The organism is Chlorogloeopsis sp. ULAP02, from assembly GCF_038404745.2.
In the GTDB taxonomy this organism is placed as follows: Bacteria; Cyanobacteriota; Cyanobacteriia; order Cyanobacteriales; family Nostocaceae; genus Chlorogloeopsis.
Map to the genome: position 1 here is coordinate 1 of NZ_JAYKTT020000067.1, position 57,671 is coordinate 57,671.

The following is a 57,671-nucleotide window of genomic DNA, read 5'->3' on the forward strand; positions in this document are numbered from 1 at the left end:
TACTGACTGCCTTCCTAAGTTAAAACCAGATTATCTCGATGAATCACAGTCTCCGCACCTTCATATCCTAAAATGATGGGAATTTCACTTGAGCGACGTCCGCGAATCTGTTGCAGTTCTGTGCTGTTATAATTCACAAGTCCTCTCGCAATTTCTTTTCCACTGCGATCGCATAATTGCACAGCATCTTGGCTATCAAATTCCCCTTCTACGGCGGTAATGCCAGCAGCTAACAAAGACTTACCTGCTCGTGAAATTGCTACCACTGCTCCCTCATCTAAATACAATCTTCCCGAAGGAACTACACCGTAGGCTATCCAGCGTTTACGAGCAGAAGTTGGCTCTGGCTGCGCTTCAAAGTGAGTACCAATAGCTTCTCCTTGTAAAATTTGTTCTATTTTTCGGGGATATTTACCTTCGGTAATGACGGTACGCACACCAGCAGCAGTAGCGATGCGAGCAGCAGAAATTTTTGTCACCATACCACCAGTACCCCACTGTGAGCCTTGAGTACCTGTTTGTACTTGTAATTCTTCCAATTCTTTAATATTACTAACCAAACTAATTGGTTGCGCATCCGGTACAGAACGGGGATCGGCGGAGTACAACCGATCTACATCAGTTAGTAAAAATAGCCAATCTGCGTGGACTAAACTAGCAACTAAGGCTGAAAGGGTGTCATTGTCCCCAAATTTTAATTCCTCTACCGCTACCGTGTCATTCTCGTTTACCACGGGAATTATGCCTAATTCCAGTAATTCCTTGAATGTGTTGTAGACATTGAGATAGCGACTGCGCTGTACCAAGTCACTGCGTGTCAGCAATACTTGAGCAATTGGTTGCTGCAAGGTAGTAAATAAATCGTCGTATACACGGATTAATCGCCCTTGCCCAACTGCGGCAACTGCTTGTTTGAGAGCGATCGCTTTCGGCTTTTCTGTTAAACCTAAACGAGCACAACCTACCCCAACGGCACCAGAAGAAACCAAAATCACCCGATGTCCCTGTCGTCGTAACTGCGAAAGAGTTTCTGCTAAAGTAGCGATCGTGGAAAGTGCCAGTTGTCCAGTTTCTGGTTGAGTTAGACTGGAAGTTCCAATTTTGACGACGATGGTTTTAGTCATTAGCTTAGTGGTTAGTGGATAATGGATAGTGGTTAGTAGCTAATGGCTAATAGTTAATGGTAAAAATAATCTTCCTACTCTCTGCGTGGCGATCGCTTCTATCTGCGCCCCATTCAACCCATGCTTGCAAAATTCTTCTTCCGCTGCGTCTAAAATCTGCTGTTGCATCGCCTTTGGATCTCGGATTTGGCGACTACGTTTAGACGAGCATTTTGTTTTAGCTGAACGAACCACTACTGTATGAACTTTCAAAGAATGTGCTTTTCTAGCGTAGCGTAAGGTGTAATCTCTGCCTTAAGGATTTTTACAAGCAACAGAGCAGTCACTCGCTAACAGGATTTTGGAATCGCAGCTGATAAATTAAAATCAGTCACTTAAAGTCGATGCCAACCGTGTCTAAGAATGAACCTCCCCAACATTTACACTTGTTAGAGGCTGGATGTGATGGCTTGCACCTCATCTATGAGTTAGAACCCGCTAATGATGAAATGCCTGAAACTTACTTAGGGCAGCATTTTATCGTCATTGCTTTAGATGATTTTCGTGCTAGCTATATGTTGAATGGACGTTGGCAGCATATAGATTATGCTCAGGGTGAAATAGCAATTTTTCCAGCTACTGAACTTTTTCCCAGAAGCAAACTTGATCGGGAAGTTCCATTACTCGAATTATTTGTTGAGCCTGCAATGTTGGCGCGTATGGCTTCTGAATCTCTAGACGTAGATCAAATCGAACTTTTACCGCAGTGGCAGTTATGCGATCCGTTAATTCAACATTTGGGGTTAGCACTAAAAGCAGAGTTAGAAGCAGGAGACACAGGCAGTCGGCTTTATTTAGAGTCAATGGTAACAGCACTCTCTGCACATTTAGTGAGGCGATACTCGTCACAGCAACAGGAGATAAAAAACTATACGGGTGGATTGCCTAAATATAAACTTAGGGAAGTGCTTGGCTATATCAATGAAAATCTAGATCAAGATTTGAATTTGGCACAATTGAGTGGTGCAGTTCACATGAGTCCGCATTATTTTGCTAGTTTATTTAAACAATCTACAGGATTGTCTCCACATCAGTACGTGATGAAATGCCGAATAGACAAAGCAAAGCAGTTATTACTAAAACGAGATTTGACGCTTGTAGAAATTTGTCAACAAGTGGGTTTTCAAAATCAAAGTCATTTCACAAGAGTATTTCGTCAACTAACCAAAACCACGCCCAAGGCATATAGAAACCTGTTTTGAAAATAGGGAACATCTAGGTTGAAATTTGCGGAAGATGAGAACATTTTTCAGAAGAATAGGCAAGACAGGAGCAAAAGGCGATCGCTAAACTTTGTACCTATCAGCAATGTTCTCTATGGAGTTGCAAGGCATGAGAAATATACAGGGATGGCGGATCGTTGGTTTGTCTGCGTTGGCGATTGGTGCGATGGTTGCTGCAATCTGGCTTGTACATGGTATTGACGAACAAAGTATGCGAATGGCGATACGAGCAACCGCTAGAACATCATATATTTTATTTCTTTGTGCTTTTGTTGCTTCTGCGTTGCGAAGAATTTGGTTAAGCCCAATCAGCACATGGCTGTTGAAAAATCGCCGCTATTTCGGATTATCGTTTGCAGTCTCCCACACTTATCATGCGATCACTTGGACTGGATTATGGTTTGTCACTTCTGGCGCTCACCCAAAATTTGATCCTTTGGGAATCTTAGGTTATGTCTTCCTCATAGGCATGACTGTAACATCCTTCGAGCGTCCGGCGGCTTTGTTAAGTCAACGTGCTTGGAAGATTTGGCATACTGCGGGAATGTACTATTTCTGGCTCGGTTTTACACTGGAATTTAGTCTGAGAATTTTCCAATCAATGTTAATATATTTACCGTTGGTAATTTTGCTCGTTTCTGCAATGGTGCTACGCGTAATTACTTCGAGAATGCAGCGCAAATTAGCGAGTTAATTGGAGAGCGATCGCCCCTACGTTTCTAAGTAGGTGGACATGATTAAGTATAAAATGGCAATTTATAAAAAGCAGACGGAAATAACTTTTTCCCTTCTGCCATCCGCCTTCTACTCAATTAATTTACCACGGTAAGCGACTGCCATCCCAGGAGAAAAACTGTCCGCTATCATCTGGCTGTAGCTTTTCTATCACAGTAAGTAATTGGTTAACAGTACGCTCTACAGAGAATAATTTTTCCGCAGGTACATTTTTTTGAAAAGGCTGGGAAAGACGTGTATCAGTTGTGCCAGGATGCAATGTCACAACTATTGTCTTTGGACTAGTTCTGCCATATTCTATCGCCACGTTGCGCATAAACATATTCAGTGCAGCTTTGGAGGCACGATAACCGTACCATCCACCAAGTTGGTTATCACCTATGCTGCCGACTTTAGCAGAAATACTAGCAAAAATGCTTTTATCGTTGTGTCGAAATAATGGCAATAGGTGTTTGGCAAGTAACACAGCACCAATACTATTAACCTGGAAATAGCGTACCAACTGTTCGGAATTAATTTGTCTCAAGCTTTTTTCCGGTTGTAACGTTCCTTCATGCAGTATTCCCACACAGTTAATTACTAAATGTAATTTGTCTATCTCTGCACGCAGTTGTTCTACACATTTCGAGATTTGCACCTCATCTGTGATATCGATTAACAGGCAAACTAATCTGTCTGGATGCTCGCCCATCAGTTTAATTAACTCAGAAGCCGATTCCTGATGGCGATAGGTTGCATAAATGCGGGCGATATTGTCCAGTTGTAGTAATTTTTTCACAAAACCTAAACCGATACCTTGGCTTGCACCGACTATGAGGGCATTATTAATTCCTTGAAAAACAGACATGATCAAAATAGGGAACTGGGAACGGGGACAAGTTTGATAATAGTACGGATATTGCGATCGCTCTAGGCTATAAAACCGAACCTACTTAACTTTAACCTTGGTGCTAGTGTTTAGCTAGGAAGCTTGAGATCGAGCTTCTTGAGATTAAAGCTCTATTTACAAAATTATATTTAATCAGTAAGAGCCAGGAAGCTTGAAATTGAGCCTCTACTAGACAAAATCTTGATGCCTAGAGGTGATAGCTATGGCACTTATTCGTTGGGAACCCTTACGGCAAATTGAGACATTATATCGGGATATGAATCGCCTGTTTGATCGGCTACTGTTGTCTGATGGCGGAGAAGGTGTGGGGTTATCTTTTGTTCCAGCCGCTGAGATGGAACAAACCGATGATGCGATTCACCTGAAACTGGAAGTACCCGGTTTAGAACCAAAAGACATTAAGGTAGAAGTTAGTGCTGAATCAGTCTCTATTAGTGGTGAGCGTAAGTCTGAAACTAGAATCGAAGACAATGGTATAACTCGCTCTGAATTCCGCTACGGCAGATTTGAACGGGTGATTCCGTTGCCTACCCATATTCAAAATGATAAAGTGCATGCTGAATACAAAAATGGAATTCTCAGTTTAATCTTGCCGAAAGCTGAAGACGAAAAGCACAAAGTTGTCAAGGTTAATATAGGTTAATTTATTTGTTGCAGATAAGGTTAGATCCCTCCAAGCCCCCTTAGAAAGGGGGGCAAAAAGCAGTTAATTTTCCCCTTTTTAAGGGAGGTAAAACGCAGTTAATTTTCCCCCTTTTTAAGGGGGACTAAGGGGGATCTCCGAGAAATCAACATCACTAACTGAACCGTATTGCACTCTCACCGAGCGTGGTGAATCCGATTTTTCCTCAAAATAATCACTAGCTAATGTAGCGCGCCCTCGCTCACATCATCGCGCAGACATACATATATATGAGGAGGAGAAAACCATGATTAATGTTGTACGCCGCAGCCAAATCCTCGGTTTAATGGCAATGGAAAGTGGTAGTGCATCCCGTTTTGACACAGTAGAAGAGGTTTGGATTGATGACAAAGGAAGGGTGAGCTTTCTAGGAGGAAGTCAAGGATATACACCCTTAGAGCAAGTGTTTGTCATCGGCCCCGATGCCGTATTAACTTACAGTAGTACCGTTGTTTCTCAACCTACAAATCTCCGCCGTTTGTACCAATTGCCAGTCCGCTCTCCTATGGCTGAAACTTTGGGATGGGTGGAAGATTTTCTCTTTGATTGGGAAACTGGCGACATTGCAGCCTATGTTCTGGGAGGAGATATCGCCGCTCCCTTTGGCGGCAGGGCAGTATTATATCCAGAAGATGTGGAAGTCATTGAAGCAGAGGCGGTTGTAGTGCGAGAAGGTGCTAAAGAACACCTCAAAAGTGAGCCAGAAGGACTTAAGGGCTTTATTAGCGAGAAGTCACAGCAAGTTAAAAACTTAGTGCAGACAATGGGCGATCGCCTTAAATTTTTAGTTTCGCCAGATGATCGCCCAGAAGTGGTACGGGTGAAGATTAAAGAAGTACATGACGAATTACAAGCCTCTGGCAAGCATGACAAAAACGCCTTGCAACAAGCTGCACAGTTTTTGCAAGACGAGTGGGAAAGCTTTCAGGAAGCAGCGAACCGTGCTGGCGATCGCGTCAAACACGCCCTAAATTCGGCTTGGAAACACCTAACGAAAAAGCAAGCCTAAACATCACAGGAACAATTGCCATCTGAAAGAAAAACGGCAATGTTTAAAATCTGGAATAATTCACCCAGTCAGTGGAAAATGCTAGTCAGTCGAGAACAGATTGTTCATTATCTTGAAACTGTTCAAGACTTGATTGTGATACTACTGTGCGTTGGTTTGTTTAGTATCATGCTCATCCGGATGGGGGAACTATTTTTCTCTCTCATGCACCCCCTTCAGTTTCAAGCAATCACCTCCGATATTTTATTTCTATTGATTTTGGTTGAGCTATTTCGACTATTAATCATCTACCTCCAAGAACGGCGCATCTCCGTTGGCGTCGCTGTCGAAGTGTCGATTGTCTCTGCATTACGAGAAGTTATCTTGCGGGGTGTTGTAGAAATTCCTAGCACTCAACTTTGGGCTATTTGTGGATTTTTAGCAGTTATGGGAGGATTGCTGCTCATTCGCACCCTCCAGGGGCGTATCTTCAAAACGGTTGGCTTTTCAGAAAAAAACCTTCATCTCTAGCAAACTTGCCATGCCCATCAAGGGGCTGGCTGATATCTTTGATATTCAATATAGCTGTCTTTACCATTGAACTCACGGAAAAACAACGGCAGGCGATCGCCGTAACAACTGTGTTACAGCAGACTGGCTCAAGCTCATGGATTGTGAAAGATACTTGCAGGACTGGAACGAAATACCCATTTGCTAAAGTAATAGGTTGTAGTCGGTCTAAGAAAATCGCTGCCACTGATGATTATTTGGTTAAATGGAGCTTTTGGTATCGGTAAAACCCAGACTGCCTTTGAGTTACACAGTCGCATTCCTGGTAGTTTTGTGTTCGATCCTGAGCAAATTGGCTTTTTCCTCCGCAAAATCGTACCATCAGAAGTTCGTGTAGGAGATTTTCAAAATCATTTGATATGGCGCGAATTTACCTATCAAGGACTACGATATGTCGCTGAAAACTTTGCAGGAACAATCATCGTTCCCATGACTGTAGTCGATCATCTCTACTACGAGCAAACCGTGGGTGCATTGAGACATGAGGGTTTACAGGTACATCATTTTACTTTGCTTGCTTCTCGCGAGACTATTCTTCGTCGATTGCGGCGACGCGGTGATGGTAACAACTCTTGGAGTGCACGCCAACTTGATCGTTGCTTGATGTCCCTTTCAGATGAGAAGTTTGTAGTTCATCTCAACACGGAAGGCAAAGCAATTGAGGCTGTTGCAGAGGAAATCGCACACTATATTGATGTTGATCTCAAACCTCCAACTTGGCATCCAATCTTGCGCCCTCTAAAACGAATGATTGTACAGGTACGTCATGTTCGTTTATAGTCAGTGGTTGTAGCGATACTATAAAGGTAAACTCCCAAAGAAATTCAAAGAGGCGATGGGTATGGCTCCAATATCCAATGAGCAGTCAAGTATTATTCGTACCGAGCGCGGACTGGCGATCGCTCATCATCGCTCATATTAGAATCTAGATACCAGCGATTGTTGGAGTAGATCTAATGTTATTGCAAAAGTTGAAAGAGCAAGCCCGTCACTTATCGGTGAGCGATCGTCTCGCATTAGTCAGTGACATCATTGAATCCCTTAAAGGCAATCTTAACCTACAACCAAATCGAAAAACTCTGATTAATCAGATGCGTGGTTTGCTAAAAACAGATCAGCCGCCACCCACTGACGCTCAAGTAGAGGCAATGCTGGAAGAGCATCAAGTGGAGAAGTATCTCAAGGGAGAGTTCTCATCGATACCAACATAGTTCTTGATTTCTTGCTAGAGCGGGAGCCATTTTCTTCGGATGCAGAAGCCTTGTTTCAAGCGCTTGGTGCTGGACAAGTTGTAGGTTATGTCAGAATTGTTTTGGAAGTTGCTTTAATGTCAGGTTTGGCAGATTTTGAAGACGCTGTACAAATTGCTTGTGCAATTGCTCAAGGTTTAGATGCAATTGTTACCCGCGATCGGAATTTTTCAAATGCAACCATGCCCGTGTTATCTGTTAATCAACTACTGAAACAGTTGTAGTAAATGAATGTTTCTAAGCGATCGCTCGATTGAAAACCTTAAGTGCTAGTGAGAAGAGTGCGATCGCTTGCGTGATTCTACTGTTGTGATTGATTTACCAACAACGCCACGGGGAACTGTTGCAAAATATCCCGCACCCAGAGGGTATCTTCACCTTGCACTTGTCGCCCTGTAATCACGTCTTGCCATATAGGGGAAGAATCGGTAGGGGGAACAATCCGGGTTTCTTGCCAAACCTGTTCACCAAGAGGATATTCTCCTTCTTTGACGAGAGAAGTGAAGAAACGGGGAGCGATCGCTAGAATTTTTTTATCTCCTAATTCCCTAGCAAATCCGACAACATGACTTTTTAAGCTACCAGCAACAGTTAATTTTGAGTATGCTCCTCGCTGGAAGACTTCCAAATATTGCCGACGGGCTTGCAAAACTTGATAAGTCAGGAACAGTTTAATTCTTCCGTCTTCTGGATTTTGCAACAGTTCTGTAATTAAACCCGGCAACTCAGTCCCAATTTTGCCTTTAATATCCTGAAGATATTCTTGCCGCGCTAGGTAGTCTACCGGACGGCGATTATCTGGATCTACCAAACTCAAATCCCAAAGTTCTGTTCCTTGATAGGTGTCTGGAACACCGGGAGCAGTAAGTTTCAGCAACGTCTGAGAGAGGGAATTAAATACACCGTAGTATTGAATTTTGCGCTGAAAAGGACGAAAAGCTTCCAAAAAGGGGTTGTTTTCAGGTTCTTTCAATACTTGTTCTGCAAACTGAGTAAAGGCATTTTCATAATCTGTGTCGGGTTTGAGCCAGGCAGTATGAACTTTTGCTTCGCGAATTGCTTTAATTATGTACTCTTGCATCCGCTCTACAAATTGGGAGTACTCTTCATCCTGGAAGGGAAAAGCACCTATAAGACTTTGGTAGAACAAATACTCATCGTTAGGTGTTGGCACATCTCGTCCGCCAACAGAAATTTTCTGTGGTGCATTAATTTCACGCCACTGTTTCAAATTACTCTCCCATTCTTGGGGGATTTCCGATAGTACATTGATCCTGGATCTGACATCTTCTCCCCGTTTGGTATCGTGGGTAGAAGTTGTATTCATCGCATGAGGCCAAGCAGCGAAACGGTTTTGATTGAAGGTATGAAAGTCTTCTAAAGAAATACCAAAATGAGCGGGGTGGGAACCTACTTCATTTAGTGACAGCAGCCTGTTATACACATACATAACAGTATCTTCGACACCTTTTGCCATTAATGGCCCTGTCATTTGCTGCAACCGCATGACAAAACGCAACCATTGTTGCTTGTCTTCTTCTTTTAAAGACTCATCAAAATCTAAATGCAGAAATTTCTCGATAAAATTTAACTCATTCAGAAAGTTAGGAATATTCTGTTTTGCACGGTCAAGAACTTGCTGAATATATTCCTTATCAGTTTTGCTAGCACCAGTACTGCTAATATAGGTGCGATAAACTGGGAAAACTGCCAAAATTTCCACCAAAGCAGCTTTCAAGCCATACATGGTAAAGTCACTAGCGTAGCGATAGCGTCCGGAAATTTGTTTGAGCAGCTGTGCTAAATTGTCAATATCTCCCGCTAAATCTTTGTTAATAATTAATCTCTTTTTCTGGTCAATCAAATCTTCGCAGGAAACCTGTTTTCTAATAAACTTATGATAAATATCATCAAATTCCTGCTCGGCTGATTGTAAGCAAAAAATTCCATTGACTTGGTTAAGAAAGTCATACCCTGTTGTTCCCTGAATCGGCCAAGTTATTGGCAATTCTTCTTTCGGTTCTAAGATTTTTTCTACTACTAAATAAACTTCAGGGGCGTGTTCTCGAAGTAGATTGAGGTATTTTGCAGGGTCGTACAACCCATCAATATGATCAATTCTTAATCCATTAAATTTTTCCTCTTTAACTAGTTCCAAAATCAAAGCATGAGTATTATCAAAAACTTCTTCTTCTTCAATCCGAAGACAAATTAGTTCATTAACGGTAAAAAAGCGTCTATAGTTAAGTTCTTCGTTACCCACTTTCCAGTAGGAAAGACGAAAAAATTGTTCAGAAAGTAAGTTTTCCAAAAGATTGAAGCTTTCAGGTTTACCCGGTTCTCCGTTAAAAACATGGATGTTTTCTTCAATAAATTCTTTCACCTCTGGGCTATCATTCCAGAGTTCCCATAACATTCGTTTAACAATAGTAATTTGGTCGTATCGTTCTCTGCCTTCCTCTCCAGATGGAGTATATTTCAACATATAGAGAACACTCAGAAGTTTCATGAAATATGGGTGATCTCTACCTATTTTTTCCCGCAAACGCCCAAGGTCATAGGTTAAAACTTGGTAGTAAGATTCGACTCGGATGGGAAATTTTAACGAGTAATAGTTAATAGTGATGCCATTTTCACCATATTGTAATTGTAGTTCCCCGCTTTCTAAACAATCACCACAAAATTTACCTAAAAAAGGTGCTAGTACTTTGCCCCGATTTTCTTCGTAGTGATGGTTCCAAGTAATATCGAAGAAATCTCGATATTGTGAATCAGAACCGTTTTCTAGAACATCCACAAGCATTTGGTTTTGACTGTCAAATGCCATATGGTTGGGTACAATATCTTGCACCCAGCCGATATTGAGTTGCTTGAGTTCCTCAATCAGTTCTTCAAATTGTTCTTTTCCTCCCAATTCGGGGCTAATTTCGTTATAGTTCACGGTATCGTAGCCGTGGGTGCTGCCTTTTCTAGCAGTAAGAATGGGAGAGGCATAGACATGAGAAATTCCCAACTCTGCCAAGAAAGAAGCGATCGCTTTAGCGTTGGCAAAACCAAATTCGGGGGTGAACTGGATTCGATAGGTTGCTATAGGTATCTGCATCATGGGGATAGGGGATAGGGTACAGGGAATAGGGGATAGGGTACAGGAGACAGGGGACAGGTTTCAAGCTTGAAGGTTTTCGTTTTGAGCTAGAAGTTTCTCGTTCCAAGTTAGAAAGTTCTGGTTTTGAACCTGAAGTTTCTTGTTTCAAACTAGAAGTTTTTGGTTTCAAGCCTGAAAGTTCTCGTTTTGAAGTAGAAATTTCTCCCTCCAAACTCAAATTTTCCAATTTCACTAAAATCTTTTATCTTCTCTTCCTTCTGCCCTACCCTTCGGGAACGGCTACTCTGCGAGAAGCCGCTTTGCGTCTACGCCGAACGGGTACCCTGTGGGAACGCCTCCGGCGTACGGCAGTCCCCCAAACTCCTTCGGAGACGCTACGCGAACGCCGGAAACCGCCTTTGGTGGTGGGCTGCCTCACCTCTTGCCTTCTCTTGTGCCTTCTAGTCATTACTGTAAACAATAACGCTTTCGGGATTTAGTACTAATTTTTGTTGTTCTTCAGTAGAAAGTTTCTCCGGTAACTGGGAACCGCTGCCTCCCCAGGTGGATTCAGCAGAATCGAGTGTTTTTTTCCAGATTCCGGAAGGTAGATTTGCTGTAATCTCTACTACATCTTGACTAAAGTTAAACCAACACATAACTTGACTATTTTCACACCAACGCTGCAAAGATAAAACTTTCTCTGGTTCTATTACCAAAGCTTCTAAATTGTTGCAATCTAAGTTAGCTAAGGCAGGAATTTCTCTTCTGAGTTGGAGTAATTTTTGGTAAAACAACCATAGCGCTCGATTTTTACCTTGGTGGCGCATCTCCCAATTGAGACGCGATCGCTCCAATGTCTCTACGGCTTGCGGATCTGGTGGTTCTTGCCCGGAAGCATCAAAAAAAGCAGAAAATTCCGCTTTTCTGCCTTCTCGTACTCCTTTAATGATGTTGGGGTCACTGTGGCTGACAAAATAAAGGAAAGGTGCTATCTCACCGTATTCCTCTCCCATAAACAACATGGGAACGTAGGGAGAAAGGAGAACTGCTGCCGCTGTTAATTTCAGTGCTGCAAAGGAAATGAGCGAGGAGAGGCGATCGCCTAGCATCCGATTTCCTACTTGATCGTGATTTTGCGAACAAACTACAAACTGACTGGCAAGGCAGCCGCTCGTCTCATTACCGTGATAGCGTCGGCGATGGGGGGAATAGTCCCAAGTATAAACAAAGGCGTGGCGATAAGCTTTTGCTAATTGTTCTAAGCTACCAAAGTCTTGGTAGTATCCAATATTTTCCTTAGTTACTACTGTATGCAAAGCATGGTGAAAATCATCGCTCCACTGAGCATCTATCCCATAACCACCCATGGCTTGAGGACGGATAATGCGTGGATCGTTGAGATCACTTTCTGCAATCAGATAGCGTTTGCATCCTTGCTGCTGTGAAAGTTGGGCGACTGCATCAGCCATTTCTGCCAAAATATGTTTAGCGCCGAAATCATAGATGGCGTGGATGGCATCCAAACGCAAAGCATCAAGATGAAAGTTTTCTAGCCAGTACAGAACATTCTGGACAAAGTAGTGTCGAACACCATCACTGTAAGCAGTGTCAAAATTAACCGCACTACCCCAGGGCGTTTTGTAATGATCGGTAAAGTAAGTACCAAATCCCCAAAGATAATTACCTTCCGGGCCGAGATGGTTGTAAACTACATCTAAAATCACTGCCATACCTTGTTGGTGGCAGGCATTGACTAGTTGTTTCAAGCCATTCACTCCACCATAAGAATTTTGCACTGCATAAGGGAAAGTGCCATCATAGCCCCAGTTGCGTTCTCCCGGAAACTGAGCAACGGGCATAATTTCAATAGCGTTAACGCCTAGCTCCAATAGCTCAGGAATCCGAGGAATTACTGCCTCAAAGGTACCTGCTTGGGTAAAAGTTCCAACGTGCAACTCGTAGATAACCATTTGTTCTAAGGGAATTCCCTGCCATTGGTCATCATTCCATTTGAAAGCATTGTGGTCAATTACTTGCGAGGGGCCGTGAACTCCTTCGGGTTGAGAATGGGAAGCGGGATCGGCTCGATCAGTTTGACCTTCGAGTTGATAAAAGTAAAGAGTATCTGGCTCGATATTGTTAACCGTACCATGCCAGTAGCCTCGTTCATCTTTTTGCAGGGGAATAATTTTTTCTTCTGGAGCAATAAGGTGAACTGCAACTTTACCTACCAGAGGCGCCCAGAGAGTAAAGTTACAAGTGCGATCGCCTAAATATTGAGAACCGATATGCATGATTAGGGGATAGGGGATAGGGGACAGGGGACAGGGGATAGGGGATAGAAAATGTATTTAAATTCCTAGTCCCTAGAGAGTGTTTTCAAACTCTTTGATCCCCCCAACCCCCCTTTTTAAGGGGGGCTAAGAGTTTCTTAAAGTCCCCCTTTTTAAGGGGGATAATGGGGGATCTAAAAACCTGAAATAGCATAACGATTAGTTTGAAAACATGCCTCAGTCCCTAGTTAATCTTCATCGTTACGGGAAATTCTTCCCATTTTTTGCAGCACGACGAGCGATCGCGCATCTACCTCTACAGGTTTATCGTCAATGTAGCGTTTGCCACGTTGGACAAAGCGTGGTTTGGTGGTGTCGATGATGGTGAGCCACTCCCAGTCTTGTAGTCCTTTGGGAATCTGAAATTCCAGCATTTCGTAATGGCCGTTGAAGAACAACAGGAAACTTTCATCGATGATACGTTCACCTCGTGGCCCTGGTGTGGCTATTTCCTCGCCGTTAAGGAAAATGCCAATCGCTTTGCTATAGCCAACGTTCCACTGCTCTTCTGTCATTTCGCCGCCGTCGGGGTTAAACCAAGCTATGTCATTTACACCAGAACCGTGAATAGCTCGACCTTGGAACCATTTACGCCTGCGGAACACTGGATGTCTGCGCCGAAAGTCAATTAACTGGCGGGTGAAATCTAACAAGGCTTCATTTTCTTCTTGCAAGTCCCAATTTAACCAGGAAATTTCATTATCTTGGCAGTAGGGGTTGTTGTTGCCGCCTTGCGATCGCCCCATTTCATCTCCCATCACCAGCATGGGTACTCCTTGAGAAAGAAACATCGTCGCTAAAAAATTCCGCAGTTGCTTTCTCCGCAGGCGCAGCACTTGGGGATCGTCTGTGTTGCCTTCTACACCACAGTTCCAAGAGCGGTTGTGGCTTTCTCCATCTCGGTTATCTTCCCCGTTTGCTTCGTTGTGCTTGTCGTTATAACTAACTAAATCGTAGAGAGTAAAGCCATCGTGGGCAGTAATAAAGTTAACGCTGGCACTGGGATTGCGTCCATTAAATTGATATAGGTCAGAACTGCCTGTAAAGCGATAGGCAAATTCTGCCATGCGGCTATCTTCTCCACGCCAGAAGTCGCGTACTGTGTCTCTATATTTACCGTTCCACTCTGACCACAACAAAGGAAATTCGCCTACTTGATAGCCACCTTCACCCACATCCCAAGGTTCGGCAATTAATTTTACATCTGCTAAGATTGGATCTTGGTGAATAATGTCAAAAAAAGCGGCAAGGCGATCGACTGCGTAAAGTTCTCGTGCTAAAGCTGATGCTAAATCAAAACGGAAACCATCAACATGGCACTCCAACACCCAGTAGCGCAGACTATCCATAATTAATTTCAGCACCTGAGGATGACGGACATTAAGAGAATTACCACAACCTGTAAAATCCATGTAATAACGGCAATTTCCGTCTACCAGCCGATAATAAGCAGCATTGTCAATGCCACGCAGAGATAAAGTTGGCCCCATATGATTGCCCTCACCTGTGTGGTTATAGACCACATCCAGGATCACCTCAATGCCTGCTCTATGTAGTGCCTTGACCATTTGCTTAAACTCTTTCACCTGCTGCCCAGCAGAACCGCTGGCACTGTAACCAGAATAGGGAGCCAGATAGTTAATTGAGTCATAACCCCAGTAATTTTTTAAACCCTTATCTGCTAAGTGACCGGGATATGCAAGAAAATGATGGATAGGCATCAATTCTACAGCAGTCACACCCAATGACTGAAGGTGAGAAATCGCCGCTGGATGTGCTAAACCAGCGTAAGTTCCGCGTAGTCTAGCGGGGATCTCGGAGTGAAGTCTAGTAAATCCTTTGACATGAGTTTCGTAAATTACCGTTTCATGCCAGGGAGTTTGTAACAGTTCATCTCCTTCCCAATCAAAAGACTGATCTACGACAACAGATTTGGGAACCAAATGGGCGTCATCTAGGTCAGAAAAGCTTAAGTCTTCATTCGGATCGTTCCAGCGATAACCGAATATTTCTTCGCCAAAGCGAACATCACCGTCAATGGCCTTGGCGTATGGGTCAATAACCAGTTTATGGGGGTTAAAACGATGTCCTTCTTCAGGAGCAAAAGGGCCATGTACCCGAAAACCGTAGCGCTGGCCTGGCCCGATCGCAGGAACATAACCATGCCACGTAAAGTTGGTTTTTTCTTTCAGTTCCAATCGAGTTTCTCGCCCTTTTTGGTCGAACAGACACAACTCCACTCCTGTTGCGTTTTCCGAGAACAAAGCAAAGTTGGTACCCTTGCCATCCCAGTTTGATCCTAAAGGATATGGCTTGCCAGGCCATAGTGAGAGGTACATATAGTTAGGCTCCTATTGCAGATTTCTAAGGCAGCATAACTCTACTAAAACGAATTGAATTTACAAGTTTTCTCATCAGCTATTCGCTCTTTTGAGAAAAAACGTGCAAACCACAAAACGCATTAGCTAAAGCCAGTATTTTAAATCCTATTGCAATAGCAAGATTTTGTAACTCACCCAGTGGGTGGAAGTTCTACTTAGTCGGTTTGTAATTGCATCTACCATATGGTAAGTTTTGCCTAAGATTTTAAAGCAGACACGGGGACGCAAAGATGTGGGGAATGTTTTTGATAGTTTCTCTGTGTCTTTTTTGTCTTCCCACTTTGAGGTGGTAATTTGTTGTCACTCTCGGAAGAGTAAAATTAAAAAAGAGGACTGAAAGCTAGGGGACGAGTTTCGGCAACTCTACTGATATAGGTGCAACGTTAATCTTGAGGTGTAATACTGATTTCGATATGAACATACCTGATTAATTATTGTTCGTTTAACTCCAGGCTTCCAACTTTTGTCATTACTCGCATCTTTTAAATCTCCGCTTTGTTGCTAAAGCTGCTCCTACAATTTTACTTTGTATAGCACTATTCAATTTAAATTTTTACTAATATCATCCTTTAGAGTATGTGAGCTTTAAGCCTATTGATAGGGCTTTTAAGTAATGACGGGAAATATTATCGAAATACGACGCCATATTTAGAAACAAACGGACGTAAATAAACATAAACAAATAAGATAGTTAGTTATTCAGTTTTAGTTAAAAATTGTTACTTAATAGTTGTTAGTAGTTGTTAATTGCAACTAAAAATCAGCAAGATAAGTCCATTAATTTAATTCAACAATTGCAATTAGATTGGGAGTACAAAAATGATAACTATACGCTCACCCAGATATAGTCCTAATCAAAAGGTTTTCTTTATCGGTGGTGTAGGCAAAGTTTTATGTTTACAGCCGACCTCTGGAACATGGACTTACGCCATTGAATTAGAAATGGGAGAAGCCCCAGAAGTCGGTAGATTAGGTGCTGAAACAACGATTCTACTATATGAAACGGAAATTAATGGTGTAATGAGTTCATGAATACTTCTACTCAGTTCTATTATCCTGAATTTGGCATACCTAGCTATTTAATTGTATTGATATCGGCATTTCCTTTCTCAATCTTTCTGATTACTTTTGCTATTAATCAATCAGATATCATTAGTTTCTATTTCTACGTTTATACAGCTTGTATTATTGTTGGTTTACCATTTATTGCAACGCTGAATAGAGAAAATGCGGCATTGCAGTCAGTGAGAAAATCTGTACAGAAAAGCGGTATTTCTGCAATACAGCAGCGTGGTAACTATAAAGATTGGCAGTGGCGAGGTTGGAAGGTTCGTTACACTTTTGTATCTAACCCTAAAAGTCGGTTGTCGGTGATTTTATTGCACGGCTTTGGTGCATCTATCGGTCATTGGCGACAAAATATACCAGAACTAGCAAAGTATTACAACGTTTATGCACTGGATTTGTTGGGTTTTGGAGCTTCTACTAAGCCAGATATTTCCTATTCTGTAGGACTGTGGACAGAGCAAGTTTATGAATTTTGGCAAACCTTTGTCAAAGAACCTGCTGTATTAGTAGGTAATTCTATTGGCTCTGTAACTTGCTTGGCAACGGCAGCAGCTCATCCAGAGATTGTACGAGGTGTAGCCATGATTAGTTTACCGGATACATCTCATACTGAAGAATCAATCCCAAAAGCTATACGCCCATTCATCAATCGCCTGAAGAGCATTTGCTCCTCACCTTTGCTACTGCAACCACTGTTTTACTTATTACGTTATCCTTGCATTCTCAGACATTGGCTGGGAATGGCGTATGCTCGCAAAGAAGCAATTACCGAAGAACTGATTGAAATTCTCAGTGCACCTGCTCGCGATCGCTATTCTGCTAGAGCATTTTGTGCCATTATCAAAGCAATGCTCAGTCCGCAATTTTATCCTTGCATTAAGTCTAGTTTGAGTAATCTCCAGATTCCTTCGTTATTGTTATGGGGTAAAGGCGATCGCATGATTCCCTCTACTCTCTCAAAGCGCTTTTTAAATTACAACCCAGCACTGCAATTAATAGAAGTAGAAAATGCCGGACATTGCGCCCACGATGAGCATCCCGAACAAGTAAACCGGGAATTGCTTTTGTGGATTCAAACAGAGGTATTGAAAGCTTTGTAAGTAAAAGGCAGGAGGCACAGAGCAGCGCCGTGCGGGGGTTCCCCCCGTTATAGCGACTGCCCAGAGGCAGAGGGCAGAAGGGAAAGAATTAATACAAATCCTAAAACTATGCACAAGCGATCATTAAATCGTAGGGTGTGTTGTCGCCAAGCGCAACACACCATTATAGATTCCTGTTAAGAATGATAAGAAAACCAAGTGCGATCGCGCTAATTACAAAATTTGGTTGTGGCATAATCAACCTTACAGTATTAAAGTCATAACCAATGGTTTGGGCAGCTGGACACAAGTTGCAGGGCGATAAGTACATCATCGAACAAGTCCTGGGGCAAGGAGGATTCGGAATTACTTGTAAAGCACGACACACGTTCCTGAACAATCTCGTGGTAATTAAAACGCCTAACGAAAGCCTGCAAAACGATCCAGAATATCCCAAATACGTAAAGCGATTCATTGAAGAAGGGCGACGGCTGGAAAAGCTTTCTGAAACGCAACATCCCAATATTGTGCGCGTCAGGGATTTGTTTCATGAAGGCGGCATATACTGTCTAGTAATGGATTTTGTCCAAGGAGAGAGTTTATTTAATCTAGTACAGCGACGGGGAGCCTTACCTACCGACGAAGCTGTTAAATGTATACACCAAATCGGCGAAGCTTTGAAAGTTGTACACCAAGCAGGATTGGTACATCGCGATGCTCACCCTGGTAACATTATGGTGCAGCAAGATGGTAAAGCTGTTCTCATTGACTTTGGCATTGCTGGCGAAGCTGTACCTGCCACAGTCAGTTCAAAGTTTTTTGCTAATGTCGCCTTTGCCCCTTACGAACAAATGGGAGGCGGTCGAGAACCACGTGTCGATGTTTACTCTTTGGCTGCGTCTTTATACTATGCCATCACAGGTCAACGTCCGGTAACTTCCCTTGACCGCAAGCTATACAGTACTCCGTTAGTTCCACCACAGCAATATATTCCTAGTATCAGCGATGACTTAAATCAGGCAATTCTCAAGGGGATGGAACTAGAACCCCAAGACCGTCCCCAAACCATGCAAGAATGGTTGGAAATGCTAGCTCCTAAACAAGTTATAACAGTTTGGTCATCTGGGCATTTGCTCCGTGATGGTAAGTATACTATCGACAGGATTCTTGCCCAAGGTGGCTTTGGCATCACCTATTTAGCTAGACATGAGAATGGGACACTAGTTGTTATTAAGACTCTCAATGAAATAGTACAAAGCCGACCAGATTTTGCCAAATTACAAGAAGATTTTGTGAGAGAGGCACTACGGTTAGCCAAATGCAGTCATCCACATATTGTGCGGGTTGATGATGTATTCCAGGAAGGGCAGCTGTGGTGCATGGCGATGGAATACATTCAAGGGAGACATCTTGCAGATATAGTTGTCAATCGTGGTATTTTGCCAGAAGCTGAAGCATTAGGTTACATTCGCCAGATTGGAGAAGCGCTAACAGTTGTTCACAAACAAGGCTTATTACATCGAGATGTTAAACCAGCAAATATTATTGTGCGTGCCGATAAACCAGAAGCAGTATTAATTGATTTTGGGATTGCGCGGGAATTCAGCCCTGATTTACCACAACTGCACACGGCAAATCTTTCTCATTGCTTTGCACCAATTGAGCAGTATTTAACAGTAGCACAACGAGGTGCTTATACCGATGTTTATGCTTTAGCTGCAACCCTATATTTTCTGTTAACCAAAAGGCTACCTCCGCCTGCTCCACTTCGAGCTAATGGTACAGAATTATTAGAGCCTCCACAACGGATTAATTCCAGTATTAGCAACAGAGTGAATCGGGCAATTTCAAGAGGAATGAAGTTAGAGGCAAAAGATCGTCCGCAATCAATGCAGGAATGGTTAGAGTTGTTGAAAGAGCCTCAGCCAAAGCCAACTAAAACTGTTCCATCTTCACCACCTCAACAACCTGTTATAGTTCAGCCAGTCAATCTTTCTACACCGCGACCAAAAACTATTCCTTGGGGCTGGTTATTTTACGTTGTTTTTATTTACTTAATTGTCGGCTTTCTCTCAGTAAATTTGGGGTTAGTGTGGGCTGGGGCTGGGATTTTGATTTGGGCTGGGCTTTTGACCTGGTCTGAAGTGATGAGGAGGGCTAAGATTGAGTCGAGTGAGTCGTGGTCTCCACAGATTGGGTACGGGGCTATAGTTTTTGCTATTCGTGGAACTGGGGATTTGGCTAGGGCTTGGGTTGAGTCTTTGGCTTGGGCTGGGGCTTTGGCTTGGCCTTTAGCTTGGGTTGGGACTTTTGTTGTGATTTGGGCTTTGACTTTGATTGCAATTGGTATATTATTTGGACTTTTTGTTGAAGTTTTGTCAGAGCCTATAGATAAGCTAGAAGAATCCTTAAGTAAATGGCTTATATTTCTAATTTTAGCTGCAACTTCTAGCTTGGGTTTGGGACTGGGGAGGTTGGTGTATCAAATCTTCCCGATATTTAATTAAGATTTACTGTCGCTTCTACTCATCAGATTCGCTTTGTAAATCAAATAGCTTAAGCTGCCTTAATGAATGGAAAACTGTCAGAATATTGACATTTTCATTACTCACCAAATACACCATCCGGTAACTACCAAAGATAATCTCTCGAATATCTTCTTGACTAAATTCTGGTACTACACGTCCCAATCGCTGAAATTGCTCTAGAAGTTCTACCGCTTGAAATACCGGATCTACAAATACCTGAGCAAAACTCGGTGCATTTTGTGCAATCAAATCACCTATTGCTTGTAAATCATCTAAAGCTTGACTAGTTCAGCTTACTCTTGCCATGTCTTCATTTGTTTTTTGGCTTCTTCATGTGACATAGTATTACCAGCCTCCACTTGCTTCAAACCTTGATTAATTTTGTACAAAAATTTGTCACTCACCTCATCCAATACAGACAAAATATATTCGTTCAAACTCACTCCTTCCCTTTGGGCTAATGCTGACAAACTACGGTGCAATGCTTTAGGTATCCGTATTTGTAAATCAAAACTATCATTGATTTCTGTGCTAGGTAAAGGAATTTCATCTCCCTTTTCATAAATAGTTTCAATCCACAATTCGCGTGCTTCAGCAATATTATCAATTGTTTCTTCCAATGTTTCACCTTGAGTTAAGCATCCTGGTAAATCTTTTATTTCAGCAACGTATCCTCCTTCTTCAACATCAGGATACAGAGTAATCGGATAATTCAAGTTTAGGTAATAATCCAACGATTTAAGTTCCGCTTGTGCTTGTTCATTTTTCATGATTTTACTTTTCCTCTTATTCATTTTCTATATTTTCTTCTCCCTCTAAAATATTTTGTAGCCATTGCTCTAAATTTAATAAATTAACTACTCTTTTTATATAAACTTTCTTAACCTTCTTTCCACCCTTTTTGGGAATCGTCAAAACCCTTACTTCACTATCTTCAAAAGTATGATGGCTTCCCTTAGAACGCTTTTCCTCAAATCCAAATGCCTCAAGCACATACTGCAAATCTTCAAAACGTACTTCAGGTGGGTTGGCAAGCAATTGCTTGACTAGTTTATTTAATTTACTCATCTAAACATAATACTAATACGTAGAAAATATTGGCTACAACTGCATTTTAAAGGCGCAATGTTTATAAGGTATGATAGAAACAGGTTAAAAACAGGTTCTAAAGGGCTGTAAATATGGCTTCAGTACCCAACCAACAAGCAGGAATTATCCGTACAGAGCGTGGGCTTGTGGTCGCAGGTACTCGCATCACGCTATACCAGTTCATGGACTACCTCCATGCAGGACACACACCCCAGTCTTTCCGCCATCATTTTCCTCAGATTACAGATGAACAATTTGATGCAGCTATATCCTACATTGAAGCGAACCGTGCTGAAGTGGAAGCAGAGTATCAAATTGTGGTGAAAGAAGATGAAGAAACTCGGCAGTACTGGGAGGAGCAAAATCGCGATCGCTTTGCTCAAATTGCTAAACTGCCACCGCCACCAGGTAGAGAAGCAGCCTGGGCAAAACTTCAGGCGCAAAAGGCAAGGCTTAAGTCTAAGCCATGAAGTTTCTGATTGACCACAATATTAGAGGACAAGCGAAGCTTCTATTGGACGTTATCATTAACCAAGGCTGGCTTGATGTCATTGAGATTCGCTTCGTGATGTTTGAAGAGATGTCATTGACAATTGATAGCAGCGATAGAGTAGTTTGGCGATTGGCACAAGCAAACAAGATGATTCTACTGACTGCAAATCGAAGTGCCAAAGGCAAGGATTTGTTAGAGCAGGTGCTGCGTGAAGAAAACACGCTCGATTCATTACCTGTGATTACAATTGCAAATGTCAATCGAGTGAGTGAATCTGAATATCGAGAACTTTGTGTTAATTGTCTGGTTGAGATTGCACTTTATGTTGAGAACTATCTGGGTGTAAGACGAATTTTTATTCCGTGAGGAAGTTTATTCAGGCAAGGGCGATCGCTGTTATCTTAGCGGCAAATAAGTGGAAATTTTCTCTATTCTGTTTGACTTCACCCTTTCTCCAGTAGAAGAGGTGCAACCGTGGGGTACTCCTGATATCATGTCTTTTGACATTTCACCTTGAGCGATATAATAAAACGCGAGTTGTCTTGAAACTGAATTACAGAGCACATTTTGTTTATTGTCTACTTAGTCTTTACGGTTATTCTTCTGTTGCCGGAGTTTAAACACAATGCCTTTCCCCGATCGCGAAAAGCAATCGATGCTGAGACTCAAAGGAGTAGGAGAAAAAGTTATTCAGCGACTCGAACAAGCTGGTTTTTCCTCTTTAAAGGAGCTGCAATCAGCCAATATCGATGATGTCACGATGCAAATCTCTCAAATGCTTCAGTTAACTTGTTGGCGTAACAGCCCACAAGCACGAGCTTCTATACAAGCAATTATCAACCTAGCTAATGCTCAGAAATCTTGACATGACTAGAATATTCAACAGTTCTAAATTTCTTCAGCCAACAGATGGGGAACCTATCCGTTCGGTTGTTACAGAATCCAAGGATGCTGTTGTTGTAGCCTGGTACATCAAACCGGGGCAGGAAATCGCTCCACACATTCACCCTCATGGGCAAGATACTTGGACTATTCTGAGCGGGAAGGGAAAATATTATTTGGATCGAGCTGGCACTGCGAAGCCGATTTTTGCAGGGGATGTGGTAGTTGCTCATACTGGTTGCGTGCATGGAGTATTCAATCACGGTGACGAGCCATTGGTTTTTATTTCAGTTGTATCACCTGCCGATGCAGGATATGAACTTGTTGCGATTGAAACTATGTCGCTTAATACTTCACCTTAATCAGCTTGGATTGTGGATTTTTCTTCAATCATTTCCCAGATACGCCTCAATCACAGCCTGATTATTTCTAACTACCGCTGGTTCACCCAAAGCAATTAATTGCCCAAAATCTAAAACCGCAATGCGATCGCATAATCCCATCACTAGGGGGACGTGATGCTCAATCAGAATTATCGTTAAATTAAAGCGATCGCGTAAGTTGCGAATAAAATCACTGAGTAGTTGTTTCTCGTTGGGGTTCATTCCTGCTGCTGGTTCATCAAGGAGCAATATTTGTGGTTCTAGGGCTAAAGCGCGAGCAATTTCTAAACGACGCTGATCGCCGTACGCAAAGTTTTTAGCTTTTTCGTCTGCGCGTTTGTCTAATCCAACTAATGTTAATAACTCTAGAGCCTTCTGGTAATTTTTGTTTTCTTCTTGAGGCGCTGGTGGTATTCCCAGAGTACCCGTGAGCATATTGCTATGAATATGTAAATGTCGTGCAATAATGACATTTTCCAGTGCTGAAAGTTCACCAAAAAGACGAATATTCTGAAAAGTTCGAGCAATACCTAAACTAGCAATTTCATGTGGACGAAGTTGAGAAATTTCTTTACCTTGATATATTAATTTCCCACTCGAAGGTGGAATTAAGCCTGTCATTAAATTAAACAGTGTTGTCTTACCTGCGCCATTAGGGCCAATTAGTCCAAATATTTCATATTTATTGACTGTAAAAGATACATTATTCACTGCTACTAATCCCCCAAACTTACGAGTGAGGGAGTTTGCATCTAAGATAATACTATTATTCGATTCTAAAATTTCGTATGACATTGTTTTGGCGTTATTAATTTACATCTTGCACCAGTTCCAACAGCCTGGAGGCAAACGTTGAAAGCCTAGTTACCAGGATTAACCTGGTAACTAAAACTAGAACCTCTGGCTTTTATAAAAAAACTAACTATAGGACTCGCAAAATTCCTCTCAAATCTTCTTTCCTCCGTGATCCCTGCGTCTGGAGTGGTTTATTATTCCATAACTCGTGCGTAAGTCTTGTAACTAACAAAAAACATTCAACTTGATAATTTACTGCTATGCTTATCTCTCGGCTTACGTTTTTTAAATATATCTGGAGTCACAAGTCCTTGGGGAAAAAATATTGTTCCTAATACTATTAATAAGCCAAAAATAATTAATCTACCATCTCGCAAAAATTGTGCTAACCAATCGGGTAAACCGCCTGTATCAGCTATACTTCTTAAAACTTCTGGCAGAGCTGTAAATAACATTCCTCCTAACACGGCTCCCAAAAAAGTTCTGGAACCACCGATTAAGACAAAAGTTAAGTAAATAATACTGGCATCAAATGTACCTTGACGGGCATTCCATGTATTCAGAAAGTGAGCGCTAATTGCACCAACAACTCCAGCCAAAATAGCCCCTAAAGTGAAAGCTAAAACTTTGTAGTAAGTTGAGTTAATTCCCATTGCACTTGCTGCCAACTCATCCTCACGAATTGCGGTGAAAGCTCTACCTACACGGATGCGTTCCAGACGATACATTAACACCATACTAACTATTAGTAATGGTAGGGCAATCCACAAATACTCGATTGGAGTTTGGAAAGGTTGAGGAATGGCAAAAATTCCTACAGCACCGCCCGTAATCTCTAAATTTAGAGAAATTACACGTAATACTTCTACAAAAGCAATGGTAGCGATCGCTAAATAAATTCCTCGCAACCGTAATGCCGGAACTCCCACTGCCACTCCCAATAAACCAGAAACTACAACAGCAATTAACATTTCCAATAATAGTAGTGGGATTGGGAACAAATTGCTGCTTGATGTAAAAACTTTTGTAGATAAAATTGCTGCTATGTATCCGCCTAAAGCATAAAAGCCGGGACTTGCTAAAGATAACTGCCCAGCCATGAGCGGCAGATACAGCGACAGCCCAAGCAGCGCTCCCAACACCATAGAGACAATTAAAGAACCGTAAGTAGCAAAAAATTCGGCCATTTTTGACTAAGTTATAGTATAGTGTCCCATATTAGTGAATAAATAGTTTAAACAAATCACCAAGTCTGGTTTTCGTCATTAATTGTACAAAGTTTCATTAGTTTAGGAATTATAACTATTTGATAAGAAATATTAATAAAAATTCAAATAAAATAGCTTTTTGAATTATTAACAGGAAACTTGTCAAGACTTTCCTAAATTATGCATATTTCCATTAAGTAAGCGTTCCATATTTCCAAAACTCTAGCAGAATAATATTACAAAGTTTTAGCAAAAGAAATACCAATTGCTGGCAACTCAATATTTGGTGTGGTTTGAGTAGAGTAAAACCCATTACTAAATTTGCTGATTTGTAATAATTGCGAGGGAGATAATTATGGACGTTAATATACTCCTAAATCGATACGCAGCAGGAGAAAGAGATTTTAATGGTGCAAACCTGCATAAAGCAAATCTTGGTGAAGCTGATTTAAGTGGTGCAAATTTCTGTGGAGCTGACTTGAGCGGAGCAGATTTGAGTCGAGCCGATTTGAGTAGATGCAACTTCAGTCGAGCAAATTTGACTGATGCAGATTTAACAGGGGCGAATCTGAATGGTGCAAACTTGAGCGAGGCTAACTTTATTGGAGCAGATTTAATTAATGTCAATTTAGAGGAAACAAACTTAAGTCGTGCAGATTTACGGGGTGCAAATCTAATTAGAGCAAATTTAATCAGGGCAAACCTCAGTGAAGCAGAATTGAGTGGCGCTGATTTATCTGGAGCCAATCTCAGTCAGACAAATTTGATTGAAACACACTTAGCTGAAGCTGAACTTAATGGTGTAGATTTAACAGGAGCAATCCTCACTGATAAAGAGATGAGTGGAACAATCTTGCATACTGGCTTATCTCACAAATGGGTAACTTGGGCTGGTGGTAGCTGAGGATCGAGAGAAGAGGACACCCAGACGCGGGGAGAGGGAGAAACGGGGACGCGGAGAATTTTTGATTCACATTCTTGCCCTTCTGCTTCTTTCCTATTCCCCCAACCCTATCCCCTGTTCCCTATCTTAAATTGTGATAGGCTATCTGCAATTGCGGAGTGATATAAGGTATTTCAAATGACTAAGCTGCGGGTGGGATTGCTGTTTGGCGGTTGTTCGGGCGAACATGAGGTATCAATTAATTCGGCAAGGGCGATCGCCAAAGCTTTGAGTACAGAGCAAAATGCCAGTAAATACGAAATTCTGCCTTTCTACATTCAAAAAGATGGACGTTGGTTGGCAGGAAATGTATCGCATCAAGTCTTAAAATCAGGAAAGCCATTACAACTGCCTGGCTCTACGCCTGAGCCTCAAGAAAATCAATTGGAAAGTGATAGTTCGCAATTATCAACCGCCGATCGCCTATCTTTGAGTCGTTGGCAATCTCCTTCTCAAGTTGCAGAAGTTGATGTTTGGTTTCCCATTCTACACGGGCCGAATGGCGAAGATGGCACCATTCAAGGTTTACTCACATTGATGCAAGTGCCTTTTGTTGGCTCTGGGGTATTGGGATCGGCAATGGGCATGGATAAAATAGCCATGAAAATGGCCTTTGCCCAAGCTGGATTACCGCAAGTAAAATATCTGGCGGTTAATCGTTCTCAAATTTGGTCTAATCCTTGTGTTTTCCCCAAACTGTGTGATCAAATCGAATTAGATTTGGGTTATCCCTGCTTTGTCAAGCCTGCAAATTTAGGTTCATCAGTGGGAATTGCTAAAGTGCGATCGCGCCAAGAATTAGAGACAGCATTGGATAATGCCGCCAGTTATGATCGCCGGATTATTGTCGAAGCTGGAGTCATAGCCAGAGAATTAGAGTGTGCTGTTTTAGGAAACGATCAACCTAAAGCTTCTGTCGTAGGTGAAATTACTTATAGTAGTGACTTCTATGATTATGAAACTAAATATACACAAGGTAAGGCAGATTTAGTAATACCCGCTAAAGTATCAGATGCAGTGACTCGTCAAATTCAGGAAATGGCTTTGCAAGCCTTTGTAGCCATTGACGCTGCTGGATTGGCAAGAGTTGACTTTTTTTACGTAGAAGCCACAGGCGAAGTTCTCATTAACGAAGTAAATACTTTACCAGGCTTTACAGCAACAAGTATGTATCCCTTACTGTGGGAACACAGTGGTGTCTCCTTTCCAGAATTAGTTGATCGATTAATTCAACTAGCTATAGAAAGACACCCTGTTTCAAAGGACAGAGAATAAAAGTACAGATTTTGTCATTCAAAGAGCAAACAGTAGCAAAAAATACTATTTTCTGACAAAAAACATCAAATTATCTAGTCTAATTCTTATAAAAAGGCTACTTTAATTTGATGTTTTGTTACGGATACGTGATAGCTTGCCCTTCGGTACAATCAAAAAACAAGAGGGAAGTCTCACAAGTAGTCATGAAAAACACTCAGAGTGTACAGGAGCCACTGGCAGTACAAACACCTGCACCCGAAAAAATAAGAAACACTAGACGGATTTCTCTGATCAATCTACTTACGCAATATCCTTGGCTATTGTTGGGTGGTACACTGGTGACTTTTTTGTCTAGTGCTGCTGTAGCTCTGTACAGTCTTGGCTACGTAGGGCATATAGAGCCGCAAACTTCAGAAGACACAGCCGCGCTACAAGAATTTGAGCTAGAATCAGCAGCCACTGCATATGCTCAAACTGCCAACGCATCTAATAATCCTCTACCCTTATGGATGATAGCTGCGATCGCTCTGAGTTGTGCAAGCGGATGCTTGATAATTTTCCGCTTACTAAATCATCCAGTTAAACAACGAAAAATCCACAGAAATGCCAGGCGCTCTCAATCACGCTCTACACAGCGCCCCTTCCCAAAACTGGAACCGCCTCCTACTAAAAATTTACCAGTATTTGTACCGCGATCAGCACGTACAACATTTACAATGCCAGATGAAAAAAGTCCAGTGGTAACAGTTCTACCACCAGAAGAAAATTTTAACCAGAATCACGAAGAATCTCTAGCCGGAAGCCTAGATATTCGTAAACAAACTTCTTTATCTACTCTTTTACGCAAGTAGTAATTTGATATCCTCTAAAAAAATACAGATCCCCGACTTCTTAAAGAAGTTTGGGGACTTTAGTATAAATTCTACATTTAATTTAGCTGTTCCACGTATTATTTTTTTATCTTATATTTTGCATTAGAATTATTTATTTTTTTGAGAAACTATCCAATAAAAAGGTTTAGAGATTATTCTCTGCTGAAAGTAACAAATATAGTGATGAATTCTCAGTTTACTACCATTATGTCACTATGTAAGAAATTGAGAGTTTAAGAGAACGAGAATCAGTATATTACTATTTAAGATTTTCTTTATAAATTGTCAATAAGTTCGCGATCGCACCTTACCGAGCTTAATTAGCCCGCAGGTTTGGTTTAGTTTGTGTGGCTGTGGCAGTTCTGGTTCACCACTGCATTGGCTCCTCTATTATGGCGACAACCGTAGATATTTTTTAATCTTAAAGTTTTTAAGTTCCGTAATTACTATTCAAGATATAGTCCAACTCATACTTTAGAAGTTGGTTTTTCTCACTATTGAGGGGATACAAAAGATTAAGAGATTTGTCACTGTAAATCAAAGGACTGTTTTATATCGACAAAGATAAATTTCCTAATAGTAAAGGAGCAAAAAAATTATGCCCTGAGGAGGTTGTCTAAATCAAAACTGAAAAACTAACACTTTATACTTTCAAAAACTTTATTTTGAAATGTCAGAGATGTATTTATTACCTGTGCTTTCAGGATATATTCAAAGATTGAATACTAATAAAAGCTTGGGAGGCGATTACAACACTTAGACCAAGGAAAAATTTTTCAATTTTCATCTCCTTAGATAATAACCATAAACACACATAATTATGAGAATTCGGAGATATTTTGTTTTTTATCCTTGTTTTTGAGGTAATTATGTCCGATAGCTGATTTTTCAAAGCTTAATTTTGATTTATCGTTTAACCCTTATGTATGTAGACTGTTGCTCTTTTAGAAGCTGAACGAATAGAAAACTCTTTTTCCCTAGTGCTGATGTGAATTGATAACAAATTTAATAAATTTTATTTAAAAACTATTATGTTCAAAGGAGGTTGCAGCGTGAATGCTTACAAGTTTGCCCAACAAGTAGACATTGTCCATCAACGGGCAAGTGAATTAAATACCCAAGCCTACTCTTCGTCTGAAGCACCATCGCCACTGTTACAAGAGTCACTTGAGGAACTAAACACAGCATTAGAAGAACTTCATGTGGCTGAAGAAGAGCTACGCCAGCAAAATGAAGAATTACTTATTGCTCGTCAAGCCTTGGAAATAGAGCGCAAGCGTTACCAAGAATTGTTTGATTTTGCACCAGATGCTTATTTAGTAACTGATATTGAAGGAAAAATTATAGAAGCTAACCTTACTGCTGCGAATCTATTCAAAATCTCACCAAAATTCCTCAGAGGTAAACTGCTTATTAACTTTATCCCTGAAAATCAGCGTCGAGCCTTTCGTTGCAAGTTATCTCAACTACACAATTTGGAACAAATCCAAGATTGGGAAATCCAAATGCAAACACGAGAAAGGCTTTGCTTTGATGCTGCAATTAGTATTGCTACAATTCGTGACGAGCTAGGCAACCCAAAGGAATGGCGCTGGCTAGTACGAGACATTAGCCTTCGCAAGCACATAGAACAACAAATTCGGGCTATGCAGCTCCAGAACTTACAACTACAAGAAGCAGCAAAGCTAAAATCGCACTTTTTGGCGATGATGTCTCATGAATTGCGTACCCCTATGAATGTCATATTGGGTTTTTCGCAACTGCTGTTACGTCCGCAATACAACCATTTCTCTCCTCAAGCGAGAAGTATGGTGGAACGCATCATCAATAGTGCCAAACACCTGCTAGCGCTGATCGAAGATATTCTTGACTTCTCTAAGCTCGAAGCAGGGCGCTTGGAGTTAAAACTGGAAGAATTTAACTTAGCAGAACTAGTAACTACAGTAACAGAAGAACTGCATTGTTTGGCTGAACAGAAAAATCTGACTTTACACATTCACGTACAACTGCAAGATCCCATCGTTATTAACGACATTAATCGTGTCCGGCAAATTTTGATTAACTTGCTTTCCAATGGCATCAAATTTACTGAGGTGGGTAGTGTCACTGTAGAAGTGCAAGAACTAACAAAAGACATCATAACGCTATCAGTTCGGGATACGGGAATCGGGATCGCTGAAGCTGATTTACAACACATTTTCCAGGAATTTCGACAAGTCGATCAGTTTCTCACACGTAAACATAATGGTACTGGTTTGGGACTATCTATAGTAGATAAGTTAGTGCGCTTGATGAACGGAGCGATCACCGTAAAAAGTCAATTGGGCGAAGGTTCAACTTTCTGCGTTCAATTGCCTAGAGTAGTAGCAAATTAATTACCTTATCCCCTTGTCTTCACTCTGCGCTGCCCACTTCCTCCATTAACAAGATCACCCCTTTAATCTCTTGTGTAGTCAAACCACGCAGTGGGGTGCAGGTAACTTTGCACAAAATTGACTTACCACGACGATTTGTGGCTTCTAGAATCACTTCTGGATCTGGTGACTCTCCTAGCAGGCAATAGCGAATTGGCTGTCTGAGTTGCTCAACTTGTAAACCAATATCCAAGTTGAGAAAGTGTCTACCTTTAACTTCATCAGCACGTACACCCCAAAGATCTTCACAACGATAGTTCCAAATTTGAATTTGCAGATCTTGGTTGAGAACAACAACTCCACTTTGTAAGCCAGCCAGAATAGATTCTAAAAAAGTATTGACTTGAATTAATTCATCACTGCGCTGACGCAGTTCGTCATTAAGTGTATGCAGTTCTTCGTTGGTTGATTGCAATTCTTCGTTCATCGTCTCCAGTTCTTCGTTGGTAGACTGGAGTTCTTCATTAGTAGTTTCTAATTCTTCAACAGTAGACTGGAGTTCTTCGTTGGTAGTTTCTAGTTCTTCGTTGGTTGATTGGAGTTCTTCATAAGCCGTCTCCAGTTCTTGATTGGCGTGTACTAGGTCGTTTTGTAACTGTTTAAATTGGGTAACATCAGTAAAGACGATTTTTACGCCTAATAACTCCTGACTGCTGTTATCAATCAGTGGTATGACGTGTACATCAAAATATCTGGTTTCCTGCTCTGCGATTGACCACTCTATGTCCTTCAAAATTACAGTACGACAATTTGTACTAGCTTGGTCAATAGGCGATCGCAACTCTATCGGTCGATAAGAAATTTCTAAATCTTGCAAGGGACGACCTAGATCCCTAGGATTAATATTAAATAAAGTGCGGGCTTGTTCGTTGGCTAACGCTAGCGAATTGTGGGTATCTACTATCACCTGAGCGATCGGGTCGATCTCGAAGGCGGCTTGATTAACACGGCTGATCTGGTCAACTATATCAAAGTGAGATTGCTGGCTAGTTGGTTGAGTCATACTCAGCAACATATCGCGGCGATTGCCATTTGCTACTTTAGTAAATATACGTCGCCGCAAGTCTAGGGGTGTAAAAGAGTGATTACGTGCAAATAGCATTTCTGCTTTGCCCAAAAATAGAAAGCCGCTATCGTGCAGGGCAAAGTGAAAGCGATCAAGAATTCTAGCTTGAGTCTCGGAATTGAAATACATCAAGGTGTTGCGACACACCAGCAGATCAATTCTAGAAATGGGTGCATCCTGAACTAAATCGTGGCGACCAAAAATTACGCCGCGACGCAGTTCTTTTTGTACTGTATAGCGCCCACCTGTTCGCTCGAAATACTTTTCTAGTAGTTCTGAGGGGATAGTTTGGATCTCTTTCGGACTGTAATTTGCATGACGAGCATACTCTAAAGCCTCCACATCCACATCAGTAGCAAAAACTTTGACTCTTGCAGTATACTGTTGCATACCCAATGCTTGAGCTAGCAACATGGCTATGGTGTATGTTTCTTCCCCAGAAGCGCATCCCGCACTCCATATCCGAATCGGCTGAGTAATAGGCTTGTTAGCAATCATCCGGGGAATAATTTCATTTGCTATGTATTCCCACGCCTCTGCATCGCGAAAAAAACCTGTGACATTAATTAAGATGGTATTGAAAAGCTCAACAAACTCGTCCGGATGTACTTCCAAATAATCTAAATATTCACTGTAACTTTCAATACCAAAAGTTTGCATCCGTCTGCGAATTCGACGGCTCAAACTAGTGCGTTTGTAACCCCTAAAATCAAAACCACGGTTACGTTTGATGTATTCTAAAAGGTTTTCTAGCTCAGGATTGGCATCCGTGGTACTCATAACGCTATGTAATATTTACTAAGTCAAAATCTTTGATCAATATGTTAAGAAAACTTGACAAATAGAAAATTTTAGCTAACTAAATGTTTAGCAATGTAAAAAATGTTATGTTTAGGAACTTACGTAAACAGAACAATTGTATATAAAAAATCAAAAGTTATTTATTAACTAAGTTAAGTAAAGTAGCGGCGATCGCATCCAAAGGCAAAATATAATCTACAACTCCGGTATGAATTGCGGCACCAGGCATACTGAAAAATTCTGAACTCGCCTGATCTTGAGCAATGACTATACCGCCCATCTCTTTTACTGCCTGTACTCCTGCTGCGCCGTCACTATCTTTACCAGTTAGAACAACAGCAATGACTCGTTCATGAAAACTTATGGCTGCGGAGTTAAACAATACATCCGCAGCAGGGCGGACATAGCGTACTTTTTGCGTATGAGCAAGAGACAAAGTACCATCTAAATTGATAAGTAAATGTTCGTCGGGAGGAGCAATATACACTGTACCTGGTTGTAAAATATCACCTGTATGTGCTTCCTTGACTACCAACGAGCAGCGCCTACTAAAAATATCTGCCAACATACTGGGATATTGCGGACTGAGGTGCTGTACTAGGACAATTGGTGCAGGAAAATCTGATGGCAAGCTTGACAAAACCTGACTCAAAGCTTTTAGCCCACCAGCAGATGACGCAAGTACAACTATGTATTTATATGTCATTCAAATCATGAATTACTGTTTCGCTTTCTAACTCAGAAGCTATACTTTGTTCTCCCACACCATCTTTTTTTACTAGTACATCTCTAATTACAGCAGCGCGTTTTTTGGCTTCTTTGGCATCCTTTTCCAATCGTTTGGCGGATAAATCATGATTGCGATCGCGCATTCGTTGAGCCATGCGAAGTGACAGAGAAGATTTCTCTTCCAGCGCCCTCAAAGCAATCCACAAAGCATCCTCCAAAGCATCAGATTGTTCTGCCAAAAGGCTTTCAGAAGAAAAAGCATGCCCCGTGCGACAGCGAAATCGTAACAAATCTCCATCTTGAATTTCCCAAAGAGTACCACCACAGGCAGGGCAGGAAAAACTTGATGGTTCACCAACTCTATTGCCATTTTCTACAGCATCCATATCCAACTCCGCTATATCAGATTCAAATTCAATTTCATCTGGTACAGAGTTATCTACTTCCTCTTCCACAGAAATCTCAGATAGCTCTACCAAAATAGATGGAATGTCCGCTAACGGCAGAATATAGTCTATCTTGTCTACGTTCTTGATCGCACTGCGTGGCATCCCACTATACATAGCATCATCGGGATGTTGAACTACCGCTACTCCACCACGCATTTTCACTGCGATCAGTCCCGCCGTACCGTCGTCAAGTACACCTGTGAGTACAACAGCAACAACTCGCCGTCCGTAAATTCTTGCTGCTGTCCGAAACAGCGGATCAACAGCCGGACGATGGCTGTTCTCCGTTGCTCCCCGTGATAAGCTCAAATATCCAGACTTTACTAATAAGTGATAATTTGGCGGAGCAACGTAAATTCGTCCTTGAATAATGGCGTCGCCATCTTTAGCATGAGATACTGGCAAATTTCCAGCTCTATTTAGGATGCGGGGTAAAACGCTTGTACCGTGAGCCGGCACATGAAGAACGATAAATACAGCAGCTTTTATATTTGAAGGTAAATTTTTTACTAGATAAGTAAGTGCTTCAACTCCACCTGCTGATGCTCCGACAACGACTATATCGTGTCCAGCCATGTATTCCTTTAATTTTTTAAAAGCAGCGAACCGAAAACGCGGCTAATTTAAACATAGCAAAATAGAGACATTTACTTATATAACTTGGAGAAGGAGATTTTAGAAAATAATATGAGTATTCATTGCTGAGGCTAGTAACCCATCGCTGCTACTTTCAGAACTAACTCTAATAGTTCACTCCGTTACCAATACCTAGTTCTTTTTTACTATGTTTTAACTGTTTCCAGAGCATCTGAATTTGTTTGTAGGCTTCTTCTGGAGAAAGCTTACCTGCCGTTTCTAAAGCACTGATGTAGCCTATTTTGCGTGCAAATTCTTGCAAATTGGCGTTAATTGGCGTTAAAAGCTAAGTACTTTGGTTTAACTTCTCCATGATAACGGCTTTGAGCATAGATAAAGTTATTTTTCTCTTGTTGATTTGATGGTATCACGCTATCCTACTAAATCTATCTTTTGATTGATGAACTATAAGCATTAAAGCAGTAATTGGCTATAGTTAACCTGTATCTATTTATATAAAATGGCTCTATCTAGAGCTATACTTTTCATTCATATAAGATTGTAATTACAAATACCAGTTTTATCCTGGTCATCGTCGATAAATTTAGTCAGCTTGAATAAATTTTTGGTATTGCAAACGTACAATATCTATTATCCTATCTCAAGACACTCCAAAGGAAATATCTCTAGTCCTTGTAGTAACCATAAAGCGAAACAACTAAATATAGTTTAGTTATTTTTATATCAGGTTATATACTGTGAATACACAACTTAAAAGGTCATTGATAGTAGGGTGTGTTACGGCTATGTAGAAATTTGAGCGTTTAAGAGAGTCAGATTAGCCGTAACGCACCAATAAATGCGGTGCGTTACGCGCTGCTCTAACGTACCCCACAATTTAAGGTTTACTTTATAAATCATCTCTGAATAACGCTAAAATTTATTATTTAAGATACTAAAAAATCATTTTGAAGTCAAAAAACTTCCTTTTTAACTTCTGTAAGCAAGTCAAAAAGCATTTAATCTTGAAAACTAAAGATTAAGTTCTAATTATTTATTGAAAAATTCTTTCCTAATATAGTTATTTTCACTCATGCACTTACATTTATAGTAAGTTATATTTTGAATTGTTTTATCAGAGCTTTTACATCTATCCCAAAATAATTGTTCCCTAAGAATAGGAATATTCAGCTTTAAGGATGAGGTTGCAGGATTACAGGTTATGTATTATCAACTATCATGTCCTTTTTGCATTTGTACTAGTGTGCTCAAGTTCAAATCTTGTCATAAATTTTGTAGATTAACTCAAAAATGAAATCTAAAATTATGTAAATGTGGCTTGTGTATACTTAATACAGCCAAATTTATACTTTATTTTAGGTTGCTATCCTAGTACTTTATAAACAATTGTATGTAAATAGATATAAACATTATGTTTATTCAAGATGTACTGATTTGTTTACAACTATCTATAGACTGCCTGACAGCTAATAGACCTTCTGATTGTTTATCTAAGCCTATTTGTGAGTGCGCTCACCCAGGAAAAGAACTTCAATGTGAAAATTGTGAGCATCTAGAGGCTTGTCTTTCTCGTTTTCAGTCTCTTCAGTCTCAACAATACAGAGAAAGTCATCAACTGTAACTATGTAGCTTGAACATGAAGTTTCTTTTGGGATGAGCACCCAATTTTTTGAACCAGAATTTTTTGTCGGGGAGTCAGTGCGGTGGTGAGCCAGCGCTCTTGGTAGGGTTTCCCTCCACAGGCGACTGGCGTAGACGCTCGGTAGACAGGCGTAGCCTGGCTTCTCGGAGAGTAGGCGGCTTCTGTAAGTAAGGGTTTCCCGGCATAAAGCAAGTGGCGTCAACTGGCGTGCGAGTTTAGCAGATATATTTTCGGTTTGATACTAAGTTGCAATTCCGAGGTAGTATTTCTCCCTCCGCTCACGCCACGTGGCGTCCAAGACAGGGACTGGATTCACCGCAACGTACTCGCTTCCCTACTAACAAATGACTAATCACCAATGGCTAATAACGACCTACTTATTTGCCTTTTTCTGTTGTGAAATTGACAGGGTATATGTATGCTCTTCTTTAGCTAATTCCCCCACATGGAGTGAATAGGTTCCTTTTGGCCAATAACCAGACATCTCTGGTTTGCCTCCAGAGTAACTATCTGCTAGTACGCAAAACCGTCCCCCAGGCCCGTCAATCAAAAGTGTTGGCTTTCCAGGACTTTCTACGGTTAACCTTAAATAAGGTAGTGATTCTGTTACTTGGATAACTTGGCTAGGTGTAGCACCAATGTTACCACAATTGGTAGTGTTTTGACCTCCAGATTGGCCTTTTAAAATAAGTGGATCTGGCTCAAAATTAGGATTAATTTTTACAACTTCTGCTTGACTAGAATTAGCATCAATGGCAACCAAACTTATTGCCAAAATCAAAACAGAAGGAACAATTTTAAATAAAGTGTGTAGTTTCATAGTTCATAGTATTTATGTTGCTCTTGATGATTTCAAGAGCGATAATCAGACTTATATTCTTATATTCTAAATTTACGGACGGTTACAAATTTATTTTGTTCCGGTGATATCTGTATAAAATTTTGACGAACTACTGAAATTTTTCCAAGTTAATCAAAATAAACACAGAATTTTTTATTAGCGATCGCTAACTTCAATGCAAAGACTTTCGCTAAGATCGCTAAACAACAGCCAACGATCAATGTAGCTGTTATGTAGTTGAACAAGTTTGCTAACTGAGGTCAAAATATATGAATCCTCAACCTGAAGAAGATTTGCAACACCGCCTGCAAAAATTAGAGGCAGAAATTAATTCATCTTCCGAGAAAATCTCTCAGACTCACTCAAAACAGCAGTTGTCTCAATCTGGTTTACCAAATGTTAATTTACCATTAGAACGATTATTAAATTGGTTTAATACCTTATCTGGAACAGCAAAGCTCGTAGCCGTGAGTGTAGGGATTTTATTAGGCTTTGCTGTCTTGCAAGCTGTACTCAGATTTGTCAGCTCGGCAATTAGTTTGGCACTTTTAGCAGGACTAGTGTACTTTGGATACAAATTTATTGTATCTAGTAGCCGACAGCGCAAGCAATAGTATATTAAAACACGGCTAGATAGCATATGTATAAATAAATTCAGGGAAAAAGGGAAATATGCAATGACAAGCCCAATTGTGAGGAGAATTAGTAATCAATCGAGTCCCAGTCGTTCAAACAACGAACCAGAAAAAAATAAATCGTCGCGTTTTACTACTAGGCGCATTGCCGCTTGGGCAACGGAAATGTCATTAGTAGTTGTCAGTAGTTTTGTGCCTTTTAGTATCGGTACATATCTTAATTCTAGAACTGATATCAACCGAGTTCCGCTTAACCCTGTACTGACAGTTACAGAAAGAGAAATCGCCCGCCCCTTAGCTTTACCTATCAGCTACGGTACACGCAACGTTGCATGGCCGACAAATTTCTTGTGGACAGTAGCAATATTAGCACCCCTAGCAATTTCCGGTTGGCAGTTATATCTTCTTGCTAAAACAGGTAGTAGTATAGGCAAACGTAAGTATGGTATTCGAGTTGTTAACGAGCAAGGAGATCCCCCAGGGATTGTAGCTGTTCTAGTGCGCGAAGGTATTGGTCGTTGGACTTTGCCTGTAACCGCAGCCTATCTGGTTTGGCGCTACAGCCCATTTTTCCCCTATTTAGGTGCTTTTATTGCTTTAAGTGGCTTATTTATCTTGGCAGAAGGAACTGGTTTCTCGTGGCAAAAAGGACGCCGTGCCTTGCATGACACTATTGCAGGTACTTATACTATAGATGCAACGAAACCGTTTACACTTGAGCAACTGCAAGAGAATACACACGAGCAGCCTGAGTGGACAAAACAAGGTGATGAAGACGCGGCGATCGCATCAATTGTGATGACGCCAGAAACAACTCAACCAGAAGCGACAAATCAATGGACACAGTTTCGACGCAACCCCAATATGAAACTATTGGGAATAGCGTTTTTGAGTATGACTGGTGTATTAATAACTTTAGTCGGCACTCAAATCTACATCCAAACTCAACAAAATCGACGAATAACAGAGCAGCGCAACAGCCAACAATTTCTTGCGATCGTCAACCAATTAAACCCCAACTCCACTGCCACAATTGAAGAGCGCCGCAGTGCCATTATGGCAATGGGAACTCTCAACGATCCCCAAGCGATCCAATTTCTTGTCGGTTTATTAGCTAAAGAAACCGATCCCACCAGCGTGGAAACAATTCAACAAGCACTAGCAAACATCGGTTCTCAAACCATCCCCGATTTAAAACGCATGAATTTGTCTCTGGCTGCCGAACTAGAATCAATAGGCAGTAGCCCTTCGACTGAGCAGCAATTGCGACAACGACGGTTACAAGCAAACCAACAGACAATTAATAAAATTCTTGCACTTTATAGTGGTAAAAATAACGATATCGATCTCAGCCGGGCGGTATTATCCCAAACTGGATCTGGAGATACTCCTTTGTTCAACTTAGTGCTAGACAAAATTGACTTATCGGGAATAAATTTCAAAGGTGCAAATCTATCAACTGCTAGTTTGAAAGGTAGTAGCTTCCGAGGAGTGGGGAAAGATGGACGCTGGGATACCTTTGACGATTGGATTGCAGACTTAAGCGGTGCTCAGATCAAAAAAGCCAATCTTAGTGAAGCTAATCTTAGCCGTGTTTTAATGGTACGTACAGATTTGAGTCGTGCTATCCTCAACAAAGCTAATTTATCCAATGCGCGTTTGGTTGGTGCAAATTTAAGTAGCGCTCAGTTAATAGGAGCTGATCTCCGTGGAGCAGTCTTAGAAAATGCCAGCTTGACTGGAGCTGATTTAGGCGAAGCAAAATTGAACGATGCTGATTTGTATGCTGCTCGCTTAGGGCGTGTGATTGCGATCGGTACACAATTATCCTTTGCTAACTTAAGCAAAACCGATTGGCAAGCAGCAGATTTATCAGGAGCAGATTTGGATCGTGCTAATCTCAGCCATGCCAACTTGAGTGCAACTCGTCTTACTAATGCGAATTTGCGCTCTGCCAATTTAGAAGGTGCTAATTTCCGAAACGCCGATTTAAGTCTTGCAGATTTACGGGATGCTAATCTGACAGGTGCCGATTTTCAAGGCACAATTCTCTTTCCTAACAAACAAGATCCCGCAGATCAATTTGTTCAAACTCCAACTATGGGTTCGCAATCTGCTGTAGTCAAAGGAGTTGATTTTACTCAAGTTAAAAACTTAGATACTAAGCAATTAGCTTACATTTGCACTCAAGGTGGCATTCATCCCCGATGTCCCTAGATTGAGATCAAGAATAGTTAATTTTCTGGCACTAAATCGCCTGAAAACAGAAGCTAGAGCCAAGAAGTTAGGGACTAGGAAAAAAAGATTTTCATTCATTCATTGTGTGATGAAATCATATGGGTGTCTAACTTTTTGAGCCTGACAAAATCTCATATTCCCCCTAATTCCCTGTTATAAATCAGGGAATTAGGGGGTATCATAATTAGGAGGTATTAAGAGAAAAATATCATCACTAACCCTTTAAATTAACCAGTTACTGATGGGAAGTAAATGCACAGGACAGATTCCCAAAACCGAACTGGTTTGCCACTAACTCTTAATCTAAAATCCCAATGGTGTGAGGAATCGGGAAATGAGGTGTCTTACAAATTTAGTGTCGGTGCTTTTGGCTGGTTCAATCTTGAGTTCTACTCAATTTACTCTACCAGCTCATGCTCAAGCAGCGTATGGTAGCTATGTAGGTATAGGCCCAGCAGTTGGCTTTGCAGACGGTGCCAGAATCGGAGGAGTTGTTGCCTTTCGTTACAAACTTTTGGAGTCGCCAATTTCTCTGCGTGGACAAGCTTTTATTGCAGATAATGTAGCACTTGTACCAACAGTTTCCTACGACTTCCCCTTGAATTGGCAAACTGATGGCTATTTAGGAGCTGGGCTAATCTTTGCTGGTGGTGATACACCCTCTCCTGTAGGTAATAAAATTAGTTTTGCCTTGCAACCAGGTATCGATTACGTTGTACCCAATAGCAACACTGTTCTTTTTGGCAACGCGATTATTGGCTTTGATGCTTTACGGAATGGAGGTACAACATTCTCCTTACAAGGTGGTGTCGGCTGGAGATTTTAACTGCTAATAACTAAAAATACAGTTCCCTGACTTCTCTAATAAGTCAGGGAACTTTACAGTTCTAATTAATACTTGATGTAACTAAAAATGTCTTAATCTCATTCGAGATGAGAAGATTTGTAATTTGTTAGTATAGAGTTATTGGTAGTTAAATACAAAACTTTAATGTAGTGGCAGATTTGAAATTTTCTAATTAAAAATATAAATATAAAAAATAAGATATGATACAAGAAATTAGATCCAATGAACCGCAATATATTTGTGTTGTCAGGGTTGATAGTATTACAAATAACGAAGACGAAGAAATTATGACATTTGGTGTTTCTGAGGAGGATGCTAAAAGTCAAGCCCAACAATTATTAACTAAAAATTATGGATGCAATGAATCGCAAATTCTAGAATTAATTCAAGAGTCCAAAATTGAGCTAATAGGGCAGTGGTGCGCTCCTAAAGAACAACAAGATTAGGGTGTTTCCGGTTAGAACTTTTTACTTGATTTTGCATCTGGAAAGTTTTTCCCATTGCGTGGATCTAAATACGTATTGGCTCATTCTTATCACTACTAAATTGTGAAATCGCTCATGCATCGAATGCTATTTTGGGTATTTGCCCCTATTCTAACCGGATGCTCTATTGAGCAAGTAGTTCAACCTGAATCTATTACTTATAAAGCACCTCAAACAAACTCTGACTTAGTGACAAGGGGAAAAACTCTCTCGCCATTGGAACAGCAAGTAATTGTCGAAATGAATAAGGTGAGGACAAATCCCACAGGTTATGTAGCAGTATTAGAAAACTATAGAAAACGCTTTGCAGGTAATCGAGTTAGAATTTCTCAAAATGTCTATTTGCAAACTCAAGAAGGTACTAAAGCTGTTGATGAAGCGATCGCTTTTCTTAAAACTGTCCGTCCTGTATCAAGTTTAACTGCATCTGTTGGTATGTCTTTGGCAGCGAGAGATCATGTCAAAGATCAAGGAGCAAAAGGCATAACAGGGCATTATGGTAGCGACGGTAGCGATTCCTTTACTCGCATTAACCGTTACGGTAGTTGGCAAAAAACTGCTGGTGAGAACATTAGCTATGGTTCACACACGGCACAGGATATCGTTATGCAGCTAATTATCGATGATGGAGTGAGCGATCGCGGTCATCGCAAAAATATGTTTAACTCTGCTTTTAAGACGACAGGGGTTGCTTTTGGTATTCACAGTACTTACAGACAGATGTGCGTTATTACTTATGCAGGAGGATATATAGAAAAATCCGTTTAATATTTGATGACAAAATTAGAAAATATAGAACAAATGAACTAATATGAGTACGGAAAGATTAGATCGCAAAATTAACTCCACCTCACCTGCTGTGAATCTCAATGTCCATATCCAGGGTACAGGCTTTCCCATTCTTTGCTTACACGGACATCCTGGTTCTGGTTCTAGTCTTTCTATCTTTACCAATCATCTCTCAAACCGCTTTCAAACTATCGCCCCTGACTTACGTGGCTATGGCAAAAGCCGCTTTTATGACAATTTTGATATGACTGACCATTTGATAGACTTGGAGGCGCTTCTAGACCGTTTACACGTTGATAAATGCTTGATATTGGGATGGTCACTAGGTGGCATTTTAGCAATGGAATTAGCGCTGCGATTACCAGAGCGCGTCAGCGGACTAATTTTGATAGCAACAGCTGCTAGACCGCGCGGTAATCATCCGCCTGTAAGTTGGCAAGATAATGTTTATACTGGAGTTGCCTCTGTTTTGAATTGGATCAAACCAAGTTGGCAGTGGAATATCGAGACTTTTGGCAAGCGATCGCTGTTTCGTTATCTTATCCAACAACACACGCCTACTACATATAGTTATATAGCCAAAGACGCTGTGCCAGCTTTTTTACAAACTTCATCTGCTGCAACTCGCGCTCTTTATACGGCAATCAGAGCAGGCTACAACCGAGTAGCTGATCTCAATCAGATTCACTGTCCCACCTTAGTACTTTTTGGCGATCAAGATTGCCATATTACAGCTGATTGCAGCTTGGAAACAGCCAAAAGCCTCAAAAATTGTCATTGGCAATGTTATGCTAATACCGCCCATCTTTTCCCCTGGGAAATACCCGCGCAAGTACTAAGTGATATTGATCATTGGCTGAGAGCGCATCCACAAGTGGTTAGCCAATATTCTGTGTAAGGCTTATCGACTTGTAGATTTTGAAGATAGCTTTCCCCAGGGTGCAAATGACGTAGATACCCCAGGGAGGCTTTTCGCGGAGCAGGGCTAATGGCAAATAGCTAATAAAATCAGAGAATAGCTATTAAAATTTAGCAATGAGCCTGTGAGTTACATTTGACCGCTAAAGGCAGGCCTTACTTTACGGTCAACTCTTTCCCCCAAGTCTTCGGCAATAGTCAAATTATCCGGTTTGCAGCGCTTAACGTTCACAATGATGCCTTGCGCTCCTTCCTGCTCCAAATCTTCTACATAACCTTTCATGGCAGCTTTTGCGTCCGCAGAATTCAAAAATGGGCCAAAGTAGTAGGTGCAGCGGGGATTTTGTGTGACAACCTCTACCCACCAAGCCAAGCCAAAGCTCTGGAATGCGTTAATCAACAATTCCTTAAAGTCATCCAAAATATTTTTCATGGTTTTCGCTGATTTATAGGGTTTTAAAGGTTTGCTGCTAATTTTCTTTTACATTTCTTTATACTCTGTTACTCTTCTTTTTTCCAGTGAGTTCTTTGTAGTTTATCGAAATGCAGTGTATTTATCCATTTTTTGCGATAAATTTCATACAACGCCATACCTGTTGCGACTGATGCATTTAGGCTAGGTGTCTTACCCTGTAAGGGTATTGATACCAAAACATCACAGTAGCGTTGTGTTAACATACTCAGCCCTTCACCTTCTGAGCCGACTACCAAAACGATAGCACCACTGAAATCTACTGTATGTATCGGTTTGCTCACATCGGCAGCTGTACCGTAAATCCAAAAGCCTGCGGCTTTCAATTCTTCCAAAGCGCGGTGTAGATTCACTACTCTAGCAACAGGAAAATTTTCTAATGCACCAGCTGCTACTTTCATGACTGTAGAGGTGATCCCAGTTGCTCGGCGTTGGGGGATCACTAATCCTTGAGCACCGATCGCTTCGGCTGTGCGAATAATTGCCCCCAAGTTATGGGGATCTGTGATTCCATCCGCAGCAACAATCACTGGATCAGTGACAGATTTTGCCTGTTCAATTAATTCGTGTAAATCAATGTAGTCATAAGGAGCAATTTGTGCTGCTATCCCTTGGTGATTGGCTTGCTCGGTAATTTGATCTAAGCGCTTGGGATCAACTTCGTCCACAATTGCGCCATTTTCCTTCGCTTGTAAAATCAGAGAGTGAAAACGAGAGTCATAACGTAAGCGGGGAGTAATCCAAATCCGATTGAGACGACGCTGACTTTCCAAGGCGCTTAACACCGGATGACGACCGTAAATGAGATCGCTATCTTGGGTTTGCCTTCTGATTGGTTCGCTATCTGGAGCTTGCTTTTTAATCGGCTCTTTACTAGGTATTTGCTTTTTAATTGGCTCTTCAGGGGTACCTTTAAAGGTGCGAAGAGTTTTAGAAACGACTCGTTTGCCCTTCAATTTTAAGGGTTGCCCACGATTCGTTTCACCAGAAGTCTTAATTATTTTTTTTGTTTTATGCGCCATATCTAAAGTCTTGGGTTAAGCGTAGGAGTGGGCATCCCTAATTCACTTATCATCTCAATTTACCGAACCAAAATAAGGTATTTATAACTACTTTTCTAAATGTAGTTTTTGTAGTAGCTCGGTTAAACGTTGATAATTAGTGAGGTATAGGTAGCCAATTAAAGTCTCTAAACTAGTTGCTTGTTGATAAGTTTCGGGATCAACTCTTTTTGGGCGTCCTGTGGCGGCATTTCGACCCCTTCGGACAATTTCTAACTCATTTTGTTGTAAATGCGGCATGAGCGATCGCAAATGCAGCGCCTGCTTTTCCGCTCGAACTTGTGCCACTACTAATTGATGATAGGCCTCACTTCGCTGAGGAGGCAGCAGATAGAACACTCTAACATAAAATTCATAAATAGCGTCTCCCAGATATGCCAAAGCCGCAGGAGAAAGTTGTTGCAGTTGTGCCTGGGGAATTTGTTGAGATATATGCTCTGTGCTTGCCTTCAGTATTTGGCACCAAGATGAATCTGGCTGGGAAGGCTCATCTTGTTCGTGTAATGGCTTTTCCTCCTTTGCTTTCACAAATTAATCATTCCTAGTTGTCTATATTTTGGAAGGCTTTATTTGCTGATTTACTCTTGAGTGCAAACTGTAGTGCAAGTTTGTCAAGCATAAATCCAGGCTACAAAATCAACTCACTAATTTTAGCGTTTCCACCCGGAATTAGCATTTTGTCAACTGCGGGTTGAAAGAAAATTTGGCGAGAAAATGAAAATTTTTGGAAGCTCCTGCCTCAAGAATCATACTCAGGATATGTTTTTCAAAAAGGCGGTTTTTCCTAGCATAGAATGAACTCTAGAGGTGTGAAACAGATAATTTTGATTTTTTATAATTTTTTTGGGATTGTTCTTTACATCAATTTCGACTTCATCCCTATAGATTTTGAAATCTGAACTTCATCCTCAATTCCCGTGGATAAAAATTAAGCTATCCGATGTTTAAATCTGGATAGCTAATTTCAACTCATCGGTCAAGCAATCAAGACTACTTGATGTTTTCTAGAGCCGCTTCAACTGATGGTTGCAGGGAGAGAAACTTCTCTAAGCGAACAAGCTTGACTGTTTGAGTCACACGGGCGTTGGTGACAATTTGCAAAGTACCGTTGGAGTTCTGTGCCTGCTTGGCTAGCTGCACCAGAGCACCCAAGCCAGAACTGTCAACAAAGTCAATTTGTGAGAGATCCAGAATAATGTGCTTTGGTCCCTCATCAACCTTACTTCCGAGTACTTTGCGAAATGTCGGTTCGGAAAAAGCATCTAACAAACCTGTGAGGCGGAATAGCTGACAGTTATCCCGGACTTCACGAGTACCTCTCAGGCTCACGGTTAGATTTAGTGGTTCAGCAATAATTCCCTCCTCATAGTTATGGTGAACGCTCAAGTATAGATGGTTTTTGTGGAAGTTGTCTACATTGGGAACAGGGTACAGGTAACAGGGTACAGGGAAAAATCTATTTCCTAGTACCTAGTCCCTAGTCCCCAATTTCGCACTTTCTCCATTTTTACTTTACTTCAGTCGTTTCTGCTTGACGCGCCGATCGCATTGTTTGGACAAACTCTTCAAACAAATAATCGGCATCGTGGGGGCCTGGAGATGCTTCTGGGTGGTACTGTACTGAGAATACAGGTAAGTTTTTGTGACGTACACCAGCTACCGTGCGATCGTTCAAGTTGAGGTGGCTAATTTCCACAACTTGTTGGGGCAGAGAATCTGGATCAAGTGCAAAACTGTGGTTTTGGCTAGTAATTTCCACTCTTCGCTGTAACCCTGCGGGCTGATTTAAACCACGGTGTCCAAATTTAAGTTTGAATGTTTCTGCTCCCAAGGCATGACCTAAAATCTGATGTCCCATACAAATGCCAAACATTGGTTTTTGAGCTGATAGTAGCGCCTTGGTAGTTTCAATTCCTTCAGTAACAGCTGCTGGATCGCCAGGGCCATTAGAAAGAAAGATGCCATCTGGATTGTATTTGAGAATTTCCTCTGCTGAAGTATCAGCAGGCACGACAATCACCCGACAGTTGTAACTGGCCAAACGCCGCAATATATTACGCTTGATCCCAAAGTCTAATGCTACAACAGTTAATGTTTCCCCTGGATTGGCTGTTGCATCTGGATTAAATTCCCAAACAGAGTCAGTAGGCTCTAACCATTCATAAACCTTTTGTGTAGTCACTTCGCGGACAAGATTTAATCCCTTCATGGTTGGAGCTGCTAGTACTCTTTCTAACAGTTCGGCTTCATCCATAATTTCTGTAGAAATACCACCATTCATAGCCCCAAAGTTACGAATTTTACGCGTCAGGGCGCGGGTATCAATCCCGTAAATGCCTGGGATTTGGTGTTGTTTGAGGTAGTCAGATAAGGATTGTGTAGAACGCCAGTTACTTGGGCGCATACAAATATTGCGGGTGATCGCTCCTCGCACTTGCGGTTGTTGTGATTCCTCATCCTCTTGATTGACGCCTGTGTTCCCCAATTCAGGATAGGTAAAAACTACTATCTGACCACAGTAACTAGGATCGGTCAACACTTCTTGATATCCGGTCATACCAGTGTTAAACACCACTTCTCCAACCACGGTACCCATTGCACCAAAAGACCAACCGCGATAACTAGTTCCATCAGCAAGTACAAAGAGAGCAGGTGTTGCATCAAGCAGGGGCATAAGCAATTCTTATTGTAAAGATAAGCAGCAATTCGTCAATTCTATTTTGTTAATGGACTTCAGGATAGGTAAAGCAAAACTTAAAGAATTATGAGCTAGAGTTTTGGATACTGATTATTGTCATAATTTATGCCGCATTAATTTTAACCTAATTCAACTAAAAATTTTTCATGGGTGCTAGTGCTGCTGTGATATATTAGAGAGTGCGTCACAGGCTGAAAAACCACGCTTAACGTTAAGCGTAGGATACATGAACGGCTAGAAAGTAATAGTGGTAAGAATGTAGGGAAAGTCCTCTGTTCAAAATGCTTAGAAATTTAAATACCGTAAAGTTGAGCATATAATACTGCTCAAAATTGATTAGCGGACAGGGCAACCGAAGCCGTCTTTTCGGCCTCTACCCTACAACGCAGGGTAAACCCCTGGTTAAAGCCAGTGGGCAATGCATTACAAATAATTATGCTTCAGTCTTCTTTATCCCAAGCTGCGCTAATTTTTCTCTCTACGACAATGGTGGTTTTAGCTGTTGCCTGTCGCGAAGACAAACAAACGGTTGTAACGGCTTATAAGCAAGAGTCTAAACCAACGGCATCCACTAGCTTTGAACCTGATACCACAAAACTGGCACCAATTGCAAGCCCAGAACTAGTCAAAACTTCTGATGAAATGGCAGCCAGTATTTTTGGATTGGGGCTAGACAAAGCCGCTAGCGCTCACAGCATCAGCCAATCTGCTCAATCTATAGAAGATTGGAACCTAGTGGCAAGTCAGTATCAGGATGCGATCGCGCTGATGAAGCAAGTGGAACGCCACAGTCCGTACTTTGAGCGCGCTCAAAGCAAAATTCTGGAATACCAGCGGTTGTCCAGATCAGCCAAACAGCAAGCTTCTCCTGTTGCTTTACCAGCACCTGAAGTCAAACCACAGAAGTTAATAGTTGCCGCTCCAAAAACATCTTTCACACCCAAGTCTCCACAACTACCTCCACCAGTAGAAGCAGAACAACAAACGCAGCCTTTGCCAACTGCTTTAGATACTATAAACAATCAACAACAGATATTTGTTACCCCTAATACCAAAAGTAGCGAACCAGTAGTATTTGTTGCTCCAATCAAACGCCGAGTAGGAGGAACACCCATCATTGAGGTTACGTTCAATGGTGAACAACAATTTGAGATGATTGTGGATACAGGAGCAAGTGGCACTGTCATCACCCAACTAATGGCTGCCGCCTTAGGAGTTGTGCCAGTGGGAAGAGCAAAGGCAAACACTGCCAGTGCCAAAGCAGTAGAATTTACAGTTGGCTACGTAGATTCGATTGAAGCAGCTGGCGTCATTGTCAGAAAAGTTGGAGTAGCGATCGCCGGTTCAGAACTAGAAACTGGATTGCTGGGACACGATTTTTTTGGCGACTACGAGATCACAATCAAGCGTGATGTTGTAGAGTTTCGCCCTCCATCCCACTCGCAGCAACTTAATTCTGTAGAAACTGAACTAACTGCTCCAATTTCACCCAAGCAGCGCCGCTTTGAAGAATATCCTTAGCTGCTTGTATACCCTGAGCATGATCCATCAACGGTATTGCGCCACCTACTTGCAATGCCAAAGCAGCATTTAAAGCTACTACATCTTGTTGCTCAACAGTTCCTTTCCCTTGAAGTACTGCCTTGAGAATCTCTGCATTTTCCTGTACATCGCCACCCTTGAGCGCTGCTACAGGAGCAGGGGTTAAGCCCAACTCTTGAGGATTGACTGAAGTTAACTGCACCTCGCCTGCCGATAATACAGCTAAGTCAGTTAAATCACCTAAACCAGCTTCGTCTAATTTTTCTCGTCCGTGTAAAATAATTGCCTTGTGCGTACCCAGTTGCTGCAAGGCTTGAGCAACTGTTAACAATAATTTGGGATCAAAAATGCCAATTATCTGGGCTGTTGGACGTAAAGGATTTACCAAAGGGCCTAGTAAATTAAATACCGTGCGCACTTTAAGAGTTTTTCGCAAAGAGGCAACTGCTTTGAGCGCAGGATGCCAACCAGGGGCAAACAAAAAGGTGATCCCCACCTCGGTGAGTGCGGCTTCTACCTTCTGACTAGAGGAACTCAAATTTACGCCTAAAAATTCCAACACATCTGCGCTACCGACACGACTGGATGCTGAACGGTTGCCATGTTTGGCAACTGGTACACCATAGGCAGCAGCAACAAAGGCAACTGCGGTAGAAATATTAAAAGTTGATGCTCCATCTCCTCCTGTGCCACAGGTATCTATAAGAGGGAGGGGGGAAGAGGGGGAAGAGGGGGAGAGTGGGGGAGTGGAGGAGTGGGAAAATTCTTCTCCTTGTCGACGGACACTTTCCTCAAGGGGGGGAACCCCCGCACGGAAGTGTCCTCCCCTTGTCTCCTTGTCCCCTTGTCCTCTTAAAGACTGGGATTGCAATACTTCTGCCATTCCTGCTAATTCATCAGCAGCCACACCTTTACAATGCAATGCAGCTAAAATTGCCCCCGATAATTCTGGAGCGATCGCTTCATTGAGCCATCCTTGCATCAATTCTGCTGCTTGAGTACGAGACAAGGATTGACCATCTAGTAACTGTTGTAACAGGATTGACCAGCTAAGTGAGGATTCTGGGGCAGAAATTGACGAATAATTCATAAATCTAAGATTGATACTCCCATTTTTGGCATGGGGATACTTGGCGAAAGACGATGTGCGACTGCCTTTGTGTAATTGCGTCTTAAATCATTACACACTGTTTTAGGCTTCTGCTCAAGCTTTGTCTAGATGTTTTGCAAATTTTATTGCCTACTCATGTATCTACTGACATGGATAACAGTAATAATTAACACAATTTTTTAATAATTTATTTAGCAATAGCTGTAGAAAATCGAAAAAATAAAAGATTTTGCAAATTGCCGTGATTTCACTATGGTGTTTTTAAAGTCAAATAAATTACAAGTTTTTACAAAGGCTAATTATCATTAGTTGTTCCAGGAGATTGGCTGCAACAGCAATAGCGGAGAATAAAGAACTACTTTAGTATGCTGACAGATACCGCTTCGATGTTGATTTGGATGGCAGGATGCGACACACTTTGTAACTACTTCAATTCTGTTTGGCTGGAATTTACTGGGCGATCGCACTTGCAAGAAATAGGCAAAGGTTGGGTAGAAGGAGTACATCCAGAAGATAGACAACAGCTTTACGAGCTTTATTTAACTGCCTTAGAAAAGCGTCAAAATTTTCAAAGACAATATCGTCTGCGCCGTGCTGATGGAGAATACCGTTGGATTTTGGATACAGTAGTACACAATTTACAGTAGATGGTAGCTTAATTGGTTATATTGGCTACGCTGTGGATATTACTGATGTCAAATTTCAACTCGCCACAGCATCGGAAAATGAAACTAGTTTTGAGCTGGAACTGGATACAGCCCAGATGGGAGTCTGGAATAGGAATATTAAAACGCTAGAGATGACACACAACCAGGAAGAAGTTGTTGGTGATTTAGCTAAAATAGAAGATTGCGTAGAAGAAGGGGTAAAAAAATAAACGAGGATAACGTGCAACTGCAAGATAAGTTTTTCCAACTGTCGTTGGATATGCTTTGTGTTGCTGGATTCGACGGCTACTTCAAACTACTCAATCCGGCTTGGGAACAAACCTTGGGATGGACAGAGGTAGAGCTAAAAGGCTCACCATTTATTGATTTTGTCCATCCAGACGATCGGGAAATAACTCTTGCCGAAGCTCAAAAACTTGCTCAAGGTATTGAAAACGTTTCTTTTGAAAATCGTTACCGCTGCAAAGATGGTTCCTATAAATGGCTGTTGTGGACATCGAAAACATTGTCTGAACAACAACTAATCTATGCCATAGCCCGTGATATTTCGGAGCGCAAACAGGCACAAGAGTCGCTACAAGCAAGCTATAACCTTTTAAATTCAGTGATTAACAACGCTGCTGATATCATCCTTGTTAAGGATATTCAGGGGCGGTATGTGATGGCTAATTCCGCTTTAGCCCGCTTTTTCCAAAAATCGATTGAGGAAATTATTGGCAAAGATGATAATGAGTTTTTTGAAGCAGAAACAGTGGCTCGAATCAGAGAAATAGATTTGAGAGTAATCGCTACAGGAGTTGCCGAAACGTTCGAGGAATTGGTACCCCAAAATGGAATAAATTACACTTACCTGACAACTAAAAATCCTTGGCGAGATACTCAAGGTAATATTATTGGTTTAATTGCCATCACTCGTGACATTAGCGATCGCAAACGTAGTGAAGAATCTCTACAAGCCCTAGTAGCAGGCACCGCCTCAGTTACGGGCGAAGATTTTTTCCCTGCTCTGGTGCGCCATTTAGCCAATGCTTTGGGAGTCGGCTATGCCTTAGTTGCCGAAAAATTAGATCAAAATCCAGACAAGGTAGTATCTTTGGCGTTCTGGGAAATAGATCGGCTAGGAGAAAACTTTGAGTATGAGTTAGCCAATACACCTTGCGAACTTGTTTACAAAAACGGAGTGCGTTGCTTTGCCCATAGTTTACAGCAATTGTTTCCTCAAATCCAAAATGCAGTGGCTATGAAGCTAGAAAGTTACTTAGGAATGCCGATTTCAGATACATCTAGCAATGTGATTGGCCACTTGTGTGTATTTGATACAAAACCGATATTACAACAAGAATATGCTCAAGCAATTTTAAAAATCTTTGCTGCACGAGCAACAGCGGAACTACAACGCCAGCGTATGGAATTTGCACTGCGACAATCGGAGAGAAAGTTTAGAGAACTAGCCTCTAAAGAATCACTACTGAATTGTCTTGCCAGCCAAATTCGCGCTTCGTTGGATATTAAAAATATTCTGGAAACAGTCGTTACCGAAATCCGCAACTTATTGCTAGTTGATTTATGCATTTTCACTTGGTATCGTTCTGAGGCGCAACCTCCCCACTGGGAGACTGTTCAAGAAGCTAGAAACCCTGCTGTACCAAGTTTACTGGGTTTACGATCAAATACTGAAGAAATAGGGCCGATCGCCCAAAAAGTTTTCTATAAAGAAATTATTAGGCTAGATGATATTCAAGATACACCCGAACCTAAATCAAAACAGTTTTTCCTCGGTTTGGGGATAACAGCCATACTAGTACTGCCAATTCATACTCAATCCGGTGAGATAGGAGCTTTATCTTGCAATTACTTTAGTGGCTCTCGGTATTGGTTGGATAGTGAGGTGGAGTTGTTACTAGCGGTTGCGGATCAAGTTGCCATAGCTATCGATCAAGCAGAACTCTACAAACAAAGTAATACTGCTGCTCAAACTGCTCAAGAAAAAGCGCAGCAGCTAGAAGAGACTTTAAGTGAACTGCAAGCAACCCAAACGCAACTGATTCAAACTGAAAAAATGTCGAGCTTAGGACAGCTGGTTGCTGGTATTGCTCACGAAATTAACAACCCAGTTAACTTTATTCACGGAAATATCAACCACGCGAGTGAATATACACAAGATTTACTGCATCTAGTGGAACTTTACCAGCAGCACTATCCCAATCCAGCAGCAGAAATTCAAGAGGAAATTGAGGTGATCGATTTAGAGTTTCTCAGTCAAGATTTGCCCAAAATTCTTACTTCAATGAAAATTGGCACCGATCGCATTCGTCAGATTGTTCTGTCTTTACGCAATTTCTCTCGTTTGGATGAAGCCGATATGAAAGAGGTTGATATTCACGAAGGAATTAATAATACTTTATTGCTACTACAAAATCGTCTCAAAGCTAGACCAGAACATCCAGAAATTCAGGTAATTAAAGAATATGGTAATCTCCCACCTGTAGAGTGCTACGTTGGACAACTCAATCAGGTATTTATGAATTTATTAGCTAATGCGATCGATGCTTTAGAAGAGGGACTAGGGGAGCCAGCGCCTTGCGGAGGTTCCCTCCGTTGTGGCGACTGGCGTACTGGGGACTGGGGACTAGGAAGAACTTTTCCCGATACCCAATCACCAGTACCCAATCCCCAATCCCCGCCTCCACTGATTCACATTCGGACTGAACTTCAAGGAAATCTTGTCTTAATCCGTATAGCTGATAATGGCCCTGGAATGAAAGAAGAAGTACGACAAAAGTTGTTCGATCCCTTCTTCACCACAAAGCCCGTAGGTAAAGGTACAGGGATGGGGCTATCAATTAGTTACAAAATTATCGTTGAAAAGCATCAAGGTCAGCTTCAGTGTATTTCAGCACTAGGTAAAGGAGCAATGTTTGTGATTGCAATTCCCCTACAACAATCTAAACCCTAATTATTATACTTAGCTATAAAGTAATTACTGCAACATATCCTTACAAAATTATGATGAGAGATATATATCGTGATGATAGGTAAAATTTTGACGTATATCGACCCAATATTGCGACAACGTGTGAAAATTTTGTACTTTACTTTAGATTATGCAATATAAATACAAATTCTTATAACATTAATTTGAACTCCTAAACTTGGTCATTTATACAGTCATACAGGTATTAATTGTTTTTTATTCTTGTAAATAAAAGAATAAGTTATCGAATTAACTTAAGTAAATTTAACCAAACCTTAGTCACAAATTATCTGATTAGCTGCTAACCTATTAATAATTCACTTTTTGCTGCAACATTTGAACCCTCTAAAACCTTTTTCATGTGTTTTGGAGGGATTCTTTATTTTAAAGATGAAAGTGTACAGACCACTTCAAATACGAAGCCTTTATACTTAACTTTGGTAAGCTAACTAGCGTCTATGGATTGTGATGCAAGAGTGTTTCCAAAGAAAATCTGCTCTGTTATAGATACTGCCAAATCATACTTGCTCAACCAAGTTGTAGCTAAAGCCAACGAGATCGATACTAACCCAGATATTTTAATGGGTGCGTTGCGCGGTCTGGGAGAATTGGGTTTACTAGCATTGCGCGTTCCACGTCATTGGGGTGGAAAAGAAGTTAGCGAAGCAACTTTTGGTGAATTTCAAGAACTGATAGCGCGGTATTCTGGTGCATTAGCTTTCCTACAAACTCAACACCAAAGCGCTGCTAGTATGCTTGTTGCCAGCAGTAATTCCTCTGTTCGAGAAACATATTTACCTCGGATGGGGAATGGTGAAGTTTTAGTGGGCGTAGGCTTTTCTCAACTGCGACGTGAAGGTGAACCGCTAACTATTGCGGTACCAGTACCAGGAGGATATCAACTAGACGGAATTGTACCTTGGGTAACTGGATGGCGTATCTTTCAGGATTTTATTATCGCTGCCACATTACCGGATGATTGTGCTGTTTTTGGAGTTGTGCCTTTTCAAGAAACCGAACAAGAATCGGGAGGTAGAATAACATTTACCCCCCCAGCCCAACTGGCAGCAATGACATCAACTAATACTGTCACTGCAACCCTAACTCGCTACTTCTTACCTCAAGAACTTGTAGTTGCTATTAAACCTGTTGGCTGGATTCATGAAAACGACAAAAACAATGTCCTCCGCGCTACCTTTCTAGCCACAGGTTGCGCTCTTGCTGGTCTAGATATTATTGAGTCTACCGCACAGACTAAATCCTTGAGAGCGATCGCCAAGTCTTTTGCATCTCTTCAGCAAGAACTAAGTAACTGTCGCACCGCCATTCATCAAGCACAACAAAATCCTGGTTTAGAACTGGAAAAAAAATTACAACTGCGAGCTTGGGCAATTGATTTGGCGACACGCATAGCTCATGCAGCTGTTACTGTTTCCAGTGGTGCTGCTAATTATTTACATCACCCAGCACAACGTGTATATCGTGAGGCGTTGGTGTTTACTGTCACAGGACAAACTAGTGCTGTGATGGAAGCGACGCTAGAGAGGTTAACGCGCAGATGGGGAGAGGAAGAGGATGCGGTGACGCGGGGAGGTGGAGACGCCGAGAATTTTATTGCTGCGTCCAAAAGTATTACTTACTCGCAAATCATTCACCTCAGCCATGTCATTGACTCTGATATACCCCAGTGGCAAGGAGATCCGAGCGTAGAGTTTGAGACTGTAGCAGAATTAGACAAAGATGGTTATTACCTCCGGCGTTTTTCTTTGGGGGAACATAGTGCTACCCATATCAACGCTCCTAAAAGTTTTCACAAGTTTGGTTTAGGCATTGATCAATACCCTGCCAAATCCCTTGTTGTACCTGCGGTGGTAATTAATATTAAACAACAAGTAACAGTCAATCCAGATTATACGCTGGCGATCGCAGATATTTTGGCATGGGAGAAACAGCATGGAGAAATTCCACCTGATAGCGTTGTCTTACTATATACAGGATGGCAAGAAAAATGGAGCGATCGCATTGCTTTCATGAACCAGGATACTCAAGGAAATATGCATTTTCCTGGTTTTGGTAAGGATGCAATTCAATTTCTTATCAATGAACGTCAAATAGTTGGAGTTGGAATTGATACTCATGGTGTGGACTCAGGGCAAGATACAACTTTCGCTACCAACACTCTGGTATTAGAGAAACTACGTATTGTCCTAGAAAACCTCACTAATTTGGATCAATTGCCACCGAAAGGGGCTACCCTCGTAATTGGGATTTTAAGATTACGAGATGGTTCTGGTTCTCCCGTTGGGGTAATAGCCTTAAGCTAACTTTTTAAGTAGGTGTACATAAATCAAATGTAAAATGCTTATCCCCAGAAACTAGATAGGATAAGCTTTTTTCCTTCTGCCTACCTACGCTCTTGCGCGCAGCGACTTCTGCAAGTAGCCACTACCAACGGATACGCCGTACCTACCCTACCCTGCGGGAACCCCTTTCGGGGAACGGGAACAGCTTCGCTGAACGGAAGCCGCTAGCTAACGCAACGCCTGACGGCGAACGCGTCTACCGCGTCTACGTGTCTACTGCCATCTGCCTCCTGCCTTTTAGAAAACCAGCCACAATTGCTACAATTTAGTACAAAAGTTCCAGCCTATCAGTCGGAGTGCTGAATATTTATGACTACTCCGCTCATTTGCAACAACTATATCAACGGTCAATGGCAAGGTGCTGCATCTTCAGCTACTCTAGAAAGCCGCAACCCTGCGAACAAGCATGAAGTAGTTGCTACCTTCCCGCGTTCTACAACAGATAACGTCAATGCAGCAGTAATCGCTGCTCGCCAAGCTTATCGTAATTGGCGACTTGTCCCCGCTCCAGCTAGAGCAGAATACGTTTTTAGAGTTGGGGAACTACTAAGTAAATATAAAGAAGAATTAGCACAATTAATTAGTCGGGAAATGGGTAAGCCCCTTGTGGAAGCACGGGGAGATGTGCAAGAAGGTATTGATTGCGCTTTTTATAGTGCGGGTGAAGGACGGCGGTTGTTTGGGCAAACTGTACCCTCAGAAATGCCCAATAAATTCGCCATGACGGTACGGATGCCCATCGGTGTTTGCGCCCTGATCACTCCTTGGAATTTCCCGATCGCGATCCCATGTTGGAAAGCGATGCCAGCTTTAGTGTGCGGCAACACCGTCATTCTCAAACCAGCGGAAGATACTTCTGCTTGTGCCACTAAACTGATCGAGATTTTTGCTGAAGCTGGTTTGCCACCAGGAGTTGTTAACTTGGTGCATGGAGTAGGTGAAGAAGTAGGAAAAGCCTTAGTTGAACATCCCGATGTGGATTTGGTATCGTTTACAGGTTCTTCTGAAACTGGTGCAGAAGTCGGTGCTACCTGCGGGCGCACTCATAAGCGCGTGTGTTTGGAAATGGGTGGGAAAAATGCTCAAATAGTCATGGAAGACGCAGACTTGCAACTTGCCCTTGATGGTGCAGTTTGGGGAGCATTCGGTACTGCCGGGCAACGATGCACCGCTACAAGTCGCTTGATTCTGCATCGGGATATCAAGGAAAAATTTACCACCATGCTCAAAGAACGTGCCAGTAAGATTCGCTTGGGCGCTGGCACCGATCCTAATACCGAAGTTGGGCCGATAATTAATGAAAGGCAACTGCAACGAGTAAATAAGTATCTAGATATTGCCCGTGAGGAAGGAGCAACAGTATTAATTGGTGGAGAAATTGCTCGCAAGGGAGAATTACAACACGGTTACTTCTTTGAGCCGACAATTCTCGACAACGTTACGCCCCAAATGCGAGTTGCCCGTGAAGAAATATTTGGGCCAGTGGTAGCTTTGATAGAGATTAGTAATTTTGAAGAAGCGATCGCTATCTTAAATGATTCAAACTACGGTCTTTCCTCTTCAATTTACACCCGCGATATCAACCGTGCTTTTGCTGCCATGCGCGATATTGAAGCCGGAATTACTTATATAAATGGCCCTACTATTGGAGCAGAGGTACACTTACCCTTTGGCGGTGTGAAGCATACTGGTAACGGACATCGCGAAGCAGGCACCACCGCTTTGGATATTTTTACGGAATGGAAAACTGTATACGTAGACTTTTCCGGCAGCCTACAACGTGCTCAAATTGACAATCGGGAATAGTTAGACAACTCTAAAAGGGAATAGGGAACAGGGGTTTTGGGATAGAGATTTAAACTTACAGAGCGCATTTTAAGTTTTACATTTAGGACTTACCCAAAATTTCTCTCAAAGCCTCTTTCCCCGTGTCCCCTGCGCTCTCTGTGGTTTATTCTTCCATAACTCAACTCGTACGTAAGTTCTTTTGCAAGCTACCCATTACTATAATCACGAGCCAAAATAGAATCAAATACTACTGCAAACGCTTGTAAATCAGCGTTAATTTTGAGTAGCAATTATTTCAAAATTCTAAAAAACAATGTTAAGTATTTCTCTAAATAAAAATTTACCACGATCGCCTCGTTTGGTAACTTCTTTACCTGGCCCCCGTGCAAGGGATCTTGTGGAACGCGATCGCGCTGTAACTTCTCCTTCCTACACCCGCGATTATCCTTTGGTTGTGGCTCGTGGTGAAGGTTGTATGGTGGAAGATGTGGATGGCAACATCTTTTTAGATATGACGGCGGGAATTGCCGTCACTGCCACAGGACACGCTCACCCGGAAGTTGTGCAAGCTATTCAAGAGCAAGCTGCGAAGCTGTTGCATATGTCGGGTACTGATTTTTACTACGAGCCGATGGTGAAATTAG

The 57,671-nt window shown here is 41.6% G+C and carries 52 protein-coding genes and 3 pseudogenes (1 of these 55 running past the window's edge); 30 read left to right on the forward strand and 25 right to left on the reverse strand.

Annotation, left to right across the window (positions count from 1 at the left end; genetic code table 11):
- Window positions 1–14 precede the first annotated feature (14 nt).
- Both proB and U2718_RS22665 read right to left on the reverse strand, forming a co-directional pair.
- Complete coding sequence (gene proB / locus U2718_RS22660; protein ID WP_342002437.1) at window positions 15–1,124, reverse strand: glutamate 5-kinase; 1,110 nt, start codon at window positions 1,122–1,124, stop codon at window positions 15–17.
- Window positions 1,125–1,163: 39 nt separating this feature from the next.
- Window positions 1,164–1,376 (reverse strand): hypothetical protein, encoded by a 213-nt coding sequence (locus U2718_RS22665; RefSeq protein ID WP_342002438.1) that lies wholly within the window; start codon window positions 1,374–1,376, stop codon window positions 1,164–1,166.
- A 131-nt stretch (window positions 1,377–1,507) separates the two neighbouring features.
- Between U2718_RS22665 and U2718_RS22670 the strand changes: the two genes are divergently transcribed.
- Together U2718_RS22670 and U2718_RS22675 are read left to right on the forward strand one after the other, a co-directional pair.
- A complete protein-coding gene (locus tag U2718_RS22670) occupies window positions 1,508–2,365 on the forward strand; it encodes an AraC family transcriptional regulator (RefSeq protein WP_342002439.1) in 858 nt (285 codons plus the stop codon).
- A 130-nt stretch (window positions 2,366–2,495) separates the two neighbouring features.
- On the forward strand, window positions 2,496–3,080 hold the full coding sequence (locus U2718_RS22675; RefSeq protein ID WP_342002440.1) for a hypothetical protein: 585 nt from the start codon (window positions 2,496–2,498) through the stop codon (window positions 3,078–3,080).
- A 123-nt stretch (window positions 3,081–3,203) separates the two neighbouring features.
- On the opposite strand, the gene U2718_RS22680 is transcribed toward U2718_RS22675, so the two are convergent.
- Entirely contained in the window at window positions 3,204–3,968 is a 765-nt protein-coding gene (locus U2718_RS22680) for an SDR family NAD(P)-dependent oxidoreductase (protein WP_342002441.1), read from the reverse strand.
- A gap of 244 nt (window positions 3,969–4,212) precedes the next feature.
- Here U2718_RS22680 and U2718_RS22685 point away from each other — a divergent pair, with 244 nt between their 5' ends.
- From U2718_RS22685 to U2718_RS22695, 3 genes are all read left to right on the forward strand, one after another.
- Window positions 4,213–4,653, forward strand: coding sequence for an Hsp20/alpha crystallin family protein (locus U2718_RS22685; RefSeq protein WP_342002442.1), 441 nt, complete (start codon window positions 4,213–4,215; stop codon window positions 4,651–4,653).
- 286 nt (window positions 4,654–4,939) lie between these two features.
- Window positions 4,940–5,701: a photosystem reaction center subunit H gene (locus U2718_RS22690; RefSeq protein ID WP_342002443.1), complete on the forward strand. Its 762-nt coding sequence runs from the start codon at window positions 4,940–4,942 to the stop codon at window positions 5,699–5,701.
- Between the two features lie 39 nt (window positions 5,702–5,740).
- Window positions 5,741–6,211 carry a phosphate-starvation-inducible PsiE family protein gene (locus U2718_RS22695; protein ID WP_342002444.1) on the forward strand — a complete coding sequence of 157 codons (471 nt, stop codon included), beginning with the start codon at window positions 5,741–5,743 and terminating at the stop codon, window positions 6,209–6,211.
- On the opposite strand, the gene U2718_RS22700 is transcribed toward U2718_RS22695, so the two are convergent.
- A complete protein-coding gene (locus tag U2718_RS22700) occupies window positions 6,171–6,437 on the reverse strand; it encodes a hypothetical protein (protein ID WP_342002445.1) in 267 nt (88 codons plus the stop codon). The two genes, U2718_RS22695 and U2718_RS22700, sit on opposite strands and share 41 nt — an antisense overlap.
- A gap of 2 nt (window positions 6,438–6,439) precedes the next feature.
- Between U2718_RS22700 and U2718_RS22705 the strand changes: the two genes are divergently transcribed.
- The 3 genes from U2718_RS22705 (at window position 6,440) to U2718_RS22715 (ending at window position 7,724) form a co-directional block, all read left to right on the forward strand.
- Window positions 6,440–7,030 (forward strand): AAA family ATPase, encoded by a 591-nt coding sequence (locus U2718_RS22705; RefSeq protein WP_342002446.1) that lies wholly within the window; start codon window positions 6,440–6,442, stop codon window positions 7,028–7,030.
- 176 nt (window positions 7,031–7,206) lie between these two features.
- Window positions 7,207–7,461 carry a hypothetical protein gene (locus U2718_RS22710; RefSeq protein WP_342002447.1) on the forward strand — a complete coding sequence of 85 codons (255 nt, stop codon included), beginning with the start codon at window positions 7,207–7,209 and terminating at the stop codon, window positions 7,459–7,461.
- 11 nt (window positions 7,462–7,472) lie between these two features.
- Window positions 7,473–7,724, forward strand: a complete 252-nt coding sequence (locus tag U2718_RS22715) for a PIN domain-containing protein (RefSeq protein WP_342002448.1) — start codon at window positions 7,473–7,475, stop codon at window positions 7,722–7,724.
- A 77-nt stretch (window positions 7,725–7,801) separates the two neighbouring features.
- Here U2718_RS22715 and treY read toward each other — a convergent pair whose 3' ends face one another.
- From treY to glgX, 4 genes are all read right to left on the reverse strand, one after another.
- Entirely contained in the window at window positions 7,802–10,603 is a 2,802-nt protein-coding gene (gene treY / locus U2718_RS22720; protein WP_342002552.1) for a malto-oligosyltrehalose synthase, read from the reverse strand.
- 265 nt (window positions 10,604–10,868) lie between these two features.
- Window positions 10,869–11,054: a hypothetical protein gene (locus tag U2718_RS22725; RefSeq protein ID WP_342002449.1), complete on the reverse strand. Its 186-nt coding sequence runs from the start codon at window positions 11,052–11,054 to the stop codon at window positions 10,869–10,871.
- Window positions 11,047–12,882 carry a malto-oligosyltrehalose trehalohydrolase gene (gene treZ, locus U2718_RS22730; protein ID WP_342002450.1) on the reverse strand — a complete coding sequence of 612 codons (1,836 nt, stop codon included), beginning with the start codon at window positions 12,880–12,882 and terminating at the stop codon, window positions 11,047–11,049. Before treZ ends, U2718_RS22725 begins: the two co-directional genes overlap by 8 nt.
- Window positions 12,883–13,109: 227 nt before the next feature.
- A complete protein-coding gene (glgX, locus tag U2718_RS22735; RefSeq protein WP_342002451.1) occupies window positions 13,110–15,260 on the reverse strand; it encodes a glycogen debranching protein GlgX in 2,151 nt (716 codons plus the stop codon).
- A gap of 861 nt (window positions 15,261–16,121) precedes the next feature.
- Here glgX and U2718_RS22740 point away from each other — a divergent pair.
- The 3 genes from U2718_RS22740 (at window position 16,122) to U2718_RS22750 (ending at window position 19,956) form a co-directional block, all read left to right on the forward strand.
- Complete coding sequence (locus U2718_RS22740; RefSeq protein WP_342002452.1) at window positions 16,122–16,334, forward strand: hypothetical protein; 213 nt, start codon at window positions 16,122–16,124, stop codon at window positions 16,332–16,334.
- Window positions 16,331–17,470, forward strand: a complete 1,140-nt coding sequence (locus U2718_RS22745) for an alpha/beta fold hydrolase (RefSeq protein ID WP_342002453.1) — start codon at window positions 16,331–16,333, stop codon at window positions 17,468–17,470. Before U2718_RS22740 ends, U2718_RS22745 begins: the two co-directional genes overlap by 4 nt.
- Before the next feature lie 266 nt (window positions 17,471–17,736).
- A complete protein-coding gene (locus U2718_RS22750; protein WP_342002454.1) occupies window positions 17,737–19,956 on the forward strand; it encodes a serine/threonine-protein kinase in 2,220 nt (739 codons plus the stop codon).
- Window positions 19,957–19,971: 15 nt separating this feature from the next.
- Here the strand turns inward: U2718_RS22750 and U2718_RS22755 are convergent.
- The 3 genes and pseudogenes from U2718_RS22755 to U2718_RS22765 all read right to left on the reverse strand — a co-directional run.
- Window positions 19,972–20,253: pseudogene (locus tag U2718_RS22755) on the reverse strand (type II toxin-antitoxin system RelE/ParE family toxin); the annotation flags it as partial.
- A gap of 17 nt (window positions 20,254–20,270) precedes the next feature.
- Window positions 20,271–20,747 carry a type II toxin-antitoxin system HicB family antitoxin gene (locus U2718_RS22760; protein WP_342002455.1) on the reverse strand — a complete coding sequence of 159 codons (477 nt, stop codon included), beginning with the start codon at window positions 20,745–20,747 and terminating at the stop codon, window positions 20,271–20,273.
- A 16-nt stretch (window positions 20,748–20,763) separates the two neighbouring features.
- Window positions 20,764–21,045: a type II toxin-antitoxin system HicA family toxin gene (locus U2718_RS22765; RefSeq protein WP_342002456.1), complete on the reverse strand. Its 282-nt coding sequence runs from the start codon at window positions 21,043–21,045 to the stop codon at window positions 20,764–20,766.
- Between the two features lie 113 nt (window positions 21,046–21,158).
- Between U2718_RS22765 and U2718_RS22770 the strand changes: the two genes are divergently transcribed.
- From U2718_RS22770 to U2718_RS22785, 4 genes are all read left to right on the forward strand, one after another.
- Window positions 21,159–21,536: a DUF433 domain-containing protein gene (locus U2718_RS22770; protein WP_342002457.1), complete on the forward strand. Its 378-nt coding sequence runs from the start codon at window positions 21,159–21,161 to the stop codon at window positions 21,534–21,536.
- Window positions 21,533–21,925, forward strand: coding sequence for an ACP S-malonyltransferase (locus U2718_RS22775; protein ID WP_342002458.1), 393 nt, complete (start codon window positions 21,533–21,535; stop codon window positions 21,923–21,925). Before U2718_RS22770 ends, U2718_RS22775 begins: the two co-directional genes overlap by 4 nt.
- Before the next feature lie 259 nt (window positions 21,926–22,184).
- Window positions 22,185–22,424 carry a helix-hairpin-helix domain-containing protein gene (locus U2718_RS22780; RefSeq protein WP_342002459.1) on the forward strand — a complete coding sequence of 80 codons (240 nt, stop codon included), beginning with the start codon at window positions 22,185–22,187 and terminating at the stop codon, window positions 22,422–22,424.
- A 1-nt stretch (window position 22,425) separates the two neighbouring features.
- Window positions 22,426–22,803, forward strand: coding sequence for a cupin domain-containing protein (locus tag U2718_RS22785; RefSeq protein WP_342002460.1), 378 nt, complete (start codon window positions 22,426–22,428; stop codon window positions 22,801–22,803).
- Window positions 22,804–22,827: 24 nt separating this feature from the next.
- On the opposite strand, the gene U2718_RS22790 is transcribed toward U2718_RS22785, so the two are convergent.
- Both U2718_RS22790 and U2718_RS22795 read right to left on the reverse strand, forming a co-directional pair.
- A complete protein-coding gene (locus tag U2718_RS22790) occupies window positions 22,828–23,619 on the reverse strand; it encodes an ABC transporter ATP-binding protein (RefSeq protein WP_342002461.1) in 792 nt (263 codons plus the stop codon).
- Window positions 23,620–23,858: 239 nt separating this feature from the next.
- Window positions 23,859–24,806: a branched-chain amino acid ABC transporter permease gene (locus U2718_RS22795; RefSeq protein WP_342002462.1), complete on the reverse strand. Its 948-nt coding sequence runs from the start codon at window positions 24,804–24,806 to the stop codon at window positions 23,859–23,861.
- Between the two features lie 376 nt (window positions 24,807–25,182).
- Here U2718_RS22795 and U2718_RS22800 point away from each other — a divergent pair, with 376 nt between their 5' ends.
- The 4 genes from U2718_RS22800 to U2718_RS22815 all read left to right on the forward strand — a co-directional run bounded on the left by U2718_RS22800 (window position 25,183) and on the right by U2718_RS22815 (window position 30,274).
- Window positions 25,183–25,731, forward strand: a complete 549-nt coding sequence (locus U2718_RS22800) for a pentapeptide repeat-containing protein (RefSeq protein ID WP_342002463.1) — start codon at window positions 25,183–25,185, stop codon at window positions 25,729–25,731.
- Window positions 25,732–25,908: 177 nt separating this feature from the next.
- On the forward strand, window positions 25,909–27,045 hold the full coding sequence (locus tag U2718_RS22805) for a D-alanine--D-alanine ligase family protein (protein WP_342002464.1): 1,137 nt from the start codon (window positions 25,909–25,911) through the stop codon (window positions 27,043–27,045).
- A 185-nt stretch (window positions 27,046–27,230) separates the two neighbouring features.
- Window positions 27,231–27,878 carry a hypothetical protein gene (locus tag U2718_RS22810; RefSeq protein ID WP_342002465.1) on the forward strand — a complete coding sequence of 216 codons (648 nt, stop codon included), beginning with the start codon at window positions 27,231–27,233 and terminating at the stop codon, window positions 27,876–27,878.
- 1,073 nt (window positions 27,879–28,951) lie between these two features.
- Window positions 28,952–30,274, forward strand: coding sequence for a PAS domain-containing sensor histidine kinase (locus U2718_RS22815; RefSeq protein WP_342002466.1), 1,323 nt, complete (start codon window positions 28,952–28,954; stop codon window positions 30,272–30,274).
- Between the two features lie 19 nt (window positions 30,275–30,293).
- On the opposite strand, the gene U2718_RS22820 is transcribed toward U2718_RS22815, so the two are convergent.
- The 6 genes and pseudogenes from U2718_RS22820 to U2718_RS22845 form a co-directional block, all read right to left on the reverse strand.
- On the reverse strand, window positions 30,294–32,159 hold the full coding sequence (locus U2718_RS22820; protein ID WP_342002467.1) for a CheR family methyltransferase: 1,866 nt from the start codon (window positions 32,157–32,159) through the stop codon (window positions 30,294–30,296).
- Window positions 32,160–32,316: 157 nt separating this feature from the next.
- Window positions 32,317–32,886 (reverse strand): chemotaxis protein CheB, encoded by a 570-nt coding sequence (locus tag U2718_RS22825; RefSeq protein WP_342002468.1) that lies wholly within the window; start codon window positions 32,884–32,886, stop codon window positions 32,317–32,319.
- Complete coding sequence (locus U2718_RS22830; protein WP_342002469.1) at window positions 32,876–33,934, reverse strand: chemotaxis protein CheB; 1,059 nt, start codon at window positions 33,932–33,934, stop codon at window positions 32,876–32,878. Before U2718_RS22830 ends, U2718_RS22825 begins: the two co-directional genes overlap by 11 nt.
- A gap of 166 nt (window positions 33,935–34,100) precedes the next feature.
- A pseudogene (locus tag U2718_RS22835) lies at window positions 34,101–34,365 on the reverse strand (hypothetical protein).
- 1,086 nt (window positions 34,366–35,451) lie between these two features.
- Window positions 35,452–35,799: a hypothetical protein gene (locus U2718_RS22840; RefSeq protein WP_342002470.1), complete on the reverse strand. Its 348-nt coding sequence runs from the start codon at window positions 35,797–35,799 to the stop codon at window positions 35,452–35,454.
- 171 nt (window positions 35,800–35,970) lie between these two features.
- Window positions 35,971–36,417: a hypothetical protein gene (locus U2718_RS22845; RefSeq protein ID WP_342002471.1), complete on the reverse strand. Its 447-nt coding sequence runs from the start codon at window positions 36,415–36,417 to the stop codon at window positions 35,971–35,973.
- Window positions 36,418–36,707: 290 nt separating this feature from the next.
- Between U2718_RS22845 and U2718_RS22850 the strand changes: the two genes are divergently transcribed.
- The 6 genes from U2718_RS22850 to U2718_RS22875 all read left to right on the forward strand — a co-directional run bounded on the left by U2718_RS22850 (window position 36,708) and on the right by U2718_RS22875 (window position 42,330).
- Window positions 36,708–37,052, forward strand: coding sequence for a hypothetical protein (locus U2718_RS22850; RefSeq protein WP_342002472.1), 345 nt, complete (start codon window positions 36,708–36,710; stop codon window positions 37,050–37,052).
- Between the two features lie 63 nt (window positions 37,053–37,115).
- Window positions 37,116–39,290, forward strand: a complete 2,175-nt coding sequence (locus tag U2718_RS22855; protein ID WP_342002473.1) for a pentapeptide repeat-containing protein — start codon at window positions 37,116–37,118, stop codon at window positions 39,288–39,290.
- Between the two features lie 355 nt (window positions 39,291–39,645).
- Window positions 39,646–40,137, forward strand: a complete 492-nt coding sequence (locus tag U2718_RS22860) for a hypothetical protein (RefSeq protein ID WP_342002474.1) — start codon at window positions 39,646–39,648, stop codon at window positions 40,135–40,137.
- Between the two features lie 221 nt (window positions 40,138–40,358).
- A complete protein-coding gene (locus U2718_RS22865) occupies window positions 40,359–40,604 on the forward strand; it encodes a hypothetical protein (protein ID WP_342002475.1) in 246 nt (81 codons plus the stop codon).
- Between the two features lie 114 nt (window positions 40,605–40,718).
- Window positions 40,719–41,411, forward strand: coding sequence for a CAP domain-containing protein (locus U2718_RS22870; protein WP_342002553.1), 693 nt, complete (start codon window positions 40,719–40,721; stop codon window positions 41,409–41,411).
- Window positions 41,412–41,454: 43 nt separating this feature from the next.
- Window positions 41,455–42,330, forward strand: coding sequence for an alpha/beta hydrolase (locus U2718_RS22875; protein ID WP_342002476.1), 876 nt, complete (start codon window positions 41,455–41,457; stop codon window positions 42,328–42,330).
- 150 nt (window positions 42,331–42,480) lie between these two features.
- Here the strand turns inward: U2718_RS22875 and U2718_RS22880 are convergent, their stop codons facing one another.
- The 5 genes from U2718_RS22880 to carA form a co-directional block, all read right to left on the reverse strand.
- On the reverse strand, window positions 42,481–42,783 hold the full coding sequence (locus tag U2718_RS22880) for a DUF1816 domain-containing protein (protein ID WP_289787722.1): 303 nt from the start codon (window positions 42,781–42,783) through the stop codon (window positions 42,481–42,483).
- 68 nt (window positions 42,784–42,851) lie between these two features.
- Window positions 42,852–43,844 (reverse strand): 23S rRNA (guanosine(2251)-2'-O)-methyltransferase RlmB, encoded by a 993-nt coding sequence (rlmB, locus tag U2718_RS22885; protein WP_342002477.1) that lies wholly within the window; start codon window positions 43,842–43,844, stop codon window positions 42,852–42,854.
- An 87-nt stretch (window positions 43,845–43,931) separates the two neighbouring features.
- Entirely contained in the window at window positions 43,932–44,411 is a 480-nt protein-coding gene (locus tag U2718_RS22890; protein ID WP_342002478.1) for a Mini-ribonuclease 3, read from the reverse strand.
- Between the two features lie 462 nt (window positions 44,412–44,873).
- Window positions 44,874–45,269 carry an STAS domain-containing protein gene (locus tag U2718_RS22895; protein WP_342002479.1) on the reverse strand — a complete coding sequence of 132 codons (396 nt, stop codon included), beginning with the start codon at window positions 45,267–45,269 and terminating at the stop codon, window positions 44,874–44,876.
- A 121-nt stretch (window positions 45,270–45,390) separates the two neighbouring features.
- The gene (carA, locus tag U2718_RS22900; protein WP_342002480.1) at window positions 45,391–46,557 is read right to left on the reverse strand and encodes a glutamine-hydrolyzing carbamoyl-phosphate synthase small subunit; all 1,167 of its coding nucleotides are present in this window, start codon (window positions 46,555–46,557) and stop codon (window positions 45,391–45,393) included.
- 459 nt (window positions 46,558–47,016) lie between these two features.
- Between carA and U2718_RS22905 the strand changes: the two genes are divergently transcribed.
- Window positions 47,017–48,102, forward strand: a complete 1,086-nt coding sequence (locus U2718_RS22905) for a retropepsin-like aspartic protease (protein ID WP_342002481.1) — start codon at window positions 47,017–47,019, stop codon at window positions 48,100–48,102.
- Here the strand turns inward: U2718_RS22905 and trpD are convergent.
- Window positions 48,032–49,213: an anthranilate phosphoribosyltransferase gene (gene trpD, locus U2718_RS22910; protein ID WP_342002482.1), complete on the reverse strand. Its 1,182-nt coding sequence runs from the start codon at window positions 49,211–49,213 to the stop codon at window positions 48,032–48,034. The two genes, U2718_RS22905 and trpD, sit on opposite strands and share 71 nt — an antisense overlap.
- 386 nt (window positions 49,214–49,599) lie before the next feature.
- Between trpD and U2718_RS22915 the strand changes: the two are divergent.
- The 4 genes and pseudogenes from U2718_RS22915 to U2718_RS22930 all read left to right on the forward strand — a co-directional run.
- A pseudogene (locus U2718_RS22915) lies at window positions 49,600–52,858 on the forward strand (PAS domain S-box protein).
- A gap of 476 nt (window positions 52,859–53,334) precedes the next feature.
- Window positions 53,335–55,200: a cyclase family protein gene (locus U2718_RS22920; protein WP_342002486.1), complete on the forward strand. Its 1,866-nt coding sequence runs from the start codon at window positions 53,335–53,337 to the stop codon at window positions 55,198–55,200.
- A gap of 348 nt (window positions 55,201–55,548) precedes the next feature.
- The gene (locus U2718_RS22925; protein WP_342002487.1) at window positions 55,549–57,045 is read left to right on the forward strand and encodes an aldehyde dehydrogenase family protein; all 1,497 of its coding nucleotides are present in this window, start codon (window positions 55,549–55,551) and stop codon (window positions 57,043–57,045) included.
- 295 nt (window positions 57,046–57,340) lie between these two features.
- Window positions 57,341–57,671, forward strand: the beginning of a protein-coding gene (locus tag U2718_RS22930; protein WP_342002488.1) for an acetyl ornithine aminotransferase family protein. It continues 974 nt past the right edge of the window; only the first 331 of its 1,305 coding nucleotides appear in the window; it begins with the start codon at window positions 57,341–57,343; the stop codon falls past the right edge of the window.

Coding starts and splice junctions, on each gene's coding strand:
- U2718_RS22775 (WP_342002458.1), top strand. CDS start 21,533: ATGAAGTTTCTGATTGACCACAATATTAGAGGACAAGCGAAGCTTCTA.
- U2718_RS22750 (WP_342002454.1), top strand. CDS start 17,737: ATGGTTTGGGCAGCTGGACACAAGTTGCAGGGCGATAAGTACATCATC.
- U2718_RS22860 (WP_342002474.1), top strand. CDS start 39,646: ATGAGGTGTCTTACAAATTTAGTGTCGGTGCTTTTGGCTGGTTCAATC.
- U2718_RS22785 (WP_342002460.1), top strand. CDS start 22,426: ATGACTAGAATATTCAACAGTTCTAAATTTCTTCAGCCAACAGATGGG.
- U2718_RS22905 (WP_342002481.1), top strand. CDS start 47,017: ATGCTTCAGTCTTCTTTATCCCAAGCTGCGCTAATTTTTCTCTCTACG.
- carA (WP_342002480.1), bottom strand. CDS start 46,557: ATGCCCCTGCTTGATGCAACACCTGCTCTCTTTGTACTTGCTGATGGA.
- U2718_RS22670 (WP_342002439.1), top strand. CDS start 1,508: ATGCCAACCGTGTCTAAGAATGAACCTCCCCAACATTTACACTTGTTA.
- U2718_RS22850 (WP_342002472.1), top strand. CDS start 36,708: ATGAATCCTCAACCTGAAGAAGATTTGCAACACCGCCTGCAAAAATTA.
- U2718_RS22830 (WP_342002469.1), bottom strand. CDS start 33,934: ATGGCTGGACACGATATAGTCGTTGTCGGAGCATCAGCAGGTGGAGTT.
- U2718_RS22695 (WP_342002444.1), top strand. CDS start 5,741: ATGTTTAAAATCTGGAATAATTCACCCAGTCAGTGGAAAATGCTAGTC.
- U2718_RS22880 (WP_289787722.1), bottom strand. CDS start 42,783: ATGAAAAATATTTTGGATGACTTTAAGGAATTGTTGATTAACGCATTC.
- U2718_RS22925 (WP_342002487.1), top strand. CDS start 55,549: ATGACTACTCCGCTCATTTGCAACAACTATATCAACGGTCAATGGCAA.
- rlmB (WP_342002477.1), bottom strand. CDS start 43,844: ATGGCGCATAAAACAAAAAAAATAATTAAGACTTCTGGTGAAACGAAT.
- U2718_RS22710 (WP_342002447.1), top strand. CDS start 7,207: ATGTTATTGCAAAAGTTGAAAGAGCAAGCCCGTCACTTATCGGTGAGC.
- U2718_RS22690 (WP_342002443.1), top strand. CDS start 4,940: ATGATTAATGTTGTACGCCGCAGCCAAATCCTCGGTTTAATGGCAATG.
- U2718_RS22745 (WP_342002453.1), top strand. CDS start 16,331: ATGAATACTTCTACTCAGTTCTATTATCCTGAATTTGGCATACCTAGC.
- U2718_RS22680 (WP_342002441.1), bottom strand. CDS start 3,968: ATGTCTGTTTTTCAAGGAATTAATAATGCCCTCATAGTCGGTGCAAGC.
- U2718_RS22780 (WP_342002459.1), top strand. CDS start 22,185: ATGCCTTTCCCCGATCGCGAAAAGCAATCGATGCTGAGACTCAAAGGA.
- U2718_RS22795 (WP_342002462.1), bottom strand. CDS start 24,806: ATGGCCGAATTTTTTGCTACTTACGGTTCTTTAATTGTCTCTATGGTG.
- U2718_RS22800 (WP_342002463.1), top strand. CDS start 25,183: ATGGACGTTAATATACTCCTAAATCGATACGCAGCAGGAGAAAGAGAT.
- glgX (WP_342002451.1), bottom strand. CDS start 15,260: ATGTACCTCTCACTATGGCCTGGCAAGCCATATCCTTTAGGATCAAAC.
- U2718_RS22770 (WP_342002457.1), top strand. CDS start 21,159: ATGGCTTCAGTACCCAACCAACAAGCAGGAATTATCCGTACAGAGCGT.
- U2718_RS22765 (WP_342002456.1), bottom strand. CDS start 21,045: ATGAGTAAATTAAATAAACTAGTCAAGCAATTGCTTGCCAACCCACCT.
- U2718_RS22805 (WP_342002464.1), top strand. CDS start 25,909: ATGACTAAGCTGCGGGTGGGATTGCTGTTTGGCGGTTGTTCGGGCGAA.
- U2718_RS22740 (WP_342002452.1), top strand. CDS start 16,122: ATGATAACTATACGCTCACCCAGATATAGTCCTAATCAAAAGGTTTTC.
- U2718_RS22855 (WP_342002473.1), top strand. CDS start 37,116: ATGACAAGCCCAATTGTGAGGAGAATTAGTAATCAATCGAGTCCCAGT.
- treY (WP_342002552.1), bottom strand. CDS start 10,603: ATGCAGATACCTATAGCAACCTATCGAATCCAGTTCACCCCCGAATTT.
- U2718_RS22725 (WP_342002449.1), bottom strand. CDS start 11,054: ATGACTAGAAGGCACAAGAGAAGGCAAGAGGTGAGGCAGCCCACCACC.
- U2718_RS22685 (WP_342002442.1), top strand. CDS start 4,213: ATGGCACTTATTCGTTGGGAACCCTTACGGCAAATTGAGACATTATAT.
- trpD (WP_342002482.1), bottom strand. CDS start 49,213: ATGAATTATTCGTCAATTTCTGCCCCAGAATCCTCACTTAGCTGGTCA.
- U2718_RS22825 (WP_342002468.1), bottom strand. CDS start 32,886: ATGACATATAAATACATAGTTGTACTTGCGTCATCTGCTGGTGGGCTA.
- U2718_RS22675 (WP_342002440.1), top strand. CDS start 2,496: ATGAGAAATATACAGGGATGGCGGATCGTTGGTTTGTCTGCGTTGGCG.
- U2718_RS22760 (WP_342002455.1), bottom strand. CDS start 20,747: ATGAAAAATGAACAAGCACAAGCGGAACTTAAATCGTTGGATTATTAC.
- proB (WP_342002437.1), bottom strand. CDS start 1,124: ATGACTAAAACCATCGTCGTCAAAATTGGAACTTCCAGTCTAACTCAA.
- U2718_RS22810 (WP_342002465.1), top strand. CDS start 27,231: ATGAAAAACACTCAGAGTGTACAGGAGCCACTGGCAGTACAAACACCT.
- U2718_RS22845 (WP_342002471.1), bottom strand. CDS start 36,417: ATGAAACTACACACTTTATTTAAAATTGTTCCTTCTGTTTTGATTTTG.
- U2718_RS22920 (WP_342002486.1), top strand. CDS start 53,335: ATGGATTGTGATGCAAGAGTGTTTCCAAAGAAAATCTGCTCTGTTATA.
- U2718_RS22870 (WP_342002553.1), top strand. CDS start 40,719: ATGCATCGAATGCTATTTTGGGTATTTGCCCCTATTCTAACCGGATGC.
- treZ (WP_342002450.1), bottom strand. CDS start 12,882: ATGCATATCGGTTCTCAATATTTAGGCGATCGCACTTGTAACTTTACT.
- U2718_RS22790 (WP_342002461.1), bottom strand. CDS start 23,619: ATGTCATACGAAATTTTAGAATCGAATAATAGTATTATCTTAGATGCA.
- U2718_RS22820 (WP_342002467.1), bottom strand. CDS start 32,159: ATGAGTACCACGGATGCCAATCCTGAGCTAGAAAACCTTTTAGAATAC.
- U2718_RS22705 (WP_342002446.1), top strand. CDS start 6,440: ATGATTATTTGGTTAAATGGAGCTTTTGGTATCGGTAAAACCCAGACT.
- U2718_RS22875 (WP_342002476.1), top strand. CDS start 41,455: ATGAGTACGGAAAGATTAGATCGCAAAATTAACTCCACCTCACCTGCT.
- U2718_RS22865 (WP_342002475.1), top strand. CDS start 40,359: ATGATACAAGAAATTAGATCCAATGAACCGCAATATATTTGTGTTGTC.